The sequence below is a fragment of the Actinomycetospora callitridis genome (assembly GCF_028737265.1).
In the GTDB taxonomy this organism is placed as follows: Bacteria; Actinomycetota; Actinomycetes; order Mycobacteriales; family Pseudonocardiaceae; genus Actinomycetospora; species Actinomycetospora callitridis.
In genome coordinates this window covers 1-57,671 of record NZ_JAQZAK010000013.1, presented here as the reverse complement: position 1 = coordinate 57,671, position 57,671 = coordinate 1, and the positions used below count along the sequence as shown (strand labels likewise).

48 protein-coding genes, 1 tRNA gene and 1 rRNA gene (1 of these 50 running past the window's edge) are annotated in these 57,671 nt (G+C 73.5%); 21 read left to right on the top strand and 29 right to left on the bottom strand.

The features are described from left to right. On the bottom strand, positions 1-214 hold the beginning of the coding sequence (locus tag PH191_RS27495; protein ID WP_274197813.1) for a bifunctional 3,4-dihydroxy-2-butanone-4-phosphate synthase/GTP cyclohydrolase II. It extends 1,058 nt beyond the left edge of the window; the window shows 214 of its 1,272 coding nt (coding positions 1-214); its start codon is at positions 212-214; its stop codon lies beyond the left edge, outside the window. A gap of 173 nt (positions 215-387) precedes the next feature. Between PH191_RS27495 and PH191_RS27490 the strand changes: the two genes are divergently transcribed. Further along, positions 388-900 carry a flavin reductase family protein gene (locus PH191_RS27490; RefSeq protein ID WP_274197812.1) on the top strand — a complete coding sequence of 171 codons (513 nt, stop codon included), beginning with the start codon at positions 388-390 and terminating at the stop codon, positions 898-900. Here the strand turns inward: PH191_RS27490 and PH191_RS27485 are convergent. Further along, positions 897-1,907: an AraC family transcriptional regulator gene (locus PH191_RS27485; RefSeq protein WP_274197811.1), complete on the bottom strand. Its 1,011-nt coding sequence runs from the start codon at positions 1,905-1,907 to the stop codon at positions 897-899. The genes PH191_RS27490 and PH191_RS27485 overlap by 4 nt on opposite strands. Before the next feature lie 270 nt (positions 1,908-2,177). Between PH191_RS27485 and PH191_RS27480 the strand changes: the two genes are divergently transcribed. Both PH191_RS27480 and PH191_RS27475 read left to right on the top strand, forming a co-directional pair. After that, positions 2,178-3,653 carry an aldehyde dehydrogenase gene (locus PH191_RS27480; protein ID WP_274197810.1) on the top strand — a complete coding sequence of 492 codons (1,476 nt, stop codon included), beginning with the start codon at positions 2,178-2,180 and terminating at the stop codon, positions 3,651-3,653. A gap of 38 nt (positions 3,654-3,691) precedes the next feature. Continuing rightward, the gene (locus PH191_RS27475) at positions 3,692-4,870 is read left to right on the top strand and encodes an LLM class flavin-dependent oxidoreductase (RefSeq protein WP_274197809.1); all 1,179 of its coding nucleotides are present in this window, start codon (positions 3,692-3,694) and stop codon (positions 4,868-4,870) included. Between the two features lie 69 nt (positions 4,871-4,939). Here PH191_RS27475 and PH191_RS27470 read toward each other — a convergent pair whose 3' ends face one another. Continuing rightward, positions 4,940-6,103 carry an MFS transporter gene (locus PH191_RS27470; RefSeq protein WP_274197808.1) on the bottom strand — a complete coding sequence of 388 codons (1,164 nt, stop codon included), beginning with the start codon at positions 6,101-6,103 and terminating at the stop codon, positions 4,940-4,942. A 136-nt stretch (positions 6,104-6,239) separates the two neighbouring features. Beyond that, positions 6,240-6,443: a hypothetical protein gene (locus tag PH191_RS27465; RefSeq protein WP_274197807.1), complete on the bottom strand. Its 204-nt coding sequence runs from the start codon at positions 6,441-6,443 to the stop codon at positions 6,240-6,242. 107 nt (positions 6,444-6,550) lie between these two features. On the opposite strand from PH191_RS27465, the gene PH191_RS27460 reads away from it, so the two are divergent. Together PH191_RS27460 and PH191_RS27455 are read left to right on the top strand one after the other, a co-directional pair. After that, positions 6,551-7,471, top strand: coding sequence for an alpha/beta hydrolase (locus PH191_RS27460; protein WP_274197806.1), 921 nt, complete (start codon positions 6,551-6,553; stop codon positions 7,469-7,471). A gap of 268 nt (positions 7,472-7,739) precedes the next feature. Further along, entirely contained in the window at positions 7,740-8,105 is a 366-nt protein-coding gene (locus PH191_RS27455) for a hypothetical protein (protein WP_274197805.1), read from the top strand. A 54-nt stretch (positions 8,106-8,159) separates the two neighbouring features. On the opposite strand, the gene PH191_RS27450 is transcribed toward PH191_RS27455, so the two are convergent. Beyond that, positions 8,160-8,300 (bottom strand): hypothetical protein, encoded by a 141-nt coding sequence (locus PH191_RS27450; RefSeq protein ID WP_274197804.1) that lies wholly within the window; start codon positions 8,298-8,300, stop codon positions 8,160-8,162. A gap of 847 nt (positions 8,301-9,147) precedes the next feature. Between PH191_RS27450 and PH191_RS27445 the strand changes: the two genes are divergently transcribed. The 7 genes from PH191_RS27445 (at position 9,148) to PH191_RS27415 (ending at position 19,610) form a co-directional block, all read left to right on the top strand. Then, entirely contained in the window at positions 9,148-10,059 is a 912-nt protein-coding gene (locus tag PH191_RS27445; RefSeq protein ID WP_274197803.1) for an alpha/beta hydrolase, read from the top strand. A 76-nt stretch (positions 10,060-10,135) separates the two neighbouring features. Then, complete coding sequence (locus PH191_RS27440; protein WP_274197802.1) at positions 10,136-11,752, top strand: flavin-containing monooxygenase; 1,617 nt, start codon at positions 10,136-10,138, stop codon at positions 11,750-11,752. A gap of 203 nt (positions 11,753-11,955) precedes the next feature. Then, positions 11,956-13,545, top strand: a complete 1,590-nt coding sequence (locus PH191_RS27435; RefSeq protein WP_274197801.1) for a class I adenylate-forming enzyme family protein — start codon at positions 11,956-11,958, stop codon at positions 13,543-13,545. A gap of 78 nt (positions 13,546-13,623) precedes the next feature. After that, positions 13,624-14,037, top strand: a complete 414-nt coding sequence (locus PH191_RS27430; protein ID WP_274197800.1) for a nuclear transport factor 2 family protein — start codon at positions 13,624-13,626, stop codon at positions 14,035-14,037. 194 nt (positions 14,038-14,231) lie between these two features. Beyond that, on the top strand, positions 14,232-15,830 hold the full coding sequence (locus PH191_RS27425; protein WP_274197799.1) for an acyl-CoA carboxylase subunit beta: 1,599 nt from the start codon (positions 14,232-14,234) through the stop codon (positions 15,828-15,830). A gap of 7 nt (positions 15,831-15,837) precedes the next feature. After that, complete coding sequence (locus PH191_RS27420; protein ID WP_274197798.1) at positions 15,838-17,838, top strand: ATP-binding protein; 2,001 nt, start codon at positions 15,838-15,840, stop codon at positions 17,836-17,838. Further along, on the top strand, positions 17,835-19,610 hold the full coding sequence (locus PH191_RS27415; protein ID WP_274197797.1) for an acyclic terpene utilization AtuA family protein: 1,776 nt from the start codon (positions 17,835-17,837) through the stop codon (positions 19,608-19,610). The genes PH191_RS27420 and PH191_RS27415 overlap by 4 nt, the downstream gene beginning before the upstream one ends. 29 nt (positions 19,611-19,639) lie before the next feature. Here PH191_RS27415 and PH191_RS27410 read toward each other — a convergent pair whose 3' ends face one another. Then, positions 19,640-20,227, bottom strand: a complete 588-nt coding sequence (locus PH191_RS27410) for a TetR/AcrR family transcriptional regulator (RefSeq protein WP_274197796.1) — start codon at positions 20,225-20,227, stop codon at positions 19,640-19,642. 833 nt (positions 20,228-21,060) lie between these two features. Further along, positions 21,061-21,134 (bottom strand) — tRNA-Pro (locus tag PH191_RS27405). Positions 21,135-21,358: 224 nt separating this feature from the next. On the opposite strand from PH191_RS27405, the gene PH191_RS27400 reads away from it, so the two are divergent. The 4 genes from PH191_RS27400 to PH191_RS27385 all read left to right on the top strand — a co-directional run bounded on the left by PH191_RS27400 (position 21,359) and on the right by PH191_RS27385 (position 28,046). Beyond that, positions 21,359-22,258, top strand: a complete 900-nt coding sequence (locus PH191_RS27400) for an AurF N-oxygenase family protein (protein WP_274197795.1) — start codon at positions 21,359-21,361, stop codon at positions 22,256-22,258. Between the two features lie 18 nt (positions 22,259-22,276). Then, positions 22,277-23,788, top strand: a complete 1,512-nt coding sequence (locus tag PH191_RS27395) for an FAD-dependent oxidoreductase (RefSeq protein ID WP_274197794.1) — start codon at positions 22,277-22,279, stop codon at positions 23,786-23,788. A 44-nt stretch (positions 23,789-23,832) separates the two neighbouring features. Further along, positions 23,833-25,347, top strand: coding sequence for a mannitol dehydrogenase family protein (locus PH191_RS27390; protein ID WP_274197793.1), 1,515 nt, complete (start codon positions 23,833-23,835; stop codon positions 25,345-25,347). A gap of 77 nt (positions 25,348-25,424) precedes the next feature. After that, positions 25,425-28,046, top strand: a complete 2,622-nt coding sequence (locus tag PH191_RS27385) for a helix-turn-helix transcriptional regulator (RefSeq protein ID WP_274197792.1) — start codon at positions 25,425-25,427, stop codon at positions 28,044-28,046. Between the two features lie 34 nt (positions 28,047-28,080). Here PH191_RS27385 and PH191_RS27380 read toward each other — a convergent pair whose 3' ends face one another. The 4 genes from PH191_RS27380 to PH191_RS27365 all read right to left on the bottom strand — a co-directional run bounded on the left by PH191_RS27380 (position 28,081) and on the right by PH191_RS27365 (position 31,717). After that, on the bottom strand, positions 28,081-28,656 hold the full coding sequence (locus PH191_RS27380; RefSeq protein ID WP_274197791.1) for a TIGR03086 family metal-binding protein: 576 nt from the start codon (positions 28,654-28,656) through the stop codon (positions 28,081-28,083). A 39-nt stretch (positions 28,657-28,695) separates the two neighbouring features. Beyond that, positions 28,696-30,099, bottom strand: coding sequence for a ribosome biogenesis GTPase Der (gene der, locus PH191_RS27375; RefSeq protein ID WP_420791856.1), 1,404 nt, complete (start codon positions 30,097-30,099; stop codon positions 28,696-28,698). 1 nt (position 30,100) lies between these two features. Beyond that, on the bottom strand, positions 30,101-30,856 hold the full coding sequence (gene cmk / locus PH191_RS27370; RefSeq protein ID WP_274197790.1) for a (d)CMP kinase: 756 nt from the start codon (positions 30,854-30,856) through the stop codon (positions 30,101-30,103). 108 nt (positions 30,857-30,964) lie between these two features. Continuing rightward, positions 30,965-31,717, bottom strand: coding sequence for a pseudouridine synthase (locus PH191_RS27365; RefSeq protein WP_274192393.1), 753 nt, complete (start codon positions 31,715-31,717; stop codon positions 30,965-30,967). Between the two features lie 124 nt (positions 31,718-31,841). Between PH191_RS27365 and PH191_RS27360 the strand changes: the two genes are divergently transcribed. Next, positions 31,842-32,225 (top strand): hypothetical protein, encoded by a 384-nt coding sequence (locus PH191_RS27360; protein ID WP_274197789.1) that lies wholly within the window; start codon positions 31,842-31,844, stop codon positions 32,223-32,225. Positions 32,226-32,235: 10 nt separating this feature from the next. Here the strand turns inward: PH191_RS27360 and PH191_RS27355 are convergent, their stop codons facing one another. The 4 genes from PH191_RS27355 to PH191_RS27340 are packed head-to-tail and all read right to left on the bottom strand — an operon-like array spanning position 32,236 to position 36,098. After that, positions 32,236-33,720 carry a carboxylesterase/lipase family protein gene (locus PH191_RS27355; RefSeq protein ID WP_274197788.1) on the bottom strand — a complete coding sequence of 495 codons (1,485 nt, stop codon included), beginning with the start codon at positions 33,718-33,720 and terminating at the stop codon, positions 32,236-32,238. 28 nt (positions 33,721-33,748) lie between these two features. After that, positions 33,749-34,321, bottom strand: coding sequence for an SMC-Scp complex subunit ScpB (scpB, locus tag PH191_RS27350; RefSeq protein WP_274197787.1), 573 nt, complete (start codon positions 34,319-34,321; stop codon positions 33,749-33,751). Then, entirely contained in the window at positions 34,318-35,172 is an 855-nt protein-coding gene (locus tag PH191_RS27345) for a segregation and condensation protein A (protein WP_274197786.1), read from the bottom strand. Before PH191_RS27345 ends, scpB begins: the two co-directional genes overlap by 4 nt. After that, positions 35,169-36,098, bottom strand: coding sequence for a ParA family protein (locus PH191_RS27340; protein ID WP_274197785.1), 930 nt, complete (start codon positions 36,096-36,098; stop codon positions 35,169-35,171). Before PH191_RS27340 ends, PH191_RS27345 begins: the two co-directional genes overlap by 4 nt. 234 nt (positions 36,099-36,332) lie before the next feature. On the opposite strand from PH191_RS27340, the gene PH191_RS27335 reads away from it, so the two are divergent. Further along, positions 36,333-37,589 (top strand): MFS transporter, encoded by a 1,257-nt coding sequence (locus PH191_RS27335; RefSeq protein ID WP_274197784.1) that lies wholly within the window; start codon positions 36,333-36,335, stop codon positions 37,587-37,589. Positions 37,590-37,621: 32 nt separating this feature from the next. On the opposite strand, the gene PH191_RS27330 is transcribed toward PH191_RS27335, so the two are convergent. Beyond that, positions 37,622-38,203 carry a TetR/AcrR family transcriptional regulator gene (locus PH191_RS27330; RefSeq protein ID WP_274197783.1) on the bottom strand — a complete coding sequence of 194 codons (582 nt, stop codon included), beginning with the start codon at positions 38,201-38,203 and terminating at the stop codon, positions 37,622-37,624. A 100-nt stretch (positions 38,204-38,303) separates the two neighbouring features. Between PH191_RS27330 and PH191_RS27325 the strand changes: the two genes are divergently transcribed. Next, positions 38,304-39,764 carry a cytochrome P450 gene (locus PH191_RS27325; protein ID WP_420791859.1) on the top strand — a complete coding sequence of 487 codons (1,461 nt, stop codon included), beginning with the start codon at positions 38,304-38,306 and terminating at the stop codon, positions 39,762-39,764. 45 nt (positions 39,765-39,809) lie between these two features. Here PH191_RS27325 and PH191_RS27320 read toward each other — a convergent pair whose 3' ends face one another. Both PH191_RS27320 and ald read right to left on the bottom strand, forming a co-directional pair. Continuing rightward, positions 39,810-40,736 (bottom strand): site-specific tyrosine recombinase XerD, encoded by a 927-nt coding sequence (locus PH191_RS27320; RefSeq protein ID WP_274197782.1) that lies wholly within the window; start codon positions 40,734-40,736, stop codon positions 39,810-39,812. After that, positions 40,733-41,866 (bottom strand): alanine dehydrogenase, encoded by a 1,134-nt coding sequence (gene ald, locus PH191_RS27315; protein WP_274197781.1) that lies wholly within the window; start codon positions 41,864-41,866, stop codon positions 40,733-40,735. Before ald ends, PH191_RS27320 begins: the two co-directional genes overlap by 4 nt. A 97-nt stretch (positions 41,867-41,963) precedes the next feature. On the opposite strand from ald, the gene PH191_RS27310 reads away from it, so the two are divergent. Beyond that, on the top strand, positions 41,964-44,594 hold the full coding sequence (locus tag PH191_RS27310) for a LuxR C-terminal-related transcriptional regulator (RefSeq protein ID WP_274197780.1): 2,631 nt from the start codon (positions 41,964-41,966) through the stop codon (positions 44,592-44,594). Positions 44,595-44,688: 94 nt separating this feature from the next. Next, a complete protein-coding gene (locus PH191_RS27305) occupies positions 44,689-45,291 on the top strand; it encodes a hypothetical protein (RefSeq protein ID WP_274197779.1) in 603 nt (200 codons plus the stop codon). A gap of 261 nt (positions 45,292-45,552) precedes the next feature. Here PH191_RS27305 and PH191_RS27300 read toward each other — a convergent pair whose 3' ends face one another. From PH191_RS27300 to rrf, 11 genes are all read right to left on the bottom strand, one after another. Further along, a complete protein-coding gene (locus tag PH191_RS27300; protein ID WP_274197778.1) occupies positions 45,553-46,230 on the bottom strand; it encodes an NUDIX domain-containing protein in 678 nt (225 codons plus the stop codon). Continuing rightward, positions 46,227-47,966: a CTP synthase gene (locus tag PH191_RS27295; protein WP_274197777.1), complete on the bottom strand. Its 1,740-nt coding sequence runs from the start codon at positions 47,964-47,966 to the stop codon at positions 46,227-46,229. The genes PH191_RS27300 and PH191_RS27295 overlap by 4 nt, the downstream gene beginning before the upstream one ends. A 111-nt stretch (positions 47,967-48,077) precedes the next feature. Further along, entirely contained in the window at positions 48,078-48,998 is a 921-nt protein-coding gene (locus tag PH191_RS27290; protein ID WP_274197776.1) for a copper transporter, read from the bottom strand. After that, the gene (gene steA / locus PH191_RS27285) at positions 48,995-50,188 is read right to left on the bottom strand and encodes a putative cytokinetic ring protein SteA (RefSeq protein WP_274197775.1); all 1,194 of its coding nucleotides are present in this window, start codon (positions 50,186-50,188) and stop codon (positions 48,995-48,997) included. Before steA ends, PH191_RS27290 begins: the two co-directional genes overlap by 4 nt. Before the next feature lie 96 nt (positions 50,189-50,284). Further along, a complete protein-coding gene (gene recN / locus PH191_RS27280; protein ID WP_274197774.1) occupies positions 50,285-52,210 on the bottom strand; it encodes a DNA repair protein RecN in 1,926 nt (641 codons plus the stop codon). A gap of 99 nt (positions 52,211-52,309) precedes the next feature. Continuing rightward, complete coding sequence (locus PH191_RS27275) at positions 52,310-53,236, bottom strand: NAD kinase (RefSeq protein WP_274197921.1); 927 nt, start codon at positions 53,234-53,236, stop codon at positions 52,310-52,312. Positions 53,237-53,316: 80 nt separating this feature from the next. Then, positions 53,317-54,165 carry a TlyA family RNA methyltransferase gene (locus PH191_RS27270; RefSeq protein ID WP_274197773.1) on the bottom strand — a complete coding sequence of 283 codons (849 nt, stop codon included), beginning with the start codon at positions 54,163-54,165 and terminating at the stop codon, positions 53,317-53,319. A gap of 5 nt (positions 54,166-54,170) precedes the next feature. Beyond that, positions 54,171-54,356, bottom strand: coding sequence for a hypothetical protein (locus PH191_RS27265; protein WP_274197772.1), 186 nt, complete (start codon positions 54,354-54,356; stop codon positions 54,171-54,173). A 53-nt stretch (positions 54,357-54,409) separates the two neighbouring features. Further along, the gene (locus PH191_RS27260) at positions 54,410-55,405 is read right to left on the bottom strand and encodes an HAD-IIA family hydrolase (RefSeq protein ID WP_274197771.1); all 996 of its coding nucleotides are present in this window, start codon (positions 55,403-55,405) and stop codon (positions 54,410-54,412) included. After that, entirely contained in the window at positions 55,402-56,103 is a 702-nt protein-coding gene (locus PH191_RS27255; protein WP_274197770.1) for a tetratricopeptide repeat protein, read from the bottom strand. Before PH191_RS27255 ends, PH191_RS27260 begins: the two co-directional genes overlap by 4 nt. 1,238 nt (positions 56,104-57,341) lie before the next feature. Next, a 5S ribosomal RNA gene (gene rrf, locus PH191_RS27250) occupies positions 57,342-57,458 on the bottom strand. Positions 57,459-57,671 lie beyond the last annotated feature (213 nt).

Genomic DNA, 57,671 nt, shown 5'->3' with positions numbered 1-57,671 from the left:
ACACGATGCCGGTGGTGTGGCGGACGACGAACGCGAGCTGGGCGGGCGTCACGGCGTCGGCCGCCACGACGAGGTCGCCCTCGTCCTCGCGCTCGGCGTCGTCGGTCACGACCACCATCCGGCCCGCGGCGAGCGCCGCGACCGCGCGCTGCACCGACGTCGTCGACGGCAGCTCGGCGACGGGCGTACCGGGCTGCGGTGCGGTGTGGTCCATGGCGGAGTCCTCTCGCGCGGCGGGTTCGTGCAGCGACGCTAGGAAAGGGCATGCGCCCGCCACCATCCGTTGCGCGCCGACCGTTGACCGATCCATGCCACCCGCCCTTTTCGGATACGACGCGGCCGTCCGCGGATAGTCCCGGCCCGACGCCCGGATCTACTTTTGCGGTCATGGACGCGCTCTCGACGGACACGACCCGCATCGAATCCGTGCACCTGCGCCACGTGCTCGGCCATTTCGCCTCGGGAATCGTCGTGATCACCGCGATGACCCCGGAGGGGCCCGCCGGATTCACCTGCCAGTCGTTCAGCTCGCTCTCGCTCGACCCGCCGCTCGTCTCGTTCTCGCCCGCCCGGACCTCGAGCACCTGGCCCCGCATCCGGGAGACCGGGCACTTCTGCGTCAACGTGCTGGCCGACGACCACCGTGACCTGAGCACCGCCTTCGCGCGGTCGGGCACCGACAAGTACGCCGGAGTGACCTGGTCGCCCGCGCCCTCCGGCGCTCCGCGCCTCGACGGGGTGGTCGCCTGGGTCGACTGCACCCTGCACGAGGAGTTCCCGGGCGGCGACCACACGATCGTCGTCGGTCGGGTCCGGTCCCTCGACGCCGATCCGACTCTCGCTCCGCTGCTCTTCCACCGCGGTGCGTACGGCGTCCTCGAGGGCGGGGAGCGGGCTTAGCCGCGCGCGCGGAGCGTGTCGCGCGGCAGCTCGCCGAAGCGCTCGCGGTACTGCTGGGCGAAACGGCTCTGGTGCAGGAAGCCCCAGCGCAGCGCCACCTCGGTGACCTGCACGTCGGCGGGGTGCGCACGCAGGAGCTCGGCGCGGACGTGGTCGAGGCGCAGGCGTCGCAGGTAGCTCATCGGGGACTCCCCGAGCTCCTGCTGGAACGTGGCGTGCAGGGTGCGCACGCTCAGGCACCCGACCCGGGCGAGCTCCTGGGGCGTGAGCGGCTCGTCGGCGTGCTGCTCCATGTACTCGAGCACGGGCCCCAGTCGACCGCGGCGCACGGGGTCCGCGGGCGCGGCGAGCGCGTCGCTGTAGCGGTGGCGGCCGGCGTGCAGGAGCTGGGTGACGATGAAGGCCTCGAGCTGCTCGCGCGCCAGAGGCATCTCCCCGAGGCCACCGGGCCGGTCGAGCTCGCGCGCCAGGAACTCGACCGATGACAGCAGCGTGCGGCCGACCGGCGTGGTGAGGTCGACGCCGAAGTCGAAGTCGACGACGTCGTGGACGGGACGTCCGAGCTGGTCGCCCAGGTGCGACTCCAACGTCGACCGGGGAATCTTGAGGTGCCACTGCTCGGCGTCGGCGGACCAGTGCACGGTGGTCGTGTGGTGCGGGAGCAGCACCAGGCCCGACCGGCCCGCCGCCGTGACGCCCCGGGTCCCGTCCGAGCGCTCGCCGTTCGTCGCGCCGGCGATCGTCAGGTTGACGTGGTAGTTGTCCTCGGTCGGCGGCATCACCAGCGTCGCCGGTGCCTGGTAGGTCAGGTAGCCGAAGGTGAAGAGCCGGTCGGAGGTGGCGTTGAGCGTCATCGCGATGTCGCCCGTGGGCGCCCGGAGGTCGTGGGCGAGGTAGACGCGGGCGACGGCCTCGCGGGCCTCGTCGAGGTGCCTGGTGTCGAGCACCGCGTGCCCGGCCAGTCGCCCGGGCGCCGCGCCGGACTCGTCGTCACTACGGATCAACATGCGTCGTCGACACCTCCTCGTGCCGCGGCGAGGTCCCGCTACCGAGAACCGTAGGGGCGTCTCGCGGCGGCGAACAGCCGCAGAGCGCGGCCCGCCATCCGTTGGGTGCACGACCGGCCCCTCCCCCGGTGCGCTCGGACACGGGGCGCACGGAAGGGATCGGGACCTGCTGTTCGCGGATATCGACGGATCCCTCCCCCTCATTAGCGTCGACCGCATCTCATCCGCCGACCGACGAATCGGCGGGACCGACACCGAGGAGGAACGTCGATGACGACATCGCTGGAGGAATTCGGCCTCTTCATCAACGGTAAATCCGTCGCGGCCGGCGCCGGGGGCACGTTCGAGTCGGAGAATCCCTATTCCGGGACACCCTGGGCGCGCCTCGCCGACGGCCGCCCCGAAGACGTCGACGAGGCCGTCGCCGCGGCCCGGACGGCCTTCGAGGGCGAATGGGGGCGGATGACGGGCTTCCAGCGCTCCGCGGTCATCCGGCGGTGCGGCGACGCCATCGCGGCGAACGCCGAGCGCCTGGCCCGCCTCGAGGTCAACGACTCCGGGAAGCTGCTGCGCGAGATGCGCGGGCAGCTGACCAGCCTGCCGCAGTGGTACTACTACTTCGCCGGCCTGGCGGACAAGGTCGAGGGCCGCACCGTGCCCCCGGTCAACCCGAACTACTTCGGCTACACCCAGCGCGAGCCGGTCGGCGTGGTCGGCGCCATCACGCCGTGGAACTCGCCCCTGCTGCTGCTCACGTTCAAGCTGGCCCCGGCGCTGGCGGCGGGCTGCACGATGGTGGTCAAACCGTCCGAGCACTCCCCCGCCTCGACGGTGGCGTTCGCGGAGATCCTCCACGAGGCCGGCCTCCCCGCCGGGGTGCTGAACGTCGTGACCGGCTGGGACCGCGCCACCGGCGAGGCGCTCGCCGCGCACCCCGGCCTCGACAAGATCGCCTTCACCGGATCGACCGCGACCGGCGCGAAGATCGCCCAGGCGGCCGGAGCCAACATCAACCGGGTCACGCTCGAGCTGGGCGGCAAGTCACCCCAGATCGTGTTCCCCGACGCCGATCTCGACGCGGCCGCCAACGGGCTGGTCGCCGGCGTCTTCGCCGCCACCGGGCAGACGTGCATGGCCGGCTCCCGGCTCATCGTCCACGCGGACGTGCACGACGCCCTGGTGGAGAAGGTGGCCGCCCGTGCCGAGGCGATCGTGCTCGGCGACCCCACGGAGACCGCCACCGAGATGGGCCCGGTGGCCAACCGGCCGCAGTACGAGAAGGTGCTGGGCTACCTGCGCGGGGCCGCGGACGAGGGCGCCACCTTCGCCTCCGGCGGCGGGCCCGACGAGCGCGGCGGGCTGTTCGTCCGCCCGACCGTCATCACCGGCGTCACCCCGGAGAACACCGTGGTCCGCGAGGAGGTGTTCGGGCCGGTGCTGGCCGCCTACACGTTCACCGACGAGGACGAGGCCCTCAAGCTCGCCAACGACACGCCCTACGGCCTCGCCGGCGCCGTGTGGACCAAGGACGTGCATCGCGCCCACCGCGTCGCGGCGGGCCTGCGCGCGGGCACCGTCTGGATCAACGCCTACCGCGTGATCGCGCCGAACATGCCCTTCGGTGGCTTCGGTTCGAGCGGCATCGGACGCGAGAACGGCGTCGACGCGATCAACGAGTACACGGAGAACAAGTCCGTGTTCGTGGAGCTCACCGGCGGCACCCGCGACCCCTTCCAGCTCGGCTGACCCCCACCGACGACATCCCACCCGACGAAGGAGACCCCGTGACCGTCACCGCCAACGAGCGCCTCGGGCTCGCCCCCACCGACCCACGGCCGGCGAACGAGACCCGACCGCTGGTCGACCGCACACTCACCAACCCCCTGTTCGGCGACCAGAAGATGAAGCTCGGCCTGTTCGGGGTGAACTGCTCCTACGGGTTGATCATGAGCCACGCCCCCAGCACCTACGAGATCACCTGGGCGCACGCCAAGGAGATCGCCCAGCGCGCCGACCGGATCGGCTTCGACGTCCTCGTGCCCGTCGCCCGCTGGAAGGGCTTCGGCGGCTCCACGAACTTCAACGGCAACTGCTACGAGACCTTCACCTGGGCAGCGGGCATCGCCGAGGCCACCGAACGGATCGCGGTCGCGTCCACCTCGCACCTTCCGACCGTGCACCCGATCGTCGCGTCGAAGATGGCGACCACCGTCGACCACATCTCGGGCGGGCGGTTCGCGCTGAACCTGGTGATGGGCTGGGTCGCCCCCGAGATGGAGATGTTCGGCTCGGAGCAGCGCGAGCACGACGAGCGGTACGCGTTCGGGCAGGACTGGCTGGACTTCGCCGACCGCCTCTGGAGCGAGGAGGGCAGCTTCGCCGTCCACACCCCGTACTTCGACGGCGAGCTGCTCGAGGCCTACCCCAAGCCCCACCAGGCGCCGCGACCGGCGCTGCTCAACGCCGGGAACTCGGCCTCCGGCGTCGAGTTCTCGGCCCGCAACGTCGACATCAACTTCGCGTCGCTCGACACCCTCGAGAACATCCGGGCCTACAGCGACAGGGTGCGCGCCAAGGCACGCGAGGAGTACCAGCGGGACATCCAGGTGATGACCTACGGGCTCGTCGTCTGCCGCGACACCGAGGAGGAGGCGCAGCGCGCGTTCCAGCAGGTCGTCGACGAGGGCGACTGGGGCGCGGCGGGCAACGTCATCAAGATGGCCACCTCCGGGGCCAGCCAGTCGTTCGACCACGCCGCGACCAAGATGCAGGAGCGCTTCATCGCCGGGTGGGGCGGCTACCCCGTCGTCGGCACTCCCGAGCAGGTCACCGAGAAGCTCGCCGAGCTCAACGACGCCGGGATGCAGGGCATGATCTTCGGGCTCATCGACTACAACGAGGAGCTCAAGTACTTCGACGAGAACGTCATGCCGCTGCTCAAGCAGGCGGGTCTGCGTCACTGAGCTGCGGCGGGGCCGCCCGGGGTGGCGCGGACGGCAGCCGCGCCACCCCGGCACGGCACACCTCGAGGGTCAGGTGTCGCTCGGTCGAGCGGGCTCCTGACGCAGGGCGAGCGCCAGGAGCCCGAGCGAGCCGAGCGACAGCAGGGCCGCGATCGGCGGGAGGGCGGGCACCCCGAACAGGTCGACGACCAGCCCGCCCACCACCCCGGACAGTCCCGCCCCGAGGTAGATCGCCGAAGCGCTCAGCGACAGCACCAGCGAACTGCTGGCCGGAGCCAGCTCGATGAGCCGGGTCTGGATCGGTGAGCTGACGACGAACCCGGCCCCGAGCATGAACAGCGCGGCCGCGGCACCCAGCGGCGTGGTGATCGTGAACGGCAGGGTCGCGAGCACCACGGTGAACACGGGCAGCGCCCCGATCAGGGGGCGGCGGCTGCCGAACCGGTCGGTGAGCCGCCCGCCGACGTCGTTGCCGATCAGCCCACCCACCCCGTAGGCGACGAGCACGAGACTCAGCAGCGGGCCGCTGATCCCGGCGGAGGTGGCCAGCAGCGGCGCGATGTAGGTGTAGACCGACAGCACCGACAACAGGCCGAGCACGAGGATGCCGAGCATGGTGAGCACCGCCGGGTCGGCCGCGACGGCGAACCGCGCGCGCAACGAGACGGGAGCGGGCGGCGGCACCCGCGGCAGCAACAGGCGCACCCCGACCGCGCCGACGACGCACAACCCGGCGACGACGGTGAACACGCCGCGGTAGCCGAACGCCCCGCCGAGCAGGGTCCCGGCCGGCACCCCGACGACCAGCGACAACGTGATGCCGGTGAACACCGCGGCGACCGCCCGGCCCTGGCGCTCCGGCGGACTGAGCAGCGTCGCGGCGTGCGTCGCGGCCGGGGTGAAGGCCGCCGCGCCCAGGGCGGTGAGCAGCCGACCCCCGATCAACAGCGGGTAGGTCGGGGCCACCGCCGAGAGTGCGTTGCCCAGCGCCGCGACGGCCAGGGCAGCGATGAGCACCTGGCGGCGCTCCCAGCGACCGAGGACGGTGGCCAGCACCGGCGCCCCGACGGCGTAGACGAGCGCGAAGGCGGTGGTGAGTTGCCCGGCCGCGGCGATCGAGACACCGAGCTCGGCGCTGATCGCAGGCAACACCCCGGCGACGACGTAAGCGCTCGTCCCGACGGCAAACGCTCCCGCGGCGAGCACCGGCAGGCGGAAAGCCGACCCGAACACCGATTGCTCCACCCCGGGAATGTGTCAGGAACGGCGCCTCGAGGACGGGACTGCCCACGAACCACCAGCCCGGGCGGCCGTGACCTCGACCTCCGGGTCGTCCCGTACCCCCGAGGAGCGCTCGGTCCCGGAAGATCTACTCGATGATCCACACCGCCCACGGCAAGAACCCCGCTGACCTGGGCCCTTCGGGAGCGCCGGCGGCGACCTCGCCTGGCAGGTCGACGTCGCGGTCGCCGTCGGCGCGGAGAAGCGCTTCCACCCCGACAAGCAACGGTCCTTCGCCGACATCGGCGTCGACAACCAGGTCCCGAGCCAACACAGCCCGCACCACGGGCACCGATCGGCCTCGTTTCGCGCCAGACCCACACCCGCCTCCTGCCGACAAGATCGCCGGACATGCGCCCGAGTGCGAGACTGCCCGACATCGAACCGGAGGAGAGTGCCGTGCCGTTGCATCCTCAGGCCGCTGCCCTGCTGGAGATCATCGGAGGTGGCCCCCCGCTCGCCGACCAACCGGTCGCGCAGAACCGCGCAGACCTCGAGCAGGCGATCCCGCTCACCGGGGAGCGAACGGATCTGCACGCGGTCGACGACCTCGTGATCTCCGCACCTCACGGCACGATCCCGGTTCGGCTGTACCGGACGCAGGCGACTCCGCAGCCGGTCCTCGTCTACTTCCACGGGGGCGGCTGGGTCCTCGGTGATCTGGAGATCGCCGACACCACGGCCCGCGACATCGCGGCGGCCGGGAACATCGCGGTGCTCAGCGTCGACTACCGCCTCGCGCCGGAGCACACCTATCCTGCGGCCCACGTCGACGCGGTCGCCGCGACCCGGGCCGTCCTGTCCGGCGACGTGCCGCACGTCGACCCGCTCCGCGTGGCGGTGGGCGGCGACTCCGCGGGCGGGAACCTCGCTGCGCACGTCGCTCAGGAACTCCGCCACGAGTCGGCGTTGCGCCACCAGGTCCTCGTCTACCCCGTGACCCAGGCCGACGTGGGCTCGACGAGCAGCTATCGAGAGTTCGACGAGGGCTACTTCCTCACCGGGGCCAGCATGCGGTACTTCTTCGACACCTACGCGCCCGGCAGCGCTCTCGACGACGCGCGCCTCGCACCGGCCTCGGAACCCGACCTCAGGGGGCTTCCCCCGGCCACCGTCATCACGGCCGAGTTCGACCCGCTGCGCGACGAGGGCGAGGCGTACGCGAAGGCTCTCGAGGCAGCCGGCGTCGTGGTGGAGCTCCGGAGGTTCGACGGGCAGTTCCACCCGTTCCTGTACCTGGCGGGAGCCGTCGACGCCGCCGCCGAGGCACGTCGGTTCGTCGGCGGAGCCCTTCACCGCGCCCTCTCGGGTGCCGCCTAGCGCTCGAGTCTCTGATTTCTGTATGCGGTCCTGGTTCGAAGCGGTTCCGGAGGTCGTCCCGTTCCGACGAGACTCGCCGTCTCGACACCGGCGCGGCCATCCGCTCACCGACCGGACAACGCCGCTCGAGTTCACTCCGGCCCGGCGCCATGGGGTTGGTGCGGGCGACGGCACGGGTAATCCGTAGCACTCCGCGCGTTCGGACCCCCTCCATGCAGGACTGCTGCTGGACACCATCGCGCTCCAGACCCAGCGAGGGCGGTGACCCATGGAGGTCTCGACAGGCAGCTACGTGGTGACCACCGTGGTCGGCCTCATCATCACTGTCGTGGTTGGCCGGCTCCTGCGTCCGGCTGGATACGACCTGCTGAGAGAGGTGCTCGGCGAGCGATCGTCGACGACCTCGCTGAATCGTCTCCTGGTCACCCTGTACTACCTGTTCGCCCTGGGTCTGCTGGCCCTGGTGGCGACCACGAACCCGCTCGGGCTCGACGGCGTCCAGCTGATCATCACGAAGACCGGGATCTTCCTGTTGACCCTCGGGGCGGTGTACGGGTTGACGGTGTTGGCGCTCGTCATCGTGCGCGACCGCCGGCGGACGGAGACGTTGGAGGACGGCTTCCGCGAGCTGTGAACGAACCGAGGGTCGTAGCACGCGACGAGGCACCCCCACCCGTGAGCCCGGACGTCAGCGAGCCGGCGGAGCGGCCGCGAGTCGGTCGAGCGGCGCGTCGAGGTCGGCGCGGGACCACAGGTCGCCGCCGCGGACCGCGGAGCGGATGTCGTGGAGCGCGTGATCGTCGAGGACGGGGTCGCGCTCGAGCATCACCGAGGGCGGCGCGGTGGCCGACCGCGACCTGCCCTGCCGTGGTCCCGCGGCCGAAGGATTCCGCAGGCGTGGGCGCGGACGTCCGCCGGTGCCGACCCGCGTCCACCACCTGACCGAGGTTGTTCCGGCCGACCCCAACGGCGTGGGTCGCCGAGGCGGACCGGCGTGCTTCCCGGCGTAGACGCGCACCCGCCGCACGGCCCCGCCGGGGAGGGTCTCGATCTCACCGCGCTGACGGCGGCGCCCGCGCCCTCCCCAGAGCCTGCGATCACGTCGACCAACGCTGCTACCAGTCTCACGGACGATTTGATGACTGTCGCCAGCCTGACCAGACGACCCGTGAATCCCAGCTCACTGTCGATGGTGGCGCTTCAGGACCCGTGCGCGGTGACTGCGCCATGTGATCGCGCAATCGGGTGCACGTCCCACCTCGGGCGAGCCGCTGGACATGGCCAGCGCCCTGGGGTCGCCGCGAGGAGAACCTCGCCGCCTCCGATCCCACGGCTACTGGACGGATTCCGCCTCTCCGAGGTACCGGCACGGAGCTCACCTGACTGTCTCATCATGTTCTTGCCAACCCACCAGCGGCGTGAGCTGCGACGATCAGCGCCAGGGCACCAGCGGCACGGCAACAATTGACTTGTATGTCAATTTGTGAGTACAGTCACCTCCAGCGCGAGAGGGAGCACTTCGGTGAGGCCGTGGCGCAGTGGTCGTCGGCGTGGACCCCGCGCCGGGCCACCTGAGAACACGCAGCCCCGCGGGAGCAGGACAGAGATCGATCAGCTGCCCGGTCGGGGGATGCGTGCACGGCAGAACCAGTCGTAGGGCGAGGGAGACGAGCACGGTGGCCAGCACTGAGTCGGCGGTACAGAAGTCCCACTACCAGTCGATCACCGACAGGATGGCGGCCGATCCGGGGATGGGCCTGGCGGCCCTGCGCTCCATCTTCGAGGAGCTCGCGGACCTCGCGGCGGAGCCGGAGGACGTCACCTACGCCGAGGTCGACACGGCCGGAGCTCGGGGCATCTGGTGCAAGCCGCTGTCCGGCGCGGCCGACACCGTCATCCTCTACACCCACGGTGGCGGGTTCGTGGGGAACACCGCCAGCAGCCACCGCAAGATGGCGGGGCACCTCGCGAAGGCGGCCGGCGTGGCGACCTTCGTCCTCGACTACGCCCTCGCCCCCGAGCGGCCGTTCCCGTCCCAGGTCGAGGAAACGGTGGCGGCGTACCGCTGGCTCAATGAGCAGGGCTTCCCGACTGACCGCATCGCGGCGGCCGGAGACTCAGCGGGTGGCAACCTGGCCGTCGCGGCGACGCTCAAGCTCCGCGAGCTCGGGGAGCAGCTTCCCGCTGCGATCTGCGCGTTCTCGCCGTGGGTGGACATGGAGCACCTGGGCAAGACGCTCGAGACCAACGCCGACACGGACGCGCTCGTCTCCATGGGCGTGGTCACCCTGATGGGACAGATGTACCTCGGCGAGTCCGGGTCGCCGAGCGACCCCCTGGCCAACCCTCTGCACGCCGACCTCAGCGGGTTGCCCCCGCTGTTCATCGCCGCAGGTGAGCACGAGACGTTGCTCGACGACTCCGAACGCCTCGCCCGGCGCGCTCGCGACGCCGGCGTCTCGGTCGAGTTCACCACCTACCCCGAGCAGCAGCACGTCTTCACCTTCATGGCAGGACGGGCGCCCGAAGCAGATCAAGCAATCTCGGCGGCGGCCACCTGGCTGCGGCCTCATCTCGGGTTGTCCTGAACCCGACGCCGCCGCACCGCCTCGTTGGCACCCGAGCGAAGGAGATCCTTCCGTGTCCGACCCAGAATCCACGTCCGTGGACACCGACGCCGTCGTGGTCGGCGCGGGGTTCGCCGGTATCCGCATGCTCATCGAGCTCCAGAAGCTCGGCCTCTCGGCCGTGGCCCTGGAGGCCGGCTCCGACCTGGGCGGGACCTGGTACTGGAACCGCTACCCGGGCGCCCGCACCGACAGCGAGAGCTGGTCCTACTGCTTCCCGTTCCCGGAGATCGAGCAGGCCTGGAACTGGGTCGAGCGCTACCCCGGTCAGGAGGAGGTCCAGCGCTATATCGGCTTCGTCGCCGACCGCTTCGACGTCCGCCGCAACGTCCGCTTCGGCCAGCGGGTGACCTCAGCGCGCTACGACGACACCGACGCGCAGTGGGCCATCACCACCGAGGACGGCTCGTGCTTCACCTGCACGTACTTCTTCACCGCGCTCGGGCACCTCTCCGTGCCCCAGGAGCCCGCCTTCCCCGGGCGTGACTCCTTCCAGGGCGAGGTGTACCAGACCTCCCAGTGGCCGAAGGAGAAGGTCGACTTCACCGGCAAGCGCGTGGCCGTCATCGGCACAGGAGCGTCGGGTATCCAGGCGATCCCCCACATCGCCCAGGCGGCCAGGCACCTGACGGTCTTCCAGCGCACCCCGAACTACGTCATGCCGGCCCAGAACCACGACCTCGACGACGACTTCCGGCGCACCATCAAGGACTCCTACCCCGAAGTCTGGTCCATGGCACGCAACCACGTGTTCGGCTTCCCCATGGGTCCTGCCGGACGCACGTACGACGACGTGGCCGACGGTGCTGAGCGCGACCGCATCTTCGAGGAGGGTTGGCAGGCCGGCGGGTTCCACTTCGTGTTCGAGACCTTCGACGACCTGATCCTCGACCAGCGGTCGAACGATGCGGCCGCCGAGTTCATCCGCAAGAAGATCCGCGAGACCGTCCACGACCCCGCGACGGCCGAGCTCCTGAGCCCGCGTGGTTACCCCTACGTCTCGAAGCGGCCCCCGTCGGGCACGAACTACTACGAGACCTTCAACCGCGACAACGTCTCGCTGGTCGACATCAGCCAGAACGCCATCGAGACCCTCACCGAGAACGGATTGCGGACCGGGGGCCGGGACTACGAGTTCGACGTCATCGTGTTCGCGACGGGCTTCGACGCCGTCACCGGAGCGATATCCAAGATCGATATCCGCGGCGAGCACGGCGTCGAGCTCAAGGAGCAGTGGAGCGGCGGTCCGGAGACGTTCCTGGGGATCGGCAGCGCTGGTTTCCCCAACATGTTCATGATCTGTGGACCGCAGAGCGCCTACGCGAACATCCCGGTCATCATCGAGAAGGTCGTGGAATGGTTGTCGCGGGCCATCGAGCACATGCGTGAGCACGGCTACCGGTCCATGCAGCCGACCCCGCAGGCGGTCGAGGGGTGGACCAAGCTCGTCTCGGACATCTTCGGCATGACCTTGCTGCCCGCGGGCGAGTCGGCGCACTCCTGGTACCTCGGTGCCAACACCCCGGGGAAGCCTCGACGCGTCCTGTTCTACTTCGGTGGCGCAGCCGGCTACTTCCAGGAACTCGACAAGGTCGCCGACGCCGATTTCGAGGGGTTCGAGTTCTCCCAGACCCCCGCCGTCGCGGTCCGCTGACGCTTCTCGGCAGGACGAGGTCCGATGTTGGTCAAGCCCGCGGCGACCCGCCGTCGGCGGCCTCATCATCGCGCGTGGCGACGACGAGAAGGAACTACGGGCCCTGATGCAGAACGATCCCTTCGTCCGCGCCCGAACTCGCCGACAGGACACCGTCCTGCACAAGTGACCCTTCCGGACAGGACAACCGAGGGAACGACACCATGACCGACCCCGCCGCGCCCCGCGGCTTCGCGACCCTCACGTCGACCACGCTGCCGGAGCTGCTGTCCCACGCCGCTCGGGACGGCGAGGTTCCCTTCCTCCGTTGTCCGGAGCGGACCTGGACCTACACCGAGTTCGCGCACGCCGTCGACCGGTTCGCGAGCGGCCTGCGCGAGCTCGGGATCACCCAGGGGGATCGCGTCGCGATCGCCGCCCCCAACTCGGCGGAATGGCTGATCACCTGGTTCGCGACCGTCAAGGTCGGGGCGGTCCTGGTGACGCTGAACGTGGCCTACCGGGAGCGCGAGTTCGCCTTCATGCTCAACCAGTCCGGCTCGGTGATGCTGCTGACCAGCTCGCAGGACGGAGACTTCGACTTCGTCTCCTTCCTCGACCGTCTCCGTCCGCAGATACCCACCGTCCGACACTTCGTCTTCCTCGGCGGTGCGGGCTTCGCGGGCAGTCACCGGTGGGAGGACCTCCGTGCCCCCGGCGAAGGCCGGGCTGCCGACCCGGACACCGGACCTGTGGCCCCCGAGGACCCTGCGGTCATCCTCTACACGTCGGGGACCACCGGCGAGCCCAAGGGCGCGACGCTCACCCACGCCGGCATCATCGCGTCCGCCCGCGCACAGGCCGAGCACCTCGCCCAGACGTCCGGCGACATCGCGATCGGCCACATGCCCCTCAACCACGTCGGTGGGCTGACCTGCACGATCGCCGCCTCGATGGTGGTCCAGGGCAGCGTGGCGCTCCTGCCCCGCTACAGCCCGGCGCAGGCGCTGGACAGCATCGGGCGCCACGGCGTCACCATCTTCATCGGCGTCCCGACGATGTACGCGAAGATGATGGAACTGCCCGAGTTCGGCGGAGTGGACGTGTCGTCGGTCCGCACGTGCGTCATCGGTGGGTCGAACGTCGAGCCGGCCATGGGCCGGCGCATCATCGACGCCTTCGACGGCGCACGCCTGGCCAACCTGTACGGGCTGTCGGAGACGTCGGGCGGCTGCATCATCTCCGCCGCGGACGACGACCTGGACACCCTGGTGGAGACCCTCGGCGTCCCCATCGGGGACTTCGAGGTCCGCATCGCCGACGACGACAACCACGCCCTGCCGGCCGACGCCGACGGCGAGCTCCAGATCCGGGGCGCCTGCGTCTCCCCCGGTTACTGGGACCTGGAAGCACCGTCGACCTTCCTGCCGGGCGGCTGGCTCGCCACCGGCGACATGGCGCTGCGACGCCCTGACGGACGCGTGACGATGCGCGGCCGGAAGAAGGAGATGTACATCCGCGGCGGCTACAACGTCTACCCCGCCGAGGTCGAGAACGTCATCGCGGGCGAACCCTCGATCGCCATGTGCGCGGTCATCGGCGTGCCCGATGTGGTCAACGGCGAGGTCGGGCACGCCTACGTCGTCCCGGCAGCGGGAGCCACCGCCGATCCGGAGGCGCTGCTCGACCTCTGCCGGACGAAGCTGGCCCGGTACAAGGTCCCCGCCCGGATCCTCGTCGTCGATTCGTTGCCGCTCACCCCGTCCGGAAAGATCAAGAAGGTGGCGCTACGGGACGCGATGGTCGCCCGGTAGCCGCTCGAGCAGCCCTCGGCCGACTCCCTGACTCTCCCTGACCCGATCGTTCTCCCCCCACAATCACCAGGAGGAATCGTGTCCACGGACAAGAACAAGGAAATTGTACGGAACGCCTGCCAGTACATCAGCGACCGCAACTTCCCCGCGTTGTTCGACCTCATCGACGAGGACGGCACCTGGACACTCCCGAATCGGCCGGAGCGCTTCGAGTACGGGGGTCGCTACGACAAGCCGGGCTGGAGGAATCTCCTCGAGGGCTTCCTCAACCCGTTCGACGAGTTCCGCTTCGACGTGCATACCCTCACGGCCGAGGAGGATCGAGTCGTCGTCGAGGCGACCACCGCGGGAGTCGGGCCGGGTGAGGCCAGGTACAACAACAACTACCTGCTGATGTTCAAACTGCGCGACGGGAAGATCTGCGAAGTGACGGAGTCGCTCGACCCGTTCCAGGTCCTCGCCTATGTCGAGCAGATTCCGACCTCGTCGTAGGTCCTCGGTCGAGCTGCCGGGCTGACCGGGCGGGACGGAGGAGGACCCGGCGACCGGCCCGCGCCCACGATCACTGACCGGTACCGCCGACGGACAACGTGAGGATGTGGAGCAGTGAGTGCAGGACGCATCCCGCGTCGCCCGCGGGTCCAGCGGACGCCGAGCGGAAGCACGCGATCGGTGAGGTGGTCGACGTGGCTGTCCTGACCTCGACGCTCGAACCGGCGTCCGATCGCTTCCGGATCGACCGCAGCGCGGCGCTGGCGGCGCTGGCGGACCTCGAGGCCCTGGCCGCCCGGGTCCTCAACGCCGGTGGCGAACGAGCGGTGGCGAAGCACCGGTCTCGCGGGAGCCTGCTCGCTCGTGAACGCATCGACCTGCTGCTCGACCAGGACGCGCCGTTCCTCGAGCTGTCGATGTTCGCCGGCGCCCACGAGCCGGACGAGCAACCGGGCGGACGACTGATCACCGGGATCGGGCCGGTGTGCGGCGTCGAGTGCGTGATCATCGCGAACGAGCCCACGGTGAAGGGCGGATCGCTCAACCCGTCCTCGGTGGCGCGCCAGTTGCGCGCGCTCGACATCGCCGAGCACAACCGGCTGCCCGTGATCAGTCTGGTGCAGTCGGGCGGAGCCGATCTGCCCCGTCAGGAGGAGATCTTCGTCAACGGTGGGCGGACCTTCCGCGAGCTCACCCGGCTCTCGGCGGCGGGTATCCCCACGATCGCGCTGGTGTTCGGCAGCTCGACAGCGGGCGGCGCCTACATGCCGGGCATGAGCGAGTACACGGTGTTCGTCAAGGAGCAGGCGGCGGTCTACCTCGGTGGCCCGCCGCTGGTGAAGATGGCCACCGGCGAGGACGTCGACGACGAGTCGCTGGGTGGGGCCGAGATGCACGCCCGCGAATCCGGGCTGGCCGACTACCTGGCCGTCGACGAGCGGGACGCCCTGCGGATCGGCCGGCAGATCGTCGCCGACCTCGGGTGGCGCAAGCAGGGCCCGGGCCCGTCCCTGCCCGCGGACGAGCCGCTCTTCCCCACCGAGGAGCTCTTGTCCTGTGCCGCCTCCGAGGCGCGGCGCTCGGTCGAGGTCCGCGACGTCCTCGCCCGCGTCCTCGACGGGTCCCGGCTCGACGAGTTCAAGCCGCTCTACGGCACCCAGCTCGTCTGCGGGTGGGGCTCGCTCCACGGCTTCCCGGTCGGGGTCCTCGCGAACAACGGGATCCTGTTCTCCGAGGAGTCCCAGAAGGGCGCGCACTTCATCCAGCTCGCCAACGCGCGGAACATCCCGTTGCTCTTCGTCCAGAACATCACCGGGTTCATGGTGGGTTCCGCGGTCGAGCGCGGCGGCATCATCAAGGACGGCGCCAAGCTGATCAACGCCGTCTCCAACTCCGCCGTCCCGCACCTCACGTTGATGGTCGGCGCGTCGTACGGCGCCGGGAACTACGGGATGTCGGGGCGCGCCTTCGATCCACGGTTCGTGTTCACCTGGCCCAACCACCGCATCGCGGTCATGGGCGGTACCCAGCTCGCCGGCGTCATGTCGATCATCCGCAGAGCTGCGGCCGAGCGATCCGCGAACCCCTACGACGAGGCCACCGACGCAGCGGTCCGAGCCGAGACCGAGGCGATGATCGAGGCGCAGTCGAGCGCGTTGAACGCCACCGGGCACCTGTGGGACGACGGGGTCATCGACCCGCGCCACACCCGCGCGGTCCTCGGGCTCGCGCTCTCCGCGGTGCATTCCGGCCCGGTCGAGGGCACCACCCGATTCGCGCCCTTCCGGATGTGAGGCACTGGTGACCACGATCCGCAGCCTGCTCGTCGCGAACCGGGGCGAGATCGCTCGACGCGTCTTCCGCACGGCCGGCGCACTCGGGATCCGGACGGTCGCGGTGTTCTCCGATCCCGACGCGGACGCCCCCCACGTGCGGGACGCCGACGTGGCCGTCCCGCTCGGTGGCTCGACCAGCACCGAGACGTACCTCGATCTCGAGAAGGTGCTCGACGCCGCGCGCCGTTCCGGAGCCGACGCGATCCACCCGGGCTACGGGTTCCTCTCGGAGAACGCCGAGTTCGCCATGGCGTGCTCCGAGGCCGGCGTCCTCTTCGTCGGGCCCGCCCCCGACTCCATGACGGAGATGGGGCTCAAGGACCGGGCGAAGGAGATCGCCCGTAAGGCCGGGGTCCCGGTCCTACCCGACGCCGTCATCGAGGGCGACGACGAGACCTCGTGGCGCCAGGCCGGCGATCAGGTCGGTTACCCCCTGCTCGTCAAGGCGACCGCGGGGGGCGGAGGCAAGGGCATGCGCCGTGTGGACCGGCCGACCGACCTGGTCGACGCGATCCGGGGCGCCCGCCGCGAAGCAGGGTCGTCGTTCGGCAACACCACGGTGTTCTGCGAACGGTATCTGGCTGTCGCGCGACACATCGAGATCCAGGTGTTCGGCGACGCCCACGGCAACGCGATCCACCTCGGTGAACGCGAATGCTCCGTACAGCGACGACACCAGAAGGTCCTCGAGGAGGCGCCGTCCCCCGCCGTCGACGCGGACCTGCGCGAACGCATGGGGGCGACGGCGGTGTCGCTCGTCCGCGAGCTCGCCTACCTCGGCGCCGGCACCGTGGAGTACCTGCTCGACGACAGGACGGGGGAGTTCTACTTCCTGGAGATGAACACCCGACTCCAGGTCGAGCATCCGGTCACCGAGGAGGTCACCGGCCTCGACCTGGTCCGTCTCCAGCTCGACGTCGCGCAGGGCAAGCCCCTCGGCTTCACACAGCGGGACGTGCACCGGCGGGGGCACGCCCTCGAGGTCCGGCTCTATGCGGAGGACACCACCCGCGGCTTCCTCCCCACACCGGGGCCGCTGTACCGCTACTCGCACCCCGACCTCCCGGGCATCCGCTTCGAGGACGGCGTCGCGGCTCCGGGAGAGATCTCGGCCTACTACGACCCGATGCTCGCGAAGGTCGTCGCCCACGGGGACACCCGCACCGAGGCCGCGATGAAGCTGGCCACAGCCCTCGACGCCACGCAGGTCCACGGCACGATCACCAACCGCGAGTCCCTGGCCGCGCTGCTGCGCGACCCGGACTTCCTCGCCGGCGAGACCCACACCGACTTCCTCGACCGGCACCCCGACCTGTTGCGCCCGCCACACACGATCCCCGATGTCGTGCACCTCGCCGCCGCGGTGGCGGTCGGCGCCGCTCGGCGACGAGTGGCCGCTCCTGTCGCCATCCGTGTCGAGCCCGGCTTCCGACTGATCCCCGGCCGCCCGCTCACATCGGCCACGTGGACGGCCGCGGACGGCCACGAGATCGCGATCGGCTACTCGCTCGGCGCGGCGAGCGGCGATGCCGCGCTCACGCTCGAGGTGGACGGTGAACGCCACGAGCTCCGGTTGCGTGGCCTCGGCACCGACGAGGTCCGGGTGAGGTTCGCGGGCCTCGAGCACCACTGCACGGTCGTCGAGTACGCCGACGGGTCGGTCTGGGTGAACTCCCCCGGGACCCAGACCTCTTGGCGGCAGGAGCCGCGGCTCCCCGACCCCGACGCCGTCGCCACCGGCGGTGGTCCCGTCGCCCCGATGTCGGGGACCGTGGTGCACGTCGGGGTCGAGCCCGGTGACGTGGTGGAGGCCGGCCAGACGCTGGTCGTCCTCGAGGCGATGAAGATGGAGCATCCGGCACTGGCGGCCGGCGCGGGCGTGGTCGACGCGGTCCTCGTCGAGGTCGGACAGTACGTCGAGGCCAAGACGACCCTCGTCACGGTGGTCCCGCGGGAGGACTCATGACCACGACATCGCTGCGGGTCGCCAACTGCTCCGGCTTCTTCGGGGACCGTCTCTCGGCCGCGCGGGAGATGGTCGACGACGGCCCGATCGACGTCCTCACCGGCGACTGGCTGGCCGAGCTCACCATGGGTGTCCTGCTCAAGCAGCGCTACCGCGACCCGGAGGCCGGCTACGCGCGGACCTTCCTCACGCAGCTCGAGGACGTGCTGGCGGACTGCCTGGAGCGCGGAATCCGCATCGTGTCCAACGCCGGCGGCCTCAATCCGCGCGCCTGCGCGGCGAAGGTCGAACGGATCGCCTCGGACCTCGGGCGCACGGTGCGGATCGCGGTCGTGGACGGCGACGACGCCACAGAGGTCGTTCGTCGCGCCCGCGACGACGGTTGGACCGCTCCACACCTGGACACAGGGGAACCGTTCGACGAGCTCGCCGTCGAGGTCGACGTCGCGTCCGCCTACCTCGGATGTTGGGGTATCGCCGAAGCGCTCCAGGAGGGCGCCGAGATCGTCATCACCGGACGCGTGAGCGACGCGTCGGTCATCGCGGGTCCGGCCGCCTGGCACTTCGGGTGGGCGAGAGATGACTGGCACGCGCTCGCGGGAGCCGTCGCCGCAGGCCACGTCATCGAGTGCGGAGCCCAGGCCACCGGCGGGAACTTCTCCTTCTTCTCCGAGGTCCCGGCGCTCGAACGCCCCGGCTTCCCGCTGGCCGAGATCGCGGCCGACGGGTCCGCCGTGATCACCAAGCACCCGGGGACCGGCGGCGCCGTCACCGTGGAGACGGTCACGGCCCAGCTGCTCTACGAGATCGACGGGCCCCGCTACCTCAACCCCGATGTCATCGCACGATTCGACACGCTGACCCTCGAGCAGCAGGGACCGGACCGCGTCCGGATCTCGGGAACGCGGGGCGAGCCGGCCCCGGACGCGGTGAAGGTCGGTCTGATCACGACGCCGGGCCACCGCAACAGCGTCACGTTCGTGATCACGGGCAACGACGTACCGGCGAAGGCGGACCTCGCCCAGCGTGCCCTCTGGGCGGCCATCCCCGGCGGGGAGAAGGGCTTCGACGAGGTCGATGTCCGCCTCCTGCGCGGCGACCGCTCCGACCCCGGGGCGCCCGACGAGGCCACGGCATTGCTGACGGTCAGCGTCTCCAGCCGTGACCGTTCCTCCGTGGCGCAGCTGGCACGCGCGGCCGTCGAGACCGGGCTGAGCAGCTACCCCGGCTTCCACCTCACCGCGCCACCGTCCGGCGGGTCGGCCTACACAGTGTTCTGGCCGACCCTGCTGCCCACCGCGGACTTCCCCCAGACCGTCTCGTTCGAGGGCCGTGAATGGGCGGCGGCACCCCCGCCCACCCGGCCCGTCCCACCCGCTCCACCCACCGCTCCGCCCTCGCCGGTCCGGCCCCCGGCGGGACCCACCCTTCGCTCGTCCTTGGGGACCGTCCTCGGCTCCCGGTCGGGCGACAAGGGTGGCAACGCCACGCTCGGGGTGTGGGCGCGCGACGACCGCACCTACGACTGGCTGACCGGCTGGCTCACCGAGGACCGCTGGCGCGAGCTGCTCCCCCAGGCCGGCGGACTGGCCCTACGGCCGTGGTGGATGCCGAACCTCCGGGCCGCCGGCGTGACCGTCGTGGGTCTCCTCGGGCGGGGCGTGGGAGCGAACCTGCACCTCGACTCGCAGGGCAAGGGGCTCGGCGAGTACCTACGTGCGCGGCACGTCGAGCTTCCTGCCGCGCTCCTCGAGACACCCGGGGCCGCCTGAGGGCCGAGGCACACGCCGCATCGCTGGTGTCAACGAGCTCCCTGCACCAGACGCCCCGACTCGTCGAGCCTCATCCCGATCGCCTGGGCCCAGAGCCTGGTCAGGGTCTCGACAGCCAGCTCCTCGTCGTACGGGACGCCGTGGAAGAACCACAACAACGTGAAGTGCTCGATCATCCCGCCCAACATCGACGCCGCCATCGCGGCATCGAGGTTCGGGTCGGCGAGCCCCTGCTCCTGGAGCCGTCGGATCCCGGCCTCGTTGCGGAGGAGGAACGGCTCGCGGATGCGGAGCTTCAGTTCGCGGAACTGGGGGTCGCGGTAGGCCAGCTCCTCGATCATCGCGATCAGCTGCGCATTGCGTGCCGCCACGACGAGGTACTGGCGGTTGCTCGCCCGGATCTTGTCGACCACGTCCCCGTCGGACTTCGAGCGCGCCTGGGACGCGTTGTACATGTCCCCGGTGACGGAGGTGAACAGCTCGTCGAGCACCGACTCCTTGGAGTCGAAGTAGTGGTAGAAGACCCCGTAGGACGTGCCGGCGCGCTTCGCGATGTCCGAGATGCGCGCGTCGCGGAAACCCAGCTCCTCGAACACCTCGCGGGCAGCGTTGATCAACGCCGCCCGGGTCCGTCGACCTCGCGTCGTCGTCGGGATCGACGACGCGCCGGACAGGAACGCCCCTGCCTGACTCGACCCGGACCCACCGCGTGGGCGTCTCGGTGGGCTGGCCTCCGGTCGGGCCATGGGTTCCTCCCTCGCTCGCTACGGTGATTCTACCGCGGTGCCGTCGTCGCGACCCACGCCACCGACCTTCACGCTGACAGGTGTGTCGACCCGGGACGGGCCGAATGAGCTGGTCAGCGCCGATCGTCACGAGGTCACTCGCAGCAGCGGTGACTTGCGAGTCGACTCGCAGCCGCCACGGGCTGGCCGGCATCGACGCCGACTCCGTCGTCGCTGCCTCCCCCGGGAGTCATCGGCTGGCGGGGTTCAACCGGCGCCACCAAAGGCCTCATGCGCGCGTTATGTGCCCGGTGTCCTTCCGCGTGTCGGTCGCGCGGCAGGGAGAAAAATCCTCGTCGGCTCACGTCGCGGCAACGTCGACCGCACTCGGCGCTGTCACCTCGGCAAGGTCGGCAGGATGAACCGGGCGCACGCGGTGCGTCGCCTCCAGGCATCTCCCGGGCCTCATCACCTCGACCGAGGCCACCGGGGGGCTGGCGTCTCGCCGCTCACGTCGAAGGCATCGCAGGCACGAGTGCACGCGAGGCCACGTCGTTTCCTGTCGGCTGACTCGTGGACTCCGGGCCGTTCGACACGAGCCTCGGGACGACCTAGCGTCACTGAGGCGAGGCGGTCGGACCGCCATCGAGAGGGTCGCACCACGACCCGCTCCACAGCCGACTCGCTCAGCCGCTCGACGGAGATCCATCGAGCGCTGAGCTGCGTCGGGACGACAGGATTCGAACCTGCGACCCCTTGACCCCCAGTCAAGTGCGCTACCAAGCTGCGCCACGTCCCGAACCGCCACGCCCGTGGGCGCGACGCCGGAGACGATACCCCACGGCGCTCCCCCGGCCCGGCCCCGCCCCTGAGCTGAGGCGGTCCCCGAACGCCTCCTCCCCGCGTGATCGGCGTCCCCATGACGGCGGTCACACGTGGGCACAGCCGGACATGGTGTTACCGCTACCTTGGGTATCACTAACCGCAGGTAACAGTGACCCGCGGTACGGCTTGGAGGAGATCATGACGACCGCAGAGAAGGACCTCTCGCACCGGGCGGACGTCGCGACACGGCTGCTCGACTCGTCCGACCAGCTCTCCTACGACCCGGTGCGCGAGGTGGACTGGGACAGCCCGGTCGACCCGCTGCACCACGGGGCCAGCCCGGAGTGGAGCACGCTCTACGGCACGTCCTACTGGGACGAGATGACCGAGGAGCAGCGTGCGGCCCTGACCCGCCAGGAGGCGGCGTCGGTCGCGAGCACCGGCATCTGGTTCGAGATGATCCTGCAGCAGATGGTGATCCGGGACTTCTACGCGAAGGACCCGACGGACCCCGCGTTCCAGTGGGCGCTCACCGAGGTCGCGGACGAGTGCCGGCACTCGATCATGTTCGCGCGCGGCGCGAAGAAGCTCGGTGCGCCGGCGTACCGCCCGCCGCGGTACGTGGTCGAGGGCGGGCGCGTGTTCAAGACCCTCGCCCGGGGCGAGGCCGCCTACGCCGCGATCCTTGTGGCCGAGGAGGTCCTCGACGTCATGCAGCGCGACTGGATGCGCGACGAGCGCGTCGCCCCGTTCGCGCGGACGATCAACAACATCCACGTCGTGGAAGAGGCGCGGCACATGCGCTTCGCCCGCGAGGAGACCCGCGAGCGGCTGCAGGGCGCGGGCGCGGCCCGTCGGCAGTTCAACGCCCTCGTGGTCGCCTTCGCCGGCTTCTTCATCGTCACGAGCATGTGGAACGGCAAGGTCTACGAGAACGCGGGCCTCGACCCGAAGCGCGCGAAGCGCGAGGCCAAGCGCAACCAGAACCACCGCGCCCTGCTCCGCTCGAGCTGCGCCGGCCTCATGGAGTTCCTCGACTCCGCGGGCCTGCTCACCGCGCCGGCCAAGGCGATCTACCGCGCTGCGCACGTCCTCTAGGACACGAGGGGACCTGGCATGCCCTACGCCATCACGCAGTTGTGCTGCACCGACGCCTCGTGCGTGACGGCGTGCCCGGTGAACTGCATCCACCCGACGCCCGACGAGCCCGACTTCGGCACCACCGACATGCTCTACGTCGACCCGCGGACGTGCATCGACTGCGGGGCGTGCGCCGAGGTCTGCCCGGTCGACGCGGTCCACCCCGTCGAGTCGCTGACCGGTGCGCTCGCGGACTACCCGGCGATCAACGCCGACTACTTCGCCGGCACCGAGCCGGCCGGGCCGCCCGAGGGATCCCCGCTCTTCCACGACTGGGGCCCGGTGCGGTTCGACCGCGTGCTGCCGGCCGACTTCCCGGAGCTCGACGTCGCGGTGGTCGGCAGCGGGCCCGCCGGGATGTACACGGTGCAGGACCTGCTCCTGCACACCACGGCCCGCGTCACGCTCTACGACCGGCTCCCGGTCGCGGGCGGTCTCGTGCGGTTCGGGGTGGCGCCCGACCACCCGGACACCAAGCGCATCGGCGAGTCCTTCGCCCGCTACCACGACCACCACCGCCTGCGCCTGCGTCTCGGCACGGACGTCGGCAGCGACGTCGGGGTCGACGAGCTGGCCCGTCGCCACGACGCCGTCGTCTACGCAGTCGGCGCGCCGACCTCGAAGACCCTCGGTGTGCCGGGCGAGGAGCTGGCCGGGAACCTGCCCTCGACGACCGTGGTCGGCTGGTACAACGGCCACCCCGAGATCGGCGCCGGCGCCGTCCCGGTCGACGGGGCGGGCGCGGAGCAGGTCGCGGTGGTCGGCACCGGCAACGTCGCGCTCGACGTCGCCCGGGTGCTCACCGCCGACCCGGCGCGCCTCGCGGACAGCGCCATCGCCCCGGCCGCCCTCGAGCGGCTGCGGTCGAGCCGGGTCCGCGAGGTCGTGCTGCTCGGGCGGCGCGGGCCGGAGCACGCCGCGTACACCCGCGGCGAGCTGCTCGCGCTGCGCCACCGCGACGACCTCGAGGTCGTCGTCGACGACCACGACCCCCGGGTGGGCGAGGCGATCGACGCCGCGGCGCCCGGCGACCACGCGGCGCTGCTGCAGGGCCTGCGGCGTGTCCGCTCCGAGGACGTGCCGCCGACCGGGGGGCGTCGGCGGATCGTCCTGCGGTTCCATGCGCCGACGGAGGCGCTGCTCGGCGACGAGCACGTCGCCGGGATCCGGGTGGGCGGGCCGGACGGGCCGACCGAGCTGCGCGCGGGGCTCGTCGTGCGCGCGGTCGGCCACCGGGGACGTCCGCTCGCGGGCCTGCCGTTCGACGAGGAGACCGGCACCGTCCCGCACCACGCGGGGCGGGTGGACGGTCGCACGGGCACCTACGTGGTGGGCTGGATCAAGCGCGGACCCGGTGGCGGCATCGGCATGAACCGCCGGGACGCCGCCGAGACGGTCGCGTCGCTGATCGAGGACGGGAGGAGCGGGCTGATCGGCGTCCGTCCCCGCCGCGGCCTGCTGCGGCGGCGGGCGACCCGCCCGGTCTGACCGCAGCGCTGCGCGCACGGGTCGTCGCACGACATAGTGGCCGGGTGGCTGCAACGACGCTGACGGCGGCGACCCTGGCCGATCTGCCCGCGGATGTCCCGGGTCCGACCTACGACCGCGGCGCGGTGTCGGTCGGCATCGTGCACTTCGGGGTGGGCGGGTTCCACCGGGCGCACCAGGCGATGTACCTCGACCAGCTCATGCAGCAGGGCAAGGCCCTGGACTGGGGCATCTGCGGGGTCGGCGTCCTCGAGTCCGACAAGAGGATGGCCGAGGTCACCGAGGCGCAGGACGACCTCTACACCCTCGTGCTCAAGCACGCCGACGGCCGGCGCGAGGCGCAGGTGATCGGCTCGATCGTCGACTACCTCTACGCCCCCGAGGATCCCGACGCCGTGCTCGAGCGCATGACCGACCCGGCGACGCGGATCGTCAGCCTCACCGTCACCGAGGGCGGCTATCACAAGAGCGCGAGCACCGGGGAGTTCGACGACCGCGACCCGGCGATCCAGGCCGACATCGCGGCCGAGCCCGGCACTCCCCCGCGCACGACGTTCGGCTACATCGTCGAGGCGCTGCGCCGTCGACGCGACGACGGCACGGGGCCCTTCACCGTGATGTCCTGCGACAACATCCAGGGCAACGGACACGTGGCGCACGCGATGATCACCGCCTACGCGCGGCGGAAGGACCCCGAGCTCGCCGACTGGATCGAGGGCAACGTCCCGTTCCCCAACTCCATGGTCGACCGGATCACCCCGCGCACCACCGACTCCGACCGCGAGGAGCTCGAGGCCGCGACCGGCATCGTCGACGCCTGGCCGGTGGTCTGCGAACCGTTCACGCAGTGGGTGCTCGAGGACCGGTTCGCGGCCGGCCGCCCACCGTTCGAGGACGTCGGCGTCCAGGTCGTCGACGACGTCGAGCCCTACGAGCTCATGAAGCTGCGCCTGCTCAACGCGAGCCACCAGGCCATCGCCTACCTCGGCTACCTCGCCGGATACCGCTACGCCCACGAGGTGGCGGGCGACGAGCTCTTCGCCGGGTTCACCCGCGCCTACATGGACCGCGAGGCGACGCCGACGCTCGCGCCGGTGCCCGGTGTCGACCTCGACGACTACAAGGCCACGCTCATCGAGCGCTTCGCGAACCCGGAAATCCGCGACACGCTCGCCCGGCTGGCCGCGGAGAGCTCCGACCGCATCCCGACCTGGCTGGTGCCGGTGATCCGGATCAATCTGCAGAACAGCCAGGGGGGACAACACGGCGAGCTCGAGCGTTCGGCGCTGATCGTCGCCGCCTGGGCCCGCTACGCCGAGGGCGTCGACGAGCAGGGCGAGCCGATCGAGGTCGTCGACACCGGCCGCGCGGAGGACCGCATCGCCGCCGCCCGCCGGTACCCCGACGAGCCGCTGGCGTTCCTCGCCGACCGCGACCTCTTCGGCGACCTGATCGACGACGAGCGGTTCACGAGCGCCTACCGGGCCCACCTCGACGCCCTGCACGAGCGGGGCGCCCGGGCCACGGTCACCGAGCTGGAGGGCCGGCTCCCCCGTTGAGCTGACCCTGGCTTCACACGTTCGGGCCTGCTGCGGCAGACTTTCGGGCTCCCCCACTCCGTCCCCGGAGGACCGTGGTGCCCCGACCCGCGCGTCCCGCTCCCGGTCGAGCCTGGCCGTTCACCGGACGCGACGCGGAGCTCCGGGCGGTCGCGTCGCTCCTCGAGCGTGACGGCGTCGTCGTGGTCGCCGGCGCCGCCGGGGTGGGCAAGAGCCGGTTGGCGCGCGAGCTCGTCGCCCGTGCGGCGACGGAGGAGACGGTGGCGGTCGCGACGGCGTCCGCGTCGTCCCGCGAGGTGCCCCTGGGGGCGTTCGCCCCCTGGCTGGACGCCGACGACGAGACCGGCGCCGTCTCCGCCCTCGCCCGGGTGGGTGCGGCACTGCGCGCCGAGGGTCCGCGCATGCTGCTGCTCGTCGACGACGCGCACATGCTCGACGACGTCTCCGCCACGCTGGTCCACCAGCTCGCCGTGGAGCACGCGGTCCGGCTGGTCCTCACCGTCCGGACCGGCGAGCCGTGCCCGGAGGCGATCACCGCCGTCTGGAAGGACGGTGTCGGTGAGCGCGTCGAGATGGAGCCGCTCGCCCCCGACGAGGCCGCGGACCTACTGGGCGCCGCCCTGGGCGGCCCGCTCGACGCCCGGGCCCAGCGACGGCTGCACGACACGACGCTCGGCAACGTGCTGTGGCTGCGGCACCTCGTCGACGGCGAGCGTGCGGCACAGCGTCTCGTGGCCGTCGACGGCCACTGGGAATGGCACGGTCCCGTGGCCCTCTCCCCCGCACTCGAGCACCTGCTGGTCGAGCGCATCGGGACCCTCGACGAGGGCGAGCGCCACGTGCTCGACCTCGTCGCCCTCGGGGAGCCCGTCGGGCTGGGCCTGCTCACCGAGCTGGCGACGGCGGGCGACGTCGAGCGTGTCGCGGAACGCGAGCTCATCAGGGTGGTCACGGCGGGCGCCCGATCCGAGGTGCATCTCGCCCACCCCCTCTACGGCGAGGTGACGCGGGCGCGGCTGAGCGTCCCGCGGGCGCGCCGGCTGCGCGGGGAGATCTCCCGCGCGCTGCGCGCCACGGGGGCCCGGCGCGCCGGCGACGATCTCCGGCGCGCCGTCCTCGACCTCGACAGCGACACCCCGCCCGACGCGACGCTCCTGATGCTCGCCGCCGAACAGGCGATGAACCTGACCGACTTCGCGCTCGCCGAGCGCCTCCTGCGCGCCGCGGCGGACGGGGTCGGGGGGTTCGACGCGCACCTCGGCCTCGGCTTCCTGCTCGCCTGGATGATGCGCGCCGAGGAGGCCGAGACCGCCCTCGCCACGGCCACCGCGGCCGCGGCCACCGAGGCCGAACGGGCCCGCGCCGTGCTCGCCCGCGCCCACGTCCTGATGTTCATCCTCGACCGGGGCGACGACGCGCGCGCCCTCCTGGACCGCGAGGGCGTCGACGCCGCAGGCGCGCCGCTGCCCGAATCGCTCGCGTTCCGCGCCGCGCTGCTGGTCGGCTCCGGGGACGTCGGCCCGGGCATCGAGACGGCGACCTCGGCGCTCGACCGGCCGGGCGCGTCCCCGCAGACGTCGACCTGGGCGTGCTGGGCCGCGGCCTACGGCGAGGCCTTCGCGGGCGGGCGGAGCGACCGGGTGCGCGAGCTCGTGGCCCGGGGCATGGACGCCGCACGACGGGCGCCGGAGCTCGGGGCGATGCTGGGCAACCTCGGCTTCGCCGAGATCCTCGACGCCGGCTACTCGGGCGTCCTCGACGGGCCGTCGGCGCGCCTCGCCTGGGTGGACGACCTGCCCGGGCAGCACGGGGCGACCTGGTCGGCGCTCTACCACGGGCGGCTCGCGCTGGAGGCCGGTCGCGCCGCGACGGCCCGGCGCCTGCTCGAGAGCATCCTCCCGACCTTCCCCGGCCACGGGGGCGGCTGGACGGCCTGGTTCCACGCCATGATCGCCCAGGCGCGCGCCCAGCTCGGGGACGCCGACGGTGCCGCGGAGTCCCTCCGGCACAGCGAGCAGACCCGCCACCCCGTGCTCCGGGCCGACGAGGGCGACGCCGCCCTGGCCCACGTCTGGATCGCGGCGGCCCGCGGGTCGGCACACGAGGCCGTGGCCGCGGCCCGGCGCCTGTCGGTCACCGCGGCGTCCCGTGGCCAGCGGGCGCTCGAGCTGGTGGCCCGGCACGCCGCCGTGCGGGCCGGCGACCGCGACCAGGAGGCGCCGCTGCGGGCGCTCGCCGAGACCCTCGGCACCCCGCGCGCCCGAGCGGCCGCGGTCCACGCCGCCGGTCTCGCCGCCCAGGACCCGCACGCCCTGCTCGCCGCGGCCGACGACCTGGAGGCGTGCGGGCTCCTCCTGGCCGCGGCCGACGCGGCGGCGCACGCGGCGGGGGCTGCCCGCGACCAGGGGCAACTCGCGCTCGGCGGCGACGCCGCGGACCGGGCAGGCGCCCTGGCCGAGCGCTGCGAGGGCGCGAGCACCCCGGCGCTCGCGCTGGCGCGGGCTCCTCTCCCGGTCAGCAGCCGCGAGCGGGAGGTGGCCGTGCTGGCCGCCGAGGGCCTGTCCAACCGTCAGATCGCGGCACGCCTGCACGTCTCGGTGCGCACCGTCGAGAGCCACATCTACCGCGCGTGCACCCGCCTCGGCCTCGCCGACCGCGCCGCCCTCGCCGCCGCCGTGGTGCCGTCACGCCGCTCGTGACGACCGGGGCACCGGCAACACGGTGCCGGAGACCTCAGCCGGCCCCGGCAGCCACCGGCCGCTGCGGGTCACGGCCCGCGAGCGTGAGCACGCGATCGAGCTCGCCGGCACCCCGCGGCTCGACGACCGGGCCGTAGAGCCCCGCGCGGCCCTCCTGCGGGACGTGCTCGAAGCCGGCGACGAACTCCGCGACGATCGCGAGGTCCTCGTCGCGGACGGTGAAGTCGGCGCCGATCGACTGCGCGAGGTCCCACCCGTGGAGCACGAGCTCCTCGCTGGCCACGACACCGAGCTGCGCCCGGGGCATCGTCAGCCCGCCCGCACTGCCCTCGCCCTCCCACGCCGACGGCTCGCGCCACGCAGCGGCCAGGTCGGCGAGGCGCGCGTCGGCCACACCACGCCAGTCTGGCGGGAGCTCGGCGGGCGGCCCGCCCGCCTGCCCCGCCTCGTGCCGTGCGACGCCGATGAAGTGGGCACTGAAGGCGAGCAGGTGGCCGAGCAGGTCGCGCACCGTCCACGTCCCGCACGGGGTGGGCCGGTCGAGGTGGTCGTCGGGCACGAGAGCGACCAGACGGGCCATCTCCTGTGCGGCAGGGCCGAGATCGTGCACGTCGATCACTCCTCAGGACGTGTTGGTCCTGGAAATGTATCAGCGTCCGCGCCCGCCGCGCTTCCCCTTCTCGCGGACGCGCACGTTGATCTGCACCGGGGTGCCGGTCAGCGGGAACGTCTCGCGCAGCTTGCGCTCGAGGTAGCGCCGGTAGCCGGCCTCGAGGAAGCCCGAGGTGAACAGCACGAACGTCGGCGGCCGGTTCTGCGCCTGCGTCGCGTAGAGGATCTTCGGCTGCTTGCCGCCGCGCACGGGCGGGGGCGTCGCGGCGACGATGTCGGCGAGCCACTGGTTGAGCTGGCCGGTGGGCACGCGGCGGTCCCAGTTCTCCAGCGCGGTGCGCATGGCGGGCGCGAGCTTGCGCACCGACCGCCCCGTCTTCGCCGAGATGTTGATCCGCTCGACCCAGGGGAAGCGCACGAGTGCCCGCTCGAGCTCGCGGACCATGGCGTCGCGGCGGTCGTCGTCGACGAGATCCCACTTGTTCATGGCCAGCACGAGGGCCCGGCCGGCGTCGGCGACCTGGGAGGCCACGCGGAGATCCTGCTCGCTGATCGGCTCCGAGGCGTCGAGCAGCAGCACCGTGACCTCGGCGGCCTCGATCGCGGCCTTCGTGCGCAGCGAGGCGTAGTACTCGGTGCCCGACGCCTGGCCGACCTTGCGCCGCAGGCCTGCGGTGTCGACGAGCTTCCACATCTCGCCGTCGATCTCGACGAGCGAGTCGACCGGGTCGGTGGTCGTGCCCGCGGTCGAGTCGACCACCGAGCGCGACTCGCCGGTGAGCTGGTTGAGCAGGCTGGACTTGCCGACGTTGGGCTTGCCGACCAGCGCCACCCGTCGCGGCCCCCCCTCGAGCAGGAGGCCGTCGTCACGGGGGCTCTCGGGCATGGCCTCGAGCACCAGGTCGAGCAGGTCGCCCGACCCGCGGCCGTGCAGACCCGAGACGGGGTGCGGCTCGCCGAGCCCGAGGCGCCACAGGGCCGAGAGCTCGCCCTCGGCCCGCATGTCGTCCACCTTGGTCGCGGCCAGGATCACCGGGCGGTCCGAGCGGCGCAGCGTGCGCGCCACGGCCTCGTCGACCGCCGTCGCGCCGACCTGGCCGTCGACGACGAGCAGGATGACGTCGGCTGTGGCCATCGCCGTCTCCGCCTGCGCCGAGATGGCGGCCTGCATGCCCTTCGCGCCGGGCTCCCAGCCGCCCGTGTCGAGCAGCGTGAACCGCCGCCCGTTCCACAGGGCGTCGTAGGCCACCCGGTCGCGCGTCACGCCGGAGACGTCCTGGACGACGGCCTCGCGGCGTCCCAGGATGCGGTTCACCAGCGTCGATTTGCCCACGTTGGGGCGCCCGACCACGGCGAGCACCGGCTGGACCGGCGCTCCGTCGTCGTCGGGCAGGTCGCCCGTGCCTTCGCCGAGCAGCGAAGCGGGCAGGTCCTGCGTCACGTCATCCTCCTATGTGGCCGACTCCTGCGTCGGCGAGGCCGGTGACCAGTCCGCGGTCCTCGGCCAGTTCCTGCAGGCGTGCGAGCACGCCGTCGATGTCCAGTGTCGAGGTGTCGACCTCGACCGCGTCCTCCGCGGGGCGCAGCGGGGACGCCGTGCGGGAGGAGTCGAGCCGGTCGCGACGGGCGAGGTCGGCCTGCGTGTCCGGTGCTCCCGCCCGTCCGGCGGCGGTGTTCTCCGCGTCGCGCCGGCCCGCGCGGACCAGCTCGGAGGCGGTGAGGAAGACCTTCAGGCCCGCCTCGGGCGTCACGACGGTGCCGATGTCGCGGCCCTCGACGACGATCCCGCCGCCGTCCTCGACGACCTCGGCGACGATCCGCCGCTGCTCGTCCACCAGGTGCTCGCGGACGGCCGTGAGCGCGGAGACCGCGGACACCGCCGCGGTCACCTGCGTGCCCCGGATCTCGGCGTCCACGTCCTCACCGTCGAGGCGAACACGCGGCTCGGCGGGGTCGGTCGAGAGCTCCACCCGGGCCCCGAGCGCCACGGCGACCACGTCGTCGTTGCCCTCGGCGGCCGTCTTCGCGACGTCGAGCGGCACGTCGGAGCGCAGCACCGCGAGCGTCGCCGCGCGGTACATCGCCCCGGTGTCGAGGTAGCGCGCGTCCAGGCGCATCGCCAGCCCGCGTGCGGTGGTCGACTTGCCCGTGCCGGAGGGGCCGTCGACGGCCACCACCCCGCGCAGCATCCCGTGCATGCCGTCCCGCCTCCCGAACGTCGCCCGCACCCCGTTCGGAAGTCCATTGTGCCCTGCGCTGCAGGGCCCTGTCCGGTGCGGGTGGGGGCGGTCTCCTCCCGTCGACCGCTACAAGCCCACGGCCCGGTACAGCGCGCCCACCTCGTCGCGCCCCAGCTTGCGCAGGGTGCCCGGGCGCTGCTCGCCGAGGCGGACGTCGCCCACCGCGGTGCGCACGAGGCGCTGCACGGGCTTGTCGACGGCCTCGAGCATGCGGCGCACGATGTGCTTGCGGCCCTCGTGCAGCACGACCTCGACCATGACGCGGGCGCCGTCGCGGTCGATGACCTTGAAGCTGTCGACGGCCGCGGGGCCGTCGTCGAGCTCGACGCCGGCGCGCAGCTGGCGGCCCAGGTCCTTCGGGATCGGGGCGCGGACCTCGGCGAGGTAGGTCTTGGGCACCTCGTAGGACGGGTGCATGAGGCGGTTGGCCAGCTCGCCGTCGTTGGTCAGCAGCAGCAGGCCCTCGGTGGCCGCGTCGAGGCGCCCGACGTGGAACAGCCGCTGCCCCTCCGACTTCTCCAGGATGACGTCGCCGACGCAGCGGCGACCCTGGTCGTCCCACATCGTCGAGAGCATCCCCTCGGGCTTGTTCAGCGCGAAGTGGACGGTCTCGTGGTCGGTGACGATGCGGTCGCCGTCGACGTGGATCACGGAGCGGTCGGGGTCGACCCGCAGCCCCATCTCCTTGACGACCTTGCCGTCGACCTCGACGCGGCCCTGCCGCATCAGGATCTCCGCCTGTCGCCGCGAGGCGACACCCGCCTCGGCCAGCACCTTCTGCAGGCGGATCCCCTCACCGCCCTCACCCGACTCGCCCACACCACTCCCCTGCTCGATCAGTCCTCCAGCGTACGCAGGCCTGCTCGTCACATCTGCGGCGCGGCCTGCGACTACCTGTCGAGACCCCGGTGGGGATTCTCAGGCGCAGACCCGAGGAGGAGCCGTGCTCGGACGCAGGACCTTCACCCGTGACGAGATCGACCAGGCGCGCAAGGCCGTCGCCACCCAGCTGGCCGCGCTGCGCACGTACGACGACCCGGAGCTCGGCAACGTCGTGCTCCTCGCGCTCGACCGGCGCTTCGTGCACCGCGTGCGGCCCGTCTCGGGAAAGGACACCAACCCGGTCACCGAGCTCGAGCTGGTGGCCGGGTCGCTCGTCGAGCACGAGGGCGTGTTCACGACCAACACGGCCGTGAAGTACGTCGTCGACCGCTCGGTGCTGGGGCTGCGCGACGGCGACCGCATCGCGCCCGACGCCGACGCCGTCGAGCGCCTGGCCGACGCGTTCCTCGCCGAGCTGGAGGTGCGCTTCCTCGACGCCGGCTGAGGGAGACCCCTTAGCGCATGCCGTCCCAGACCGCCTGCTCCGGGCCGTCGGGGGCGTCGGTGGTCGTGTCCTGCGTGTCGAAGACCCGGGTGGTCGGGGTCGACGCGGTGTAGGCCGGCCAGCCGGGGTCGCCGTCGCGGGCGAAGGCCACCCACGCCGTGCGCATCCGCGCCGCGAGGGCCCGGGTCTCGTCGGTGTCGGGCACCGCGAGCGCGGCCGTGTCGACCCGTCCCACGGTGTCGAAGACGAACGGGAGCTCCATCGCGTGGCTCGCGCCGAGGCGCCCGTCGTGTCCCGGCGAGCGCCAGTCGAAGCGGTACCGCCAGGTCGAGCCGGTGTGCGCGTCGGCGAGCCGGCGGGTCGGGACGCCGAACATCCAGTCGGTCCCCACGGCGTCGGCCACCTGGGCGGGCGTCGTGCCCCGTCCCGCGGCGCGGTAGGCCGCGACGACGTCGGCCGGGTCGGGATGCAGGCGGCCGACCGCGGCGAGCAGACCGTCCTCGTCGGGCTCGGGAACCCCGAGCACGTCGAAGACCATGCGGTAGAGCGCCATCTCGTCGGCGTTGCTGCCCACCAGCAGGTCGACCTCCCCCGCGGCGCCGGCGGCGATCGCGTCGACCGGCTGCCGGTCCAGCAGCTCGCCGTCGAGCACCGGGCCGAGCGGCGCGAGGCCCATCAGCGGGTCGCGCAGGCCGTCGACGGCGAGGTCGGGCGGGTGCGCGGCGAGGCGCCCGACCGCCGCGACGAGGCCCTCGTCCGGGACCTCGACGAGGTCCGCGGGCGCGACGCCGAGGTCGGCGGCGAGCGCGGCGGTGGTCACCGCGGCCTGCTCGCAGGCGAGGACGTGCGATCCCCCGCCGCTCTGCACGATCGCGCGCCGCACGAGTCCCGGCGGCGCGGCCGCGAGGAGGGCGGCGAGGCTCAGGGCGCCCGCGGACTCGCCGAACACCGTGATCCGGTCGGCGTCGCCGCCGAACGCCGCGGCGTTGGCGTGCACCCAGGCCAGCGCGGCGATCTGGTCGTGGAGCCCGCGGTTCGCGAGCACGCCGGGGAGGTCGGCGAAGCCGGGGACCCCGAGCCGGTAGTTCACGGAGACGACCACCGCGCCCTCGCGCGCCAGGGCGGTCCCGTCGTAGATCGTCGCCCGCGAGGCGCCGCTGACGAAGGCCCCGCCGTGCAGGAAGACCAGGACCGGCAGCCGGTCGGCGGTGTCCGGGGCGCGCACGTCGGCGGTGAGGTAGTCCGAGCCCGGGATCCAGCCCGGCCCGGTCACGGGGCTCAGCGCGGGCATCCCCGGGCGGTCGGTGGGCAGCTGCGGGGCCGTCGGGCCCGCGGTGGTCGCGTCCCGCTCCCCCTCCCACACGGCGGGTTCGGGACGGGAGAAGCGGCGGGGTCCCACGGGTGCCGCGGCGTAGGGCACGCCGAGGAAGCTCGCCACCCCGTCGTCGATGCGGCCCCGGATCGCGCCGCCGGTGGTCTTGCGGAGTTCCTGCACGGACCCCACGTTCCCTGCACAACGAGAACTACTCGTCGATGTCGTCCACGTCCGGCAGGAGGGGGGCGATCGGCGGCAGGTCGTCGACGGAATCCAGGCCCAGGCGCTCGAGGAACAGCTCGGTGGTGCGGTACAGCGTCCCGCCGCCCGCGCCGTCCGTCCCCGCCTCGGTGATGAGCCCGCGGGCGGCCAGCGTGCGCATGACCCCGTCGACGTTCACCCCGCGCACCGCCGCGACCCGGGAGCGCGTCACCGGCTGGCGGTAGGCGACGACGGCCAGCGTCTCCAGCGCCGCGCGCGTCAGGCGGGTGCGCTGCCCGTCGAGGACGAAGCGCTCGACGTACGGGGCGAAGCGGTCGCGGCTGTAGAGACGCCAGCCGTCGCCGGTCGACCGCAGCTCCATCCCGCGCCCGCGCTCGGTGTACTCGGCGGCGAGCCCCTCGAGGGCGTCCTTGACCCGCGGGATCGACTGGCCCAGGACGTCGGCGAGCTGGACGGTCGGGGCCGGGGTGTCGACGACGAGCAGCACCGCCTCCAGCGCCGCGAGGAGCTCCTCGTCGGACGCCAGGGCCTCCTCGATCTCCTCGAGGGGATCCGTCACTCGTCCTCCTCGACCAGGCCCGCCGTGTCTGCCGAGCTCCGCTCCGCTTCGTCGGTGGCGCTCCCCGCGTCACCGCCCGGCGCCCAGCGCACCCGCAGCTCGGCGAACGCCTCGGGCTGGTCGAGCGCGACGTCCCGGGAGCGGTACATCTCCAGCACGGCGAGGAAGCGTCCCACGACCTCGATGCCGTGCTCGCAGTCCTCGACGAGCTCGGCGAACGTCGCCGTCCCCCGCCGGCGCAGGCGACCCGACAGGATCTCGACCTGCTCGGGCACCGAGACCGTCGACGCGTGCAGGTGGTCGAGACCCACCGTCGGCGGCGGGACCGGGCGGAAGACCGCGGCGGCCAGCTCCGCGAACCCCTCGGCGTCGACGCCGAGCTGGACCGGCGGGAGCAGCTCGGCGTAGCGGGGCTCGAGCGTCACCGCCCGCGGGTAGCGCATGCGCGCCGCACCCTCGAGCTCGCGGAACAGCGCCGCCACCTGCTGGTAGGCGCGGTACTGCAGCAGGCGCGCGAACAGGACGTCGCGGGCCTCGAGCAGCGCGAGGTCCTCCTCGTCCTCCACCTCGGCCTGCGGGAGCAGGCGCGCGGCCTTGAGGTCGAGCAGGGTCGCCGCGACGACCAGGAAGCCCGTGGTCTCCTCGAGGTCGGCGTCGTCGCCCAGGGCGGCGGTGTAGGCGATGAAGTCGTCGGTGACGCGGCTCAGGGCCACTTCGGTCACGTCGAGCTCGTGGCGCCCGATCAGCTGGAGCAGCAGGTCGAACGGCCCGGTGAAGTTGTGCAGGCTGACCTGGAAGCGGCTCCGCTCGGGCGCCTGGGTCGCCCGGGGTGCTTCGGGGGCCAGCGTCACCGGGCGATGACCTCACGGGCGAGGGCGCGGTAGGCCTCGGCGCCTGCGGACTTCGTGGCCCACCGCGTGATCGGTTCCCCGGCCACGGTGGTCTCGGGGAAGCGGACCGTCCGGTTGATGACGGCGTCGAACACGAGCTCGCCGAAGGCCTCCACGACGCGCGTCATCACCTCGCGGGTGTGCAGCGTGCGGGGGTCGTACATGGTGGCCAGGATGCCGGTGATCTCGAGCTTGGGGTTCAGCCGGTCCTGGACCTTCTCGATCGTGTCCATCAGCAGGGCCACGCCGCGGAGGCTGAAGAACTCGCACTCGAGCGGGATCAGCACGCCGTCGGCGCAGGCCAGGGCGTTGACCGTGAGCAGCCCCAGCGACGGCTGGCAGTCGACGAGGACGTAGTCGTAGCGGTCGAGCACCGGGGCGAGGCAGCGCCCGAGGGTCTGCTCCCGGCCGACCTCGGTGACCAGCTGGACCTCTGCGGCGGAGAGGTCGATGTTCGACGGCAGCAGGTCCATCCCGTCGACCGACGTCGGCATGATGACCTCGTCGATGGTGGTCTTCCGCTCGACGATGAGGTTGTAGATGGTCTGGTCGAGCTGGTGCGGCTGGACGCCGAGGCCGACCGACAGCGCGCCCTGCGGGTCGAAGTCGACGAGCAGCACCCGTCGCCCGTACTCCGCGAGCGCGGCGCCGAGGTTGATCGTCGACGTCGTCTTGCCGACGCCACCCTTCTGGTTGCACATCGCGAGGACCGTCGCCGGGCCGTGGCCGTCGAGGGGGCCCGGGACGGGCACCTCGCGTCGTGGGCGACCGGGCGGGACCTCGTCCACGGTCTCCTTCACCGGCCCGGGGGGCACGGGTTCTGTGCGTTGTGGTGGTTCTGGGGCGTCGGGATCGGGTGACCAGAGGACCGCCTGTGGGTTCCCCATCGCGGTGCCCCTCCCTCGCGTGCCCGGTCGAGTACTCGTGCGATCAGCCTAGGAGTCGCCACGTGCGTGTCCGTGCGCGACTCGCCGGGGTGTCGGCGCCTTCACCGGACTGTCACCCGGTGCGACGGGCAGCCCGATTCGTAGCGATCTCCCGGTCACCGGAAGCGCCCGTGACCCGTCCTGTGACGGCTCACATACTGTCCGCCACCGACCACCCCGACGAGGACGTGCGTGATGACGACCGAGCCCCGAGCCGCGACCAGCGGCTCCACCGCCCGCGACGCCGCGACCGGGTGGGTCCGCCCACTCTGCTGGACCGCGGTCGCCCTGGAGGGCTTCGACCTCGTCGTGCTCGGCGTGGTCATGCCCGTCCTGCTCCGGGACCCCGCCTGGGACCTCGACCCCGCCGGCGCCTCGGTGGTCGTCACCGTCGGCCTGCTCGGCGTGATGGTCGGCGCGCTGGCCGTCGGCCCGATCGCCGACGTGATCGGCCGCCGGGCGACCATGATCGGCACCGTGACCGGGTTCTCCGTGCTCACCCTGGCCTGCGCGTTCGCGCCGAACCCGGAGGTCCTCGGCGGCCTGCGCTTCCTCGCCGGCCTCGGGCTCGGCGGCGTGCTGCCCGTGGCCCTCGCCCTGGTCGCCGAGTACGCCCCGCCCGGGCGCGGCAGCAGCTCCACGACGATCCTCATGACCGGCTACCACGTCGGCGCCGTCCTGACGGCTCTCCTCGGCATCCTGCTCATCGCGCCGTTCGGCTGGCCGGCGATGTTCGTCGCCGGCACGGTGCCCGCGCTGATCCTCGTGCCGCTCCTCTGGGCCAAGCTCCCCGAGTCCGCCGCGTTCCTGGCCCGCCGTCAGGACGGTGGCAGCCGGGACAGCAGCTGGCGCGCCGAGCGCCGGAACCCGCTGACCACGCTCTTCCGCGACGGTTTCGCGCGCCCGACGATCGCCTTCTGGATCTCCTCGTTCATGGGCCTGCTGCTGGTCTACGGCCTCAACACCTGGCTGCCGGAGATCATGCGGTCGGCGGGCTACGAGCTGGGCGCGGCCCTCGCGCTGTTGCTCGTGCTCAACATCGGCGCCATCCTCGGGCTGCTGCTCGCGGGCACCGTGGCCAACCGGATCGGCGTGCGCCCGGCGACCATCGCCTGGTTCTCCGCCGCGACCCTGTTCCTGGCCCTGCTCTCGATCCGCCTGCCGGGGGTCGGGGTGTACGTCAGCGTGCTGCTCGCGGGCATCTTCGTCTTCTCGGCCCAGGTGCTGGTGTACGCGTACGTCTCGCAGCTCTACCCGGCCGAGGCCCGCGGGACCGCGCTCGGCACCGCCAGCGGCGTCGGCCGTCTCGGGGCCATCGCCGGCCCGATCATCGGCGGCGCCCTGCTCCAGGCGGGCATCGCCTACCCGTGGGGCTTCTACGCCTTCGCCGTCGTCGCCGCCCTCGGCGCCCTCGGCGTGGTCCTGGTGGGTCGGGCGCCTGCTCCTACGTGAGTGGAATTCCCGGCTATGGCCGGGAACTCCACTCACGGGTCGGCGAGGTAGCGCACGACCGCCGTGGCGATCTGGTCGGCGACGTCGTCGGGCGTGTGCAGGGGCAGCACGAGGTGGCTGATCGTCAGCCGCGCCGCGATCTCCGCGGCCGACGACGCCGTGGCCGGGTCGAGCTCCGGGCGGCGCCGCAGGAGGAAGCGGGCGGCACGGTCGCGCGCCGCCACCACCAGCGGCTCGGCCTCGGTGGTCAGCAGCGGGAGCAGGTCGCCGGCGCCCTGCCCGGTGAGCAGGACCCGCAGGAGCGGGTCGCGCGCGACCGTGTCGAGCGTCGTGCGCACCGCCCCGGTCCACGCGCGGTGGAGGTCGTCCTCGCCGTCGAGGGCGGCCTCGAGGTCGGCCAGGAACTCCTCGGTCCGCCGCAGCACCAGCGCCGCGGCCAGCCCCTGCTTGCTCGCGAACTCGTTGTAGAGGGTCTGGCGACTGACACCGATGCCGTCGGCCACGTCCTGCAGCCGCAGCCCGCGCCAGCCCCCGGCCACGAGCAGCTCGGCGGCCCGCTCGAGGGCGTCGTCGCGCACGAGGCCGCGGGCGCGGTCGGTGAACGAGCTGGGCACGGCGCCGGACGATAGCGGATTCTCGACACGAACGTCGAACGCGTCCTCGGCGTGGACACAGAAGCCAGTTGTGTCTACCGTTCGCGGCTGTCGGGAGTCCCTGGAGGTAGCCGTGTCCGCGGTCCGCACCGTGACGGGCGAGCGCCTGTCGTCCGCCGTCCTCGCGCCGATGCCGCCGGGCGTCGACCGCCGTCTGCTCGAGCGGATGCGTCCGCGGGAGGTCCGGCCGCTGGCCGAGCCCCCGGCGGGCTCCGGTCTCGCGCCGGTGCCGGGCACGCCCGGCCCGCCGGTGCTCGGGCACACGCTGTCCTACATCCGCTACGGCCACGCCTTCACCCGCGCGCGCCACGCGGCGCTCGGGCCGGTGTCCTGGTGCGGGTTCGTCGGCGAGGACGTCGTGATCGCGGCCGGCCCCGACGCCACCCACGCGGTGCTCACCAACCCCGACAAGGCCTACTCGCAGGACGGGTGGCGCTTCCTCGTCGACGACTTCTTCCACCGCGGGCTGATGCTGCTCGACGGCGACGACCACCGTACCCACCGGCGGGTCATGCAGGAGGCCTTCACGGCCGCCCGGGTCCGCGGCTACGTCGACCGGACGGTCCCCGTCCTGCGCGAGACGATCCCCACCTGGCCGACCGACCGGCAGGTGCGCGTCTACCCGATGCTCAAGCGCCTGACCCTTGACGTCGCCACCCGCGTCTTCATGGACGGGCGCTCCGGGCCGGAGGCCGAGGCGGTCAACCGGGCGTTCATGGACTGCGTGCAGGCGGCCAGCGCGATCGTGCGCCGCGACCTGCCCGGCACCCGCTACCGCGCGGGGCTGCGGGGACGCGCCCTGCTCGAGCGCTACTTCACCGAGGCCCTGCCGGCCAAGCGCGCCGGTGACGGCGACGACCTGTTCTCCGCGCTCTGCCGGGCCCGGACCCCGGAGGGCGAGGCGTTCAGCGACGCCGACGTCGTCAACCACATGATCTTCCTGATGATGGCCGCGCACGACACCTCGACGATCACCAGCGCGGCCGCCGCCTACTACCTGGCGGCGAACCCGGAGTGGCAGGAGCGGGCCCGGGCGGAGTCGCTCGCGCTCGGCGACGCGCCCCCCGACGCGGCGGCGCTGCAGTCGCTGGGCACGCTGGACCTGGTCATAAAGGAGTCGCTGCGCCTCGCCGCGCCCGTGCCGATCGTCATGCGCCGGACCGTCCGCGACACCGCGCTGCTGGGTCACCACATCCCGGAGGGCCAGCTGGTGATGGTCGCGGGCGCGGTGAACCACCACGACCCGGCGATCTGGACCGACCCCGACACCTTCGACCCCGAGCGCTTCGCCGAGCACCGCCGCGAGGACCGCGCGCACCGCGACGCCTGGATCCCGTTCGGCGGCGGCGTGCACAAGTGCCTGGGCATGCTGTTCGGCTCGCTCGAGGTGACGGCGATCCTGCACGAGCTGCTGCGCCACCACCGCATCACCGTCGCGCCGGGCTACCGGCCGCGCTGGGACAACACCTCGCTACCCGTCCCCGCCGACGGCCTCCCCCTGCGCCTGGAGCCGTTGCGCTGAACGGCCTATGTGAGTGATTTTCCCGGCTATAGCCGGGAAAATCACTCACATACGGGCGCGCGGGTGTGCCATCGCGAAGACCTCGCGCAGGGTGTCGACGGTGACCTGGGTGTAGATCTGCGTCGTGGTCACCGAGGCGTGGCCGAGCAGCTCCTGCACGACGCGCAGGTCGGCGCCGCCGTCGAGCAGGTGGGTGGCGAACGAGTGGCGCAGGGTGTGCGGGGAGATCGCCACGTCGAGGCCCGCGCGGTCGGCGGCCTCGCGCAGCGTGGCCCAGGCGCTCTGGCGCGACAGGCGCGCCCCGCGCGCGTTGAGGAACAGCGCCGGCGTCCCCCGCCCCCGCGCCGCCAGCGCCGGGCGGGCCCGCACCCGGTAGGCCTCGAGCGCGGCGATCGCCGGGCGGCCGATCGGCACGATCCGTTCCTTGCCGCCCTTGCCGGCCAGGCGCACCGAGCGCACGGTGACGTCGACGTCGTCGAGATCCAGACCCACCGCCTCGGTGATCCGGGCGCCGGTGGAGTACAGCAGCTCGTGCAGGGCGCGGTCGCGGACCCCGCCGACGTCGTCGCCGTCGCCGCCCCGGACCGACAGCAGCCGGTCGACGGTGGCGACGTCGAGCGCCTTGGGCAGCCGGCGCGGCGGGGACGGCGGGTGCACCTCGCGCGCCACGTCCACCGCGACCAGGCCCTCGGCCAGCGCGAACCGGTGCAGCCCGCGCACCGCGACCACCGCGCGGGTCGCCGACGCCGTCGACAGCGCCGAGCCGCCGTCACGCCCGGTGCGCAGGGCGACGAGGAAGTCGCCGACGTGGCGCTCGGTGACGTCAGCGAGGTCGGTGACCCCGGCCGCCTCGAGGTGCTCCAGGTAGCGCCGCAGGTCACGGCGGTACGAGGTCAGCGTGTTCTCCGCCGTGCCCCGCTCGACCAGCAGGTGGTCGAGGTAGGTGTCGACGGCCGTCGCGGGCCTCGTCACGCCGGGTCCTCCACCCCCGGGAGCACCTCGGACAGCGGTCGCACCGGCAGGTCGTGCGCGGCGCCGACGGCGGGCGTGACGAGCTCGCCCTCGACCACGTTCACGCCCTTGGCGAGCGCCGGGTCCGCCTTGGCCGCCCCCGCGAGGCCGTGGTCGGCGAGCGCGACGACGTAGGGCAGCGTCACGCCGGTGAGCGCCCGGGTCGAGGTCGTCGGCACCGCGCCGGGCACGTTGGCGACGCAGTAGAAGATCGAGTCGTGCACGCGGTAGGTCGGCTCGGCGTGCGTCGTCGGGCGGGTGTCCTCGAAGCACCCGCCCTGGTCGACGGCCAGGTCGACGAGCACCGACCCGCTGCGCATCTCGCCGACCAGCCGATTCGGCACGAGGACGGGCGCCTTCGCGCCGGGCACCAGCACCGCGCCGATGACGAGGTCCGCCTCCTGGCAGGCCCGCTCGATCTCCGGGGTGCTCGACAGCACCGTGCGCACCGCCCCGTTGAAGATCTCGTCGACGCGGCGCAGCGCCTTCACGCTGACGTCGAGGACCTCCACCGACGCCCGCAGGCCCACCGCGATCGTCACCGCGGCCAGCCCGGACGTCCCGGCGCCGATCACCGCGACCCGCCCCGGCCGCACCCCGGGGACGCCGCCGAGCAGCACGCCGCGTCCGCCCTGCGCGTTCTCGAGGTGGTGCGCGCCGACCTGCGGCGCCATGCGCCCGGCGATCTCGCTCATCGGCGCGAGCAGCGGCAGCACCCCGTCGGGGGTCTGCACCGTCTCGTAGGCGACGGCCGTCGCGCCGGCGTCGAGCAGCGCCGTCGTGCACTCCCGCGACGCCGCGAGGTGCAGGTAGGTGAACAGGACCTGGTCGCGACGCAGCCGGTGGTACTCCGACGGGACGGGCTCCTTGACCTTGAGCAGCAGGTCGGCCGAGGCCCACACCTCGTCGGCGGTGTCGATGACGCGGGCACCCGCGTCGCGGAACGCCTCGTCGGTGATCGCCGACCCGACGCCCGCCCCCGTCTCCACGAGGACCTCGTGGCCGCGCCGGACGAGCTCGGTGACACCGATGGCCGTGAGCGCCACCCGGTCCTCGTGGTCCTTGACCTCGCGTGGAACGCCAACCCGCATGCCGGCTCCTCCCTCGGGGAGCGCGACTCTAGCCCCGCCACCAGGCCCCTCGTCGATCTCCGGCCCGCCTGTCGTCGCACGCTGGCACGATGCGGCGATGGGCACGACACCGCGTCCCGACGACGTCGCGGACGTGATCCCCCTCGTCCGACCGGCGCGGTGGGACTGGGTGCCGCGGACGAAGCTGTTCCGCCCGCCGACGGTCGCGGACACCGTGCTCGATCCCGACCTGCTGGACCGGACCGCGCGGGCCGTGGACGACGTCCCCGTGACGACGATCGTCGCGACGGCGGGCGCCGGGAAGAGCACGCTCGCCTCCGCGGTGGTCGAACGCACCGGGCGTCGCGCGGCGTGGTTGCGGTTCGACGAGCTCGACGACGACCCGGCGAGCGTCGTCGAGCTCCTCGTCCGGGCCCTCGACCCGCTGGTCGAGGGCGGGTGCGCCGGCTCGCGCCAGCTGCTCGACACCGGCCTGCCCGCCGCGGCGGACCCGCGGCGCGCCGTCGGGGTGCTGGTCAACGACCTCGTCGTCGCCGGGCCGCCCCCGCTGCTCCTGGTGCTCGACGACCTGCACACGGTCGGCGACGCGGGCCCGGTGCTCGACTACCTCGTCGCCAACCTCCCGCCCGCGCTGCACCTGCTGATCACCGCCCGCCGCGACCCGCCCGTGCCGGCGGCGCGCCTGCGCGCCCGGGGGCAGCTGCACGAGGTCCGCGACGCCGACCTGCGCATCTCGCCCGAGCGCGCCGCGATCCTGCTCAACGACCACCTCGGGCTGGGCCTGTCCCCCGAGCGCGTGCGCGAGGTGGTGGCGACGGCGGACGGCTGGGTGACCGGTGTCCGCCTGCTCGGCACCTCGCCGGAGGCGCTCGACGACTACCTCGACAGCGAGATCCTCGGCGACGGGACGCCCGACCTGCGGCGCTTCCTCCTCGACACCGCCGTCCTCGACGTCCTGGAGCCCGACGTCTGCACGGCGGTGACCGGCCGTGACGACGCCACGTCCCTGCTCACCGCCACCCGGGCCCGGCTCGGCCCGTTGGTGCTCGTGGCCGACGACCGGGGGCACCGGCCGGTCCTGCGGCACCACGACCTGCTCCGCGCGGCCCTGCGCCGCACGCTCACCGTCGAGGACCCCGCGCGGGTCCCGGCGCTGCACCGCGCCGCCGCCGGGGCCGTCACCGACCCGGCCCGCCGCGTGGAGCACCTGCTGGCCGCGGGGTCCGGCGCGGAGGCCGCCGACGCCGTCGCCGCGCTCGCCGGCACCGATTTCCCCCGACCCGCCGAGCTGCACCACCTCGAGACGTGGATCCGGCGCCTGCCGCCCGCCGAGGTCACCGCCCGGCCCCGCCTCGGGGTGCTCGCCGGGTTCGCCGCCGTGCAGCGCGGCCGGCTCGCCGAGGCGAGGGCCCTGCTCGAGCCCGCCCTCGAGGGCGCCGCCGCCGGTACCGCGCGGGCCGACCGCGTGACGCACTGGCTCGCCGCCCGTGCGCTGCACGTCGCCACCTCCGACCACGCGCGCCTGGTGCCGGTCCTGGCCGCCCTCGAGGACGACCCGGCGTTCGCCGACCTCTCCCCCGCCGCCCGCGTCGAGCACCACCTCTCCCGGGCGTACGCCGCGACGTTCACCGGGGACCCGTCGGCGGCCTTCGCGCGGACGCGGGAGGCGGTCGCCCTGGCCGCGGGGTCCGGCGACGACACCGCGACGGAGGTCCTCGCGCGGCACCTCAGCCCGCTGCTGATCGCCCACGAGGGCGGCATGGACCTCGTCGCGGAGCACATCGCCCGGACCACCGCCCGCACCACCGCCATGCACACCGCACCCAGTCCTCTCGTCCGGCTGGGCCTGCTCCTGCAGCGCGCCTACGTCGCCCTGCTCGCGGGACGGTGGGACGAGGCGCGCGCGGCCGCCGCGGAGGCGGGGGATCTGCCCGAGCGACTCGGCGGCCTGCCCTACCTGCGCGCCACGCTCGACTGGGTTGAGGCCGCCGTCGCCCATGCGCACGGCGACCTCGTGCTCGCCGAGGCCCGCTGCCGGCCCGCGGCCGCCACCGACCTGGACCGCGAGCTCCTGCCGGTGCGCCGGGCGCTGCTCGCCCGCACCCTGCGCCGCCGCGGCCGGACCGCAGATCTCGCCGAGCTCGCCGAGCTCGCCCGCGTTGCGCCGGACCACGACCCGCTCGCCGCCGCTGCAGCGGCCTCGGTCCGTGCGCAGCACGCGCTGGCGACGGGTGACGCGGCGGCGGCCGTGGAGCACCTGAGCGACCGCACCCTGCTCCTCGCGCCGTTCGTGGTGCCGCTGCCCCTCGACCGTGCCCTCGCCCTCGCCGCCGCCGGCCGTCACGCCGAGGCCGTCGCGGGGGTCCGGGAGATGGTGGAGATCGCGCGCCGGTGGCGGATGCCCGGGCTGCTCGCCCTCGCCGGGGACGAGGCGCGGCCCCTGCTGGAGGAGGTCGGCGGACCCACGGTCAGCACCGCGCTCGCCGCGCTCGACGGTCCGGCCGGGCCGGCTCCGGTGCCGGTGCCCGGTGGCGGCGAGGTCCTCTCGGGCCGCGAGGTGGAGGTGCTGCGCCTGCTCGCCGACGGCGCCTCCAACCGGAGCGTCGCGGAGCGGCTGGTGGTCAGCGAGAACACCGTCAAGACCCACGTCCGGCACCTGCTCACGAAGCTGGGCGCGGGCTCACGCGGCGAGGCCGTCGCCCTCGCCCGCCGACACCACCTGCTCTGAGCACCGATCACCCGCGCCGGATCACCACCCCGCTCACCCGCGATCGTCATTCCGGGCGATGGGCCGGAGGCGCCGCCCCGGTGGACTGGTCCGCATGAACAGCACACCGCTCGAGCGCGTGAGCGGCACCGCCGCGCTCCTCGCCCCCGTCCTCCTCCTCGCCAGCACCGTCGCGTTCTCCACGCTCGGTGGCGGCATCGGCGTCGGTGCCGTCGCCGGCGTGGCCCTCGTCTTCGCCATGATCATGTTCGCGATCGCGCTCGTCGGGCTCGCCCGCCGGGCCGAGCCCGTGGCCCCACGCGCCGCGGCCGCCGTCACCGCCTTCGGGCTCGCCGGGACCGCCGGGGGCGTCGGGTTCGGCATCGACAGCATCCAGGCGCAGCTGTTCGGGACACCCGGGCTCGACGAGGTGAGCCTCGCGGGCGTGATCGCCCTGCGGGTGGGCGTGCTCTTCCCGCTGTCGATGATCGCGCTGGCCGTGCTGCTGGGCGTCACCGGGCGGGCACCGCGTGCCCTGGCCGCGACGCTGGCCGTGGCCGCGGCGCTGTTCCCGGTCGCCCGGATCGGCGGGCTGCTGCCGGTCGGGATCGCGTCGGACCTGTTGTTCGTCGCCGCCATGGGCGGGCTCGGTCTGGGCCTGATCCGGGGTACGTCCCGCCCGGCGCGACAGGACCGCCGGGAGCCCGTCGCCGCCTGACCCCCCGACATCACACCACCGACCCACCGCCGGTACGCCCCCTCGGGCGTGCCGTCGGTGTGTGTGCGGGGCGGAGATTGACCACCGTGCGCCTCGGGACCACGCTGCCGCAGTTCGGGAACGCCCTCGACGAGGCCGCGCTGGACCTGATCCGCGAGGTGCTGCGAGAGACGAGCTGACGTCGCCGGCGGGTGATCGATGCCGTGATCAACGGGGACTCCGCGCGCGTAGAAGCAGCGAACCGCCCGTTCGTTGCGACGCCTAGCGCGCGGCGCGCCTCGCCGCGTACTCGGTCGGGCGGTCGACCCAGGGCGCGTCGACGGGGCGCGGCGTGAACCGGCCGGCCACGACCTCCGCGGCCGCGAACACGCCCGCGACGCACGGACCGTTCACCAGCGCACCCGACATCGCGCCGGCCACGAGGTCGTCGAGGGGCACCCGGCGGATCACCAGGTCGGCCTCCTCGTCGCCGCCGCCAGGCGGGCGGTCCACCGAGCGCAGGCCCCGGGCGAGGTACACGCGCACCGACTCGTCGGCGAAGCCCGGGCAGCCCGAGATGTCGACGAGCGTGGACCACTCGTCGGCCGCGACCCCGACCTCCTCGACGAGCTCGCGCTTCGCCGCCTCGACGGGGTCCTCGCCCTGGCCGTCGAGCAGGCCCGCCGGCATCTCCCACAGACGCCGCCCGAGCGCGGGGCGGTACTGGTAGATCATGACCAGGCGGTCGTCCTCGTCGAGCGCGGCGACCGCGACGGCGCCGAAGTGCTCGACCTTCTCCCGCCCGGCGATCCGGCCGCCGGGCATGCGCACGTCGTCGCGCCGCAGCGCGAAGATCGGCCCCTCGTAGAGCGTCTCGGTGCCCTCGACCGTGAAGTCGTGGGGCGGACGGCCGCCGTGGGGGTCGGCGAGCGAGTCGGGCGTGACCGGGGGTCGCGTCACGAGGACGCCGCCGCCGGGATGTCGACGCCGTCGACACGCGCTTCGGAGTCGGGCTCCAGATCCGTCCCCGTCCCGAGGTCCAGGCGCTCCGAGGCGACGTGGCGCAGGGACGCGGCGACGAAGGCGCGGAACAGCGGGTGCGCGCGGGTCGGCCGGCTCTTGAGCTCCGGGTGCGCCTGGGTGCCGACGAAGAACGGGTGCTTGTCGCGCGGCAGCTCGACGAACTCGACCAGCGACCCGTCCGGCGACGTCCCCGAGAACACGAGGCCGGCCCCGACGAGACGGTCGCGGTAGGCGTTGTTGACCTCGTAGCGGTGGCGGTGGCGCTCGGTGACCTTCCCGGTGCCGTACGCGGCGCGCACGACCGTCTCCGGGGCGAGCACCGCGGGCCAGGACCCCAGCCGCATGGTGCCGCCCATGTCGCGCTCGCCGGCGACGACGTCGGTCTGGTCGGCCATCGTGGAGATCACCGGGTGCGGGGTGCTCTCGTCGAACTCCGCGGAGTTCGCGCCCTCGAGCCCGGCCATGGTCCGCGCGGCGTGGATGACCATGCACTGCAGCCCCAGGCACAGGCCGAGCGTCGGGATCCCGTTGCGGTGCGCGTGCGCCAGGGCGCCGAGCTTGCCCTCGATGCCCCGGATGCCGAAGCCGCCGGGGATCAGGACCCCGGACACGCCCTTCAGCGCCGCCGCCGCACCCGACGGCGTCTCGCACGAGTCGGACGGGACCCAGCGGACGGCGACGCGGGCGCGGTGCGCGAAGCCGCCGGCGCGGACCGCCTCGGTGACCGAGAGGTAGGCGTCGGGCAGGTCCACGTACTTGCCGACGATCGCGATCTCGACCGTCTCGGTGGGGTGGTGGACCCGCTCGAGCAGGTCGCCCCAGACCGTCCAGTCGACGTCGCGGAACGGCAGGCCGAGACGACGGACGACGTAGGCGTCGAGGCCCTCACCGTGCAGCACCTTGGGGATGTCGTAGATCGACGGGGCGTCCGGGCAGGCGACGACCCCGTCCTCCTCGACGTCGCACATGAGGCTGATCTTGCGGGTCATCTCCTCGGGGATCGCACGGTCCGCGCGCAGCACCAGCCCGTCGGGCTGGATACCGATGTTGCGCAGCGCGGCCACCGAGTGCTGCGTGGGCTTGGTCTTCAGCTCGCCCGACGGGGCCAGGAACGGCACCAGCGAGACGTGCAGGAAGAAGCAGTTGTCCCGGCCGACCTCGTGGCGCAGCTGGCGGGCGGCCTCGAGGAACGGCAGCGACTCGATGTCGCCGACGGTGCCGCCGACCTCGGTGATGACGACGTCGGGCGCCGGGTCGGCGGTGCGCATCGCGAGGACCCGCGACTTGATCTCGTCGGTGATGTGTGGGATGACCTGCACGGTGTCGCCGAGGTACTCGCCGCGCCGCTCCTTGGCGATGACGCTCGAGTACACCTGCCCCGTCGTCACGTTCGCGCGCGCCGAGAGGTCGCGGTCGAGGAAGCGCTCGTAGTGCCCGATGTCCAGGTCGGTCTCGGCGCCGTCCTCGGTGACGAAGACCTCGCCGTGCTGGAACGGGTTCATCGTGCCGGGGTCGACGTTGAGGTACGGGTCGAGCTTCTGCATCGTCACCCGCAGCCCGCGGGCGGTGAGCAGCTGGCCCAGGCTCGAGGCCGTCAGCCCCTTGCCGAGCGACGAGGCGACCCCGCCGGTGACGAACACGTGCTTGGTGGTGCGCGCCGGCTGCACGGTCACACCACCGGGCCGTGCGCGAGGGCCGTTCGAGCGATCCTCGGTCCAGGCAGTCCGCGATCCACGGGGCTCAATGCTAACCCCGTGTCGCCGCCCCGCCCGGGTGACCCCGCTCTACGGGGCCGGTGCCGTCTGCGGGGTGAACGTTCCCGCGACCGGGCCGAAGAGCCCGGTGCGCCCGTCGGCCTGCTCGCGCAGCGCGAGGACCGTCGCCACCTGCGACGACGGGACCTCGAGCCCGTCGACGGTCGAGAGCCCGCTGCGCAGGGCGGAGTCGTTGCGGACGGCGGTGACGGCGCCCGAGCCGGTGCGCCCGGCGAGCACCGCGCCGGCCCCGACGCGGTCCAGTTCGCCGGTCATGCGGGCCAGGGTGCTGTCGCGGGCGGGGTCGGCGCCCCCGCCGGTGACGACGAGCGCGAGCTCGCCCGGCGCCGGGTCGAGCGCGTCGGGCGCCTGCACGTACCCGGCCTCGCTCAGCGCCTGGAGCGCCGTCCGGGTCTCGGGCCCCGTGGTCTGCTCGTCCATGCCGCCGGGGCGGGCGACGAGCAGCGCCCCGAGCAGCGAGCCGGTGAGCGCGCCGGTGTCGGTGGTGGTCGGCAGCTGCGCCCCGGCGGGCAGGAGCCGCGGGACGAGCGCGCGCAGCGCGTCGGCCCGGTCGGGGGCCAGCGCGGCGTCGGTCAGCACGAGTCGACCGGTGACGCGTCCGCCGGCGCGGGTGACGAGCTCGGAGACGGTGGCGACGTCGGCCGGGTCGGCGCCGGGCGCGGCGACGACCGCGACGCCCCGGCCCGGGAGCACGCCCGCGACGGTCGACGGGGCGCCGGCCGCGACGAGGCGCTCGGTGGCCTGCAGGCGGGTGTCGACGGCGGCGCGGTCGCCGCGCAGGGCGACGACCTGGCCGGCGAGCTCGTCGCGGTCGGTGGTCAGGGCGCCGAGCACGCGGCCCGAGAGCGCCGACGCGCCGAGGACGACGCCGAGGGCGAGCGCGAGCAGGATCGCCGCGATCGAGACGACGTGGTAGCGCAGCGACATCATCCCCCGACCCCCTGGAACGCGGCCAGGACGGCGAGCCACCCCTCGCGCACGAGCATCACGATGGGCTCGGCGAGCCCGCTGGCCAGCAGCGCCGCGGCGCCGACCGCCGCCACGGCGAGCAGCAGCAACAGCACCGCGCCGGTGGTGACCCGGTGACGGTGCAGGGACGCCACGGCCGCCCCGTCCACCAGCGTCGGCCCCAGCCGCAGCCGCGTCAGGACGGTCGACGGGTTGCTGCCCGAGCGGCCACGGTCGAGGAAGCCGGTGAGCGTGCCGTCGAACCCGCACGCCACCACGAGCGACGCCCCGTGGCGGTGCGCCAGGAGCAGCGCCATGTCCTCCGGGTTCGCCGACGACGGGAACCCGACCGGGTCGATGCCGGCGTCCTGCAGCCGCGCGAGCCCCGCGATGTGCCCGTCGAGGTCGGCGGGGATCACGACGTCGACGGCCTTGCGGGCCAGCTCGGGGTCGATCTCCAATGCGGTGCCGACCACCACGACCGGCGTGTGGCCGGCCTCGCGCAGGGCCTCGGCACCGCTGCCGACGCCGACCAGGACCGGGCGTTCCTCGCGGATGAAGTGCTTGAGGCGCCGCAGCTCGGCGGCGCGATCCGCGCCCGGGGCGACCACCAGCACGGTGCGGCCGTACACCGCGGTCTCGAGGCCGGGGACCCCGACGCCGTCGAGCAGCATCGCCCGCTCGCGCCCCATGAACTCGGTGGTGTTCGCCGAGAACGCCTCGAGCTGCGAGGCCAGGCCCGAGCGGGCCTCCCCGAGCTGGTCGGCCACCGTCTCGGGGGTCTGGGAGAAGCCGCGGGCGACCTCCTGGTCGCCGAGGTAGACCCCGCCGTCGTGCAGCCGCACCGCGGCGCCGTCACGGACCCGGCGCAGCACGGCCTCGCCGACGTCGTCGACGAGCGCCACGCCGGCGTCGGTGAGGATCTCCGGGCCGAGGTTCGGGTAGCGCCCCGAGATCGACGGCGAGACGTTGACGACTCCGGCCACCCCGGCGTCGACGAGCGCGTGCGCCGTCGCGCGGTCCAGGTCGACCTGGTCGATCACCGCGATGTCCCCGCGGCCCACCCGGCGGAGCAGCTCCGGGGCGAGCGCGCCGCCCGAACGTCCCCCGAGGCGCGCCGTGCCGACGACACCGACCGGTGCGTCCTTGGTGCGTCCCCGTGGCCACTTCATGCCCGCCACCCCGCGCCACTGCCACGACCCATGCCTCCGATCGTCGCCGGAGGGGCCGGATGTGCGGCGCCGACGCGCCGGACCGGGGTCCCGGGGTCACCCGGCCCGGCGACTCCGGCGGCCTCCGCTACGCCGCGTGGCGGCACCGCGCTCGATCGGGGTGGGCGCCGCGCCGTCCCCGGTGCTCGACGCGCGGTCGGCCGCCGCGGCGGCGAGCAGCTCCTCGGCGTGGGCGCGTCCGGTCTCGGTCTCCTCGGTGCCCGCGAGCATGCGGGCGAGCTCGACCACGCGGTCGCCGTCGGAGATCGTGCGGACCGCGCTGCGCGTCACGCCGTGCTCGTCGGTGCCCGTGACGGCCTGCAGCCCGCCCTTGTCGACCACGAGGTGCCGGTCGGCGTATGCGGCCACCTGCGCGAGGTGGGTGACGACGACGACCTGGTGGGTGGCGGCCAGCCGGGCGAGCCGGCGTCCGACCTCCACCGCCGCGCGCCCGCCGACCCCGGCGTCGACCTCGTCGAACACCAGCGTCGGCGTGGTGTCGGCGCCGGCGAGCACGACCTCGACCGCGAGCATCACCCGTGAGAGCTCACCGCCCGAGGCGCCCTTGTGCACCGGCAGGGGCGGGGCGCCGGCGTGCGGGGTGAGCAGCAGCTCCACCTCGTCGACGCCGTCGGGACCGGCCACCACGCGGCGTCCGTCGACGTCGAGCGCCTGCGGGTCGGCGCCGGTCGCCTCCTTCACCCCGACCGCGAGCGCCACCGACGCCGCGCCCATGGCCAGGCCGTCGAGCTCGGCGGACACGGCGGCGCCGAAGCGGTCGGCGGCCTCGCGGCGCGCAACCGAGACCGTGGCTGCGTGCTCGGCGAGCTCGCGGGCCAGCTGCTCGGCCTCGGCGGCCAGGGCGGCGAGCGCCTCGTCGGAGGTGTCGAGGCCGGCGAGGCGCTCGCGCGCGGACGTCGCCCACTCCAGGACGCCGTCGACGTCGGCCGCGTACTTGCGCGTGAGGCTCTTGAGGGCGGCCTGGCGTTCCAGCACCTGCTCGAGACGCTGCGGGTCGGCCTCGAGGCGCGCGAGGTAGTCGGTGAGCTCCGCGGCGGCGTCCCCAAGCAGCGCGGCGGCCTCGGCCAGGCGCGGATCGAGCCCGGCGAGCGCCGGGTCGTCGCTGCCCTGCACACGCCGGCGGGCCTCGCCCAGCAGCCCCACCGCGTCAGGCTCCTCCCCGACCCCGTCGGGCGGGCCCGCGAGCGCGGCGAGCGCCGCGGTGGCGGCGGCCCGGAGATCGTCGGCGTCGGCGAGCCGGCGGGCCTCGGCGACGAGATCGGCGTCCTCGCCGGGCTGCGGGTCGACCGACTCGATCTCGGTGAGACCGTGGCGCAGCATGTCCGACTCGCGGGTGAGCTCGCGGGCCTTCTCGCGGCGCCGGGTCAGCTCGGTGGTCGCCGTGCGCCACGCCGTCCGCGTGCGGCGGTAGGCCGCCAGCGGCTCGGCGACGGCGGCGCCCGCGAAGCGGTCGAGCACGGCGCGCTGCTCGGACGCGCGCAGGAGGCGCAGGGCCTCGTGCTGGCCGTGGACGGCGAGCGCGGCGTCGGTGACGTCGGAGAGCACGGCCATCGGCACCGAGCGACCGCCGAGGTGCGCCCGCGAGCGGCCGTCGGCCGAGACGGTGCGCGCGGCGATCAGGCTGCCGTCGTCGTCGAGCGCGGCGCCCGCGTCGGTGGCGAGCCGGACCGCGGAGCGGGGCTCGCCGTCGGGGGTCTCCTCGCCGGTCGCGTCAGCACCGTCGGCCTCCTCGGCCAGGTCGTCCGGGGTGGGCAGCAGGAAGCGCCCCTCCACCATGGCCCGCCCGGCACCGCGACGGACGCGCGAGGAGTCCGCACGACCACCGCCCAGGAGGTGCAACCCGGTGACCACCATCGTCTTCCCGGCCCCGGTCTCCCCGGTGACCACGGTGAGGCCGGGGTGCAGATCGAGGGTCGCGTCCTCGATGACCCCGAGGGCCTGGATCCTCAGCTCGGCGAGCACGGGCCTCACGATAACCAGGGCCCCCGACGCCGCGGGGCCGAACACGCCGATCCGATCGAACACATGGTCGAACGGTCGGTGTCCGGCGGTCGACGGGGCTCAGTGCGTCCGGCCGCGCCAGCCCTGCACCGGGAGCCCGAACTTGCGGACCAGCCGGTCGGTGAACGGCTGGACGCGCAGCCGGGCGAGCAGGACGGGGTTGCGGCCCCGGACCACCTCGACGCGCGCCCCGGGCGGCAGCTCGATGGTGCGGCGCCCGTCGCAGACGAGCACGCCCGCGTCGCCGCGGCCCGACACCTCCAGCGCCACCCGCGAGTCCGGCGAGATCACCAGCGGCCGGGCGAACAGCGCGTGCGCGTTGCTGGGCACCAGCAGCATCGCCTGGACCTCCGGCCACACCACCGGCCCGCCCGCGGAGAACGCATAGGCCGTGGAGCCGGTGGGCGTCGCGCAGAGCACGCCGTCGCACGCGAACTCCGACACCGGGCGGCTGTCGACCTCGAGCACGATGTCGAGCAGGCGCGCCCAGTTCATCTTCTCGACGATCGCCTCGTTGAGCGCCCAGGTCCGGCCCAGCTCGGTGCCGTTCTGGTGGGCGACCACGTCGACGGTCATGCGCTCCTCGACGCGGTACGTGCGCCCGACGACCGCGTCGAGCACCTCGTCGAGGTCGTCGATGTCGGCCTCGGCGAGGAAGCCGACCCGCCCGAGGTTCACCCCGAGCATCGGCACCCGGGCGTGCCGGGCGAGCTCGGCCGCGCGCAGCAGCGTCCCGTCGCCACCGAGCACCAGGACGATCTCCATGCCGAAGGCGGCGTCGGAGTCGGCCTCGACCTTGCGCGGGCGCTGGGACTCGGGCAGCTCGTCGAACAGGCCCTCGTCGGTGGAGTACTCGTCGGGCAGCACCCGCAGCGCGAAACCGGCCTCGGCCAGCCGGCGGGCGGCCTGGATCGCCACCTTGCGCGTCGCCTCGCGGCCGGTGTGCACCACCAGCAGCGCGTCGCGCGTCCCGTCCGGGGACGCGATGTCCTGCGCGTGCGCCCTGCGCGTCGGCGCGGACGCGGCCCCGTCGACCCCGGTCACCGGCGCTCCTCCCCGTCGTCCGCTCATGCCGGCCCCTGCTCGACGGCACGCCGCACGAGCGCCTCGTCGTCAGTCTGGGTGCTCGCCGGCTCGTCCGCCGTGTGATCGGCGGCTCGGCGCAGCCAGCAGAAGTACTCCACGTTGCCCGACGGCCCGGGCAGCGGGCTGGCGACGACGTCGCGCAGCGCGAGACCCCGCGTGCGGGCGGCGGCGACCACGTCCAGCACGGCCGACGCGCGCAGCTCCGGGTCGCGGACGACACCGCCGGATCCCAGCCGCTCGCGGCCGACCTCGAACTGCGGCTTCACCATCGGCACCAGGTCCCCGCCGGGCACGGTGCACGCGACCAGGGCGTCGAGGACGAGGCCCAGGGAGATGAACGACAGGTCGGCGACGACGAGGTCCACCGGCCCCCCAATGTCCTCGGGGGCCAGCGACCGGACGTTGACGCGGTCGTGCACCGCGACCCGCGGGTCGGTCTGCAGCGCCCACACCAGCTGCCCGTAGCCGACGTCGACGGCGACCACCTCGCGGGCACCCCGCCTCAGGAGCACGTCGGTGAACCCGCCGGTCGACGCGCCGGCGTCGAGACAGCGGCGACCGTCGACGGCGAGGCCCTGCGGCGCGAACGCCTCGAGCGCGCCGAGCAGCTTCTGCGCACCCCGTGACGCCCAGCCCGGGTCGTCGACGTCGTCGCGCACGACCACGGCCGCGGCGGTCTCGACGGCCGTCGCCGGCTTCGTCGCGACCGAGCCACCGACCGTCACCCGGCCGTCGGCGATGAGCCCGGCGGCGTGCTCGCGCGAGCGCGCGAGGCCGCGCCGGACCAGCTCCGCGTCGAGTCGCAGCCGGCGCGCGGTCGACCGGGCCACCGCGGTCAGGTCCGGTCCACGTCGGCCAGCACGGCGACCATCGCGTCGTGCACGGCCTCGAAGCGGGCGGCGTGCTCGGCCGGGTCGAACGTCTCGTCGGGTGCGTCGGCGGACGGGAGGGCACCCACCGCCCCGCGCAGGACGGCCAGGGGCTCGGCGTCGGCCGTGGTGGCGTCGCCGGGCTCGGTCATGGCGTGTCCTCCGACGTCGGGACGGTGGTCCTGTCGCCGTCCACGCTAACGCGTCACCCGGGCGCGAGCCCGAGGGTGCTGATCATCTTCTCGGCACGGTCGTCGGCGGCGCGGACCTCGGCGCCGCCGGCCGGCGCGTCCCACGCCACCCGGCACAGGGCCCGCAGGGCGCCGGCGGTGTCGTCGTCGGCGCCCGAGGCGAGCACGACGACGCCGTCCTCACGGCTCGCCGTCCAGCCGCCGGTGTCGCCGTCGAGCACGCGGATGGCGTCGAGATCCCCGCCGAGGACCTGCAGGTCGGGGCCGAGGTACGTCGGACGCTGCTCGGGCGGCGCGCCGAGGACGTCGGCGGCCGTCGACACGCCGGTGAGGACGAGCAGGCTGTCGGCGTCGACGGCGTGGCCGCCGGCGATGTCGGTGTCCAGGCGGTCCCCGATCACCAGGGGACGCTGCGCCCCGGCACGCTCGATGGCCTGGCGCAGCAGGGGTGCCGCCGGCTTGCCGGCCACCTCGGGCTCGCGACGGCACGCGGTGCGCAGCACGGCCACCATCGACCCGTTGCCCGGCAGGAAGCCCCGCTCGTTGGGCAGCGTGGGGTCGACGTTGCAGGCCACCCAGTGCGCGCCACGGTTCAGGGCGAGCGCCGCCTCGGCGAGGATGCGCCAGCCCGTGTCGGGCGAGTGGCCCTGCACCACCGCGACCGGCGTGTCCTCCTCGGAACGCACGGGCCTCAGTCCGACGAGACGGATCTCCTCGGCCAGCGCCTCGGCGCCGACGACGAGCACCGGCGCCCCGGGCTCGCAGTGCTCCGCGACGACCGCCGCGCCCGCCTGGGCGCTGGTCACGACGTCGTCGGGCTCCAGCGTCAGGCCCAGCTCGCGCAGGTGCTCGGCCACCTCGTCGGGGCCGCGCGAGGCGTTGTTCGTGACGTAGGAGACGGTCGCGCCGCGGCGTGCGGCCTCGAGGCTCTCGACGGCCCCGTCGATCGCGTCCGGTCCGCGGTAGACCGTGCCGTCGAGGTCGACGAGCAGCGCGTCGTAGCCGCTCACGCCGTCGGCCCCGCCGGGTCGGCGTCGGCGTCGCTGTCGTCGGCGTCGCTGTCGTCGGCGTCGCTGTCGGCGGCGTCGCCGTCGTCGGCGTCGCCGTCGTCGGTATCGCTGTCGTCGGCCGGGGCCTCGGCGGTCCCGGTCTCGGCCTCCGCCGCGACGACTCCTTCGCCGGCGCCGAGCATGATGGCGCGCTCCTCGGCGTCCGTCTCGCCCTCGACGTCGGTGCCGGCGGCCTCGAGGAACGCCCGGATGGCGTCGTCGGTACGGCCGGCGGCCTGGAGCGCCTCGGCGTAGGCGTAGAAGAGGCGTGGCACCCAGGGCTCGTCGCGCGACGCGTCGAGCTCGGGCACCTGCAGGCCGACGACGGCGGCGTCGGCCTCGCCGAGGTCGCGTCGCGCGCCCGAGACCACGATCAGCAGCTCGACGGCCTCCTCGGGCTCGAGGTCGCGGGCCTCGGGGCTGCGCGAGAGCTCGATCGCGCGCTCCGGGCGACCCAGGGCGCGCTCGGCGTCGGCCATGACCGGCAGGTGACCGTCACCGCCCATCCGCCGGCTCGCACGCAGCTCGGAGAGCGCCTCGGCCCACTCGCCGGCGTGGTAGGCGGCGAGGCCCGACGCCTCGCGGACCATCGCGACCCGGCTCGCCCGGTGCCGCGCGAACCGTGCGTGGGCGAGCGCCGCCTCGGGCTCGTCGTCCACGAGCTCGCCGACCGCGACGAGGTGTCGCGCGACCAGGTCGGCCAGGTCCTTCGGGAGCCCGCGCAGGGCACGCCGCGCCTCCTGGTCGAGGAGCTCGGGCGTGATGTCGTCGGGCAGCGGCGGTGCGACCGGACGTGGAGCGGCGTCCTGGTGGCGCTCGATCGGCGCCTGGACGTGCGCCGTGCGACGCGCGTCGGCGCCACCGCGACGCTCGGGGTCGGCCGCACGCGGGTCGCGACGGCGCTCGTCACGTCCGTCGCCGCGGGCCCCGGCCGGGCGCCCGCCCTGGCGATCGTCGCGGGGACGGTCGTTGCGGGGACGGTCCTGGCGAGGTCGGTCGCCCGAGGGACGGTCGTCCCGCCGGCGGTCGCCGCCACCGGTCGGCCGGTCGCCACGGGGACGGTCGTCGCGCGGGCGGTCGCCACGGGGATGCTCGCTCCCGGGCCGGTCGTCGCGGGGCCGGCCTGTGGTCGGGCGGTCGCCGCGGGACCGGTCGTCACGGGGTCGATCGTCGCGCGGGCGGTCATGGCGAGGCCGATCGCCGCGCGGACGATCGTCACGGGGGCGATCCGACGTGGGCCGGTCGCTGCGGGAGCCGCCGCGCGGGCGGTCGTCACCCCGGTCGTCCGGTCGTCCCCGGGAGTCGGGGCGGCCGCCACCTCGGGCGGCGCCACCACCGTCCCGGGCGGGGCGGCCCCGGTCCGGGCCGCCTCCGGTCGGGTGACCGCCGGAGCCGCCCGGGCCACGACGGGGTCCACCGCGGGCACCGGGTGCGACATCGCCGGAGCGTCCGTTGTCGCGACCGCGCGGACCGGGACCCCGGCCCTCGGAGCGCTCGGTGTCGCGTCCTTCCGGACGACGATCGGCACCACCGCGAGGGCGGTCGCCGCGACCGGCACCCGGGCCGTCGCCACGTCCGCCGCGGTCGTCGCGAGCAGGCCGGTCGCCGTTGCGGGGCCGGCCGGTGCCGCCGCCCTTCGGGGCTCCGCGGTCGCGGCCGGTGGGCGCACGGCGGGGGCCACCCTGCCGGTCGTCCCGCGACGAGCCGGTCGCGCGGCCCTGGCGGGGGCCGTCATCGGCTCCGCGGGAGCCGGCCCCGTCCGACGCATCCGACGACATGGCGGGCCTCCTCAGGGCATGAAAAAGGGCAGGGCTCCGGCCGGAGTCCTGCCCATCATCAGTCTCGCTGTTCAGGGTTCCCTCCTCGCGAGGAGGAGAGGTGTGGGGGTGGTCGGGTGTTCCGGCGGTGTCCTACTCTCCCACGACCTGTCGGTCGCAGTACCATCGGCGCTGGAGGGCTTAGCTTCCGGGTTCGGGATGGGTCCGGGCGTTTCCCCTCCGCTGTGACCACCGGAACACCCCACCACCCCCACGAGCCGGTTGCCCGGTTGTGGGGTGGGGTGTGTGGTCGCTGGGATATGCACAGTGGACGCGAACAGTTTGTTCGTTACGCAGTTGTTTGCCGTGTTCACACACAAGCTCGTCGTGATTGCTTGACGTGTGTGTGGGCAAGTCCTCGGCCTATTAGTACCAGTCCACTGAACGCCTTGCGGCGATTACATGTCTGG

Bases quoted from the DNA above. Each gene is read 5' to 3' on its own strand.
- ald (WP_274197781.1), bottom strand. From the start codon at position 41,866: ATGCGGGTTGGCGTTCCACGCGAGGTCAAGGACCACGAGGACCGGGTG.
- PH191_RS27455 (WP_274197805.1), top strand. From the start codon at position 7,740: ATGGAGGTCTCGACAGGCAGCTACGTGGTGACCACCGTGGTCGGCCTC.
- PH191_RS27485 (WP_274197811.1), bottom strand. From the start codon at position 1,907: ATGTTGATCCGTAGTGACGACGAGTCCGGCGCGGCGCCCGGGCGACTG.
- PH191_RS27490 (WP_274197812.1), top strand. From the start codon at position 388: ATGGACGCGCTCTCGACGGACACGACCCGCATCGAATCCGTGCACCTG.
- PH191_RS27265 (WP_274197772.1), bottom strand. From the start codon at position 54,356: ATGACCGAGCCCGGCGACGCCACCACGGCCGACGCCGAGCCCCTGGCC.
- PH191_RS27415 (WP_274197797.1), top strand. From the start codon at position 17,835: ATGACCACGACATCGCTGCGGGTCGCCAACTGCTCCGGCTTCTTCGGG.
- PH191_RS27310 (WP_274197780.1), top strand. From the start codon at position 41,964: ATGGGCACGACACCGCGTCCCGACGACGTCGCGGACGTGATCCCCCTC.
- PH191_RS27335 (WP_274197784.1), top strand. From the start codon at position 36,333: ATGACGACCGAGCCCCGAGCCGCGACCAGCGGCTCCACCGCCCGCGAC.
- steA (WP_274197775.1), bottom strand. From the start codon at position 50,188: ATGAAGTGGCCACGGGGACGCACCAAGGACGCACCGGTCGGTGTCGTC.
- PH191_RS27400 (WP_274197795.1), top strand. From the start codon at position 21,359: ATGACGACCGCAGAGAAGGACCTCTCGCACCGGGCGGACGTCGCGACA.
- PH191_RS27480 (WP_274197810.1), top strand. From the start codon at position 2,178: ATGACGACATCGCTGGAGGAATTCGGCCTCTTCATCAACGGTAAATCC.
- PH191_RS27340 (WP_274197785.1), bottom strand. From the start codon at position 36,098: ATGGGGAACCCACAGGCGGTCCTCTGGTCACCCGATCCCGACGCCCCA.
- PH191_RS27305 (WP_274197779.1), top strand. From the start codon at position 44,689: ATGAACAGCACACCGCTCGAGCGCGTGAGCGGCACCGCCGCGCTCCTC.
- PH191_RS27395 (WP_274197794.1), top strand. From the start codon at position 22,277: ATGCCCTACGCCATCACGCAGTTGTGCTGCACCGACGCCTCGTGCGTG.
- cmk (WP_274197790.1), bottom strand. From the start codon at position 30,856: ATGCACGGGATGCTGCGCGGGGTGGTGGCCGTCGACGGCCCCTCCGGC.
- PH191_RS27435 (WP_274197801.1), top strand. From the start codon at position 11,956: ATGACCGACCCCGCCGCGCCCCGCGGCTTCGCGACCCTCACGTCGACC.
- PH191_RS27290 (WP_274197776.1), bottom strand. From the start codon at position 48,998: ATGATGTCGCTGCGCTACCACGTCGTCTCGATCGCGGCGATCCTGCTC.